General features: G+C 71.5%; 60 protein-coding genes and 1 tRNA gene (2 of these 61 running past the window's edge). 47 read left to right on the top strand and 14 right to left on the bottom strand.

The window, feature by feature from the left end; all coding sequences use genetic code 11:
* The 9 genes from OG598_RS10700 to OG598_RS10660 form a co-directional block, all read left to right on the top strand.
* On the top strand, positions 1–601 hold the 3' portion of the coding sequence (locus tag OG598_RS10700) for a hypothetical protein (RefSeq protein WP_328654268.1). It extends 227 nt beyond the left edge of the window; 601 of the gene's 828 nt are visible here — the last part of the coding sequence; its start codon lies beyond the left edge, outside the window; its stop codon occupies positions 599–601.
* A 159-nt stretch (positions 602–760) separates the two neighbouring features.
* Positions 761–1,996, top strand: coding sequence for an ergothioneine biosynthesis glutamate--cysteine ligase EgtA (gene egtA, locus OG598_RS10695; RefSeq protein ID WP_328654267.1), 1,236 nt, complete (start codon positions 761–763; stop codon positions 1,994–1,996).
* Positions 1,997–2,016: 20 nt separating this feature from the next.
* Complete coding sequence (gene egtB, locus OG598_RS10690; RefSeq protein ID WP_328655308.1) at positions 2,017–3,354, top strand: ergothioneine biosynthesis protein EgtB; 1,338 nt, start codon at positions 2,017–2,019, stop codon at positions 3,352–3,354.
* 43 nt (positions 3,355–3,397) lie between these two features.
* A complete protein-coding gene (gene egtC, locus OG598_RS10685; RefSeq protein WP_328654266.1) occupies positions 3,398–4,174 on the top strand; it encodes an ergothioneine biosynthesis protein EgtC in 777 nt (258 codons plus the stop codon).
* 21 nt (positions 4,175–4,195) lie between these two features.
* Entirely contained in the window at positions 4,196–5,161 is a 966-nt protein-coding gene (gene egtD / locus OG598_RS10680; protein ID WP_328654265.1) for an L-histidine N(alpha)-methyltransferase, read from the top strand.
* Between the two features lie 218 nt (positions 5,162–5,379).
* A complete protein-coding gene (locus OG598_RS10675) occupies positions 5,380–5,967 on the top strand; it encodes a TMEM165/GDT1 family protein (protein WP_328654264.1) in 588 nt (195 codons plus the stop codon).
* Positions 5,968–6,006: 39 nt separating this feature from the next.
* A complete protein-coding gene (locus OG598_RS10670) occupies positions 6,007–6,369 on the top strand; it encodes a DUF1622 domain-containing protein (RefSeq protein WP_328654263.1) in 363 nt (120 codons plus the stop codon).
* A complete protein-coding gene (locus tag OG598_RS10665; protein ID WP_328654262.1) occupies positions 6,366–6,689 on the top strand; it encodes a hypothetical protein in 324 nt (107 codons plus the stop codon). The genes OG598_RS10670 and OG598_RS10665 overlap by 4 nt, the downstream gene beginning before the upstream one ends.
* Before the next feature lie 4 nt (positions 6,690–6,693).
* Positions 6,694–6,891 (top strand): hypothetical protein, encoded by a 198-nt coding sequence (locus OG598_RS10660; protein WP_238672039.1) that lies wholly within the window; start codon positions 6,694–6,696, stop codon positions 6,889–6,891.
* Between the two features lie 102 nt (positions 6,892–6,993).
* Here OG598_RS10660 and nhaA read toward each other — a convergent pair whose 3' ends face one another.
* Complete coding sequence (gene nhaA, locus OG598_RS10655) at positions 6,994–8,352, bottom strand: Na+/H+ antiporter NhaA (RefSeq protein ID WP_442931499.1); 1,359 nt, start codon at positions 8,350–8,352, stop codon at positions 6,994–6,996.
* A 339-nt stretch (positions 8,353–8,691) separates the two neighbouring features.
* On the opposite strand from nhaA, the gene OG598_RS10650 reads away from it, so the two are divergent.
* Positions 8,692–10,155 carry a polysaccharide biosynthesis tyrosine autokinase gene (locus tag OG598_RS10650; protein ID WP_328654260.1) on the top strand — a complete coding sequence of 488 codons (1,464 nt, stop codon included), beginning with the start codon at positions 8,692–8,694 and terminating at the stop codon, positions 10,153–10,155.
* On the opposite strand, the gene OG598_RS10645 is transcribed toward OG598_RS10650, so the two are convergent.
* Positions 10,136–10,690 (bottom strand): arsenate reductase/protein-tyrosine-phosphatase family protein, encoded by a 555-nt coding sequence (locus tag OG598_RS10645; protein WP_328654259.1) that lies wholly within the window; start codon positions 10,688–10,690, stop codon positions 10,136–10,138. The genes OG598_RS10650 and OG598_RS10645 overlap by 20 nt on opposite strands.
* A gap of 168 nt (positions 10,691–10,858) precedes the next feature.
* Here OG598_RS10645 and OG598_RS10640 point away from each other — a divergent pair, with 168 nt between their 5' ends.
* The 4 genes from OG598_RS10640 (at position 10,859) to OG598_RS10625 (ending at position 16,178) form a co-directional block, all read left to right on the top strand.
* The gene (locus OG598_RS10640; protein ID WP_328654258.1) at positions 10,859–12,106 is read left to right on the top strand and encodes a glycosyltransferase family 4 protein; all 1,248 of its coding nucleotides are present in this window, start codon (positions 10,859–10,861) and stop codon (positions 12,104–12,106) included.
* Between the two features lie 103 nt (positions 12,107–12,209).
* Positions 12,210–13,988 (top strand): DUF4012 domain-containing protein, encoded by a 1,779-nt coding sequence (locus OG598_RS10635; RefSeq protein ID WP_328654257.1) that lies wholly within the window; start codon positions 12,210–12,212, stop codon positions 13,986–13,988.
* Between the two features lie 13 nt (positions 13,989–14,001).
* The gene (locus tag OG598_RS10630; protein WP_328654256.1) at positions 14,002–14,631 is read left to right on the top strand and encodes a hypothetical protein; all 630 of its coding nucleotides are present in this window, start codon (positions 14,002–14,004) and stop codon (positions 14,629–14,631) included.
* A gap of 986 nt (positions 14,632–15,617) precedes the next feature.
* The gene (locus OG598_RS10625; RefSeq protein WP_328654255.1) at positions 15,618–16,178 is read left to right on the top strand and encodes a hypothetical protein; all 561 of its coding nucleotides are present in this window, start codon (positions 15,618–15,620) and stop codon (positions 16,176–16,178) included.
* 248 nt (positions 16,179–16,426) lie between these two features.
* On the opposite strand, the gene OG598_RS10620 is transcribed toward OG598_RS10625, so the two are convergent.
* Both OG598_RS10620 and OG598_RS10615 read right to left on the bottom strand, forming a co-directional pair.
* Positions 16,427–17,866, bottom strand: a complete 1,440-nt coding sequence (locus tag OG598_RS10620) for an MFS transporter (RefSeq protein ID WP_328654254.1) — start codon at positions 17,864–17,866, stop codon at positions 16,427–16,429.
* A gap of 85 nt (positions 17,867–17,951) precedes the next feature.
* Positions 17,952–18,188 (bottom strand): hypothetical protein, encoded by a 237-nt coding sequence (locus OG598_RS10615; protein ID WP_196926723.1) that lies wholly within the window; start codon positions 18,186–18,188, stop codon positions 17,952–17,954.
* Positions 18,189–18,335: 147 nt separating this feature from the next.
* Here OG598_RS10615 and OG598_RS10610 point away from each other — a divergent pair, with 147 nt between their 5' ends.
* A complete protein-coding gene (locus OG598_RS10610) occupies positions 18,336–19,496 on the top strand; it encodes a geranylgeranyl reductase family protein (RefSeq protein WP_328654253.1) in 1,161 nt (386 codons plus the stop codon).
* 84 nt (positions 19,497–19,580) lie between these two features.
* Complete coding sequence (locus OG598_RS10605; RefSeq protein ID WP_238685690.1) at positions 19,581–19,754, top strand: hypothetical protein; 174 nt, start codon at positions 19,581–19,583, stop codon at positions 19,752–19,754.
* A 58-nt stretch (positions 19,755–19,812) separates the two neighbouring features.
* On the opposite strand, the gene OG598_RS10600 is transcribed toward OG598_RS10605, so the two are convergent.
* On the bottom strand, positions 19,813–21,603 hold the full coding sequence (locus tag OG598_RS10600) for a bifunctional metallophosphatase/5'-nucleotidase (protein WP_328654252.1): 1,791 nt from the start codon (positions 21,601–21,603) through the stop codon (positions 19,813–19,815).
* Between the two features lie 185 nt (positions 21,604–21,788).
* Here OG598_RS10600 and OG598_RS10595 point away from each other — a divergent pair, with 185 nt between their 5' ends.
* On the top strand, positions 21,789–22,691 hold the full coding sequence (locus tag OG598_RS10595) for an SDR family oxidoreductase (RefSeq protein WP_112673355.1): 903 nt from the start codon (positions 21,789–21,791) through the stop codon (positions 22,689–22,691).
* Between the two features lie 40 nt (positions 22,692–22,731).
* Here the strand turns inward: OG598_RS10595 and OG598_RS10590 are convergent, their stop codons facing one another.
* Positions 22,732–23,391, bottom strand: a complete 660-nt coding sequence (locus tag OG598_RS10590; RefSeq protein WP_328654251.1) for a nucleotidyl transferase AbiEii/AbiGii toxin family protein — start codon at positions 23,389–23,391, stop codon at positions 22,732–22,734.
* A complete protein-coding gene (locus OG598_RS10585) occupies positions 23,388–23,729 on the bottom strand; it encodes a hypothetical protein (protein ID WP_124770765.1) in 342 nt (113 codons plus the stop codon). Before OG598_RS10585 ends, OG598_RS10590 begins: the two co-directional genes overlap by 4 nt.
* Before the next feature lie 795 nt (positions 23,730–24,524).
* On the opposite strand from OG598_RS10585, the gene OG598_RS10580 reads away from it, so the two are divergent.
* The 7 genes from OG598_RS10580 to selB all read left to right on the top strand — a co-directional run bounded on the left by OG598_RS10580 (position 24,525) and on the right by selB (position 34,510).
* On the top strand, positions 24,525–25,085 hold the full coding sequence (locus tag OG598_RS10580) for a hypothetical protein (protein WP_328654250.1): 561 nt from the start codon (positions 24,525–24,527) through the stop codon (positions 25,083–25,085).
* A 714-nt stretch (positions 25,086–25,799) separates the two neighbouring features.
* Positions 25,800–29,072, top strand: a complete 3,273-nt coding sequence (gene fdh / locus OG598_RS10575; protein WP_328654249.1) for a formate dehydrogenase — start codon at positions 25,800–25,802, stop codon at positions 29,070–29,072.
* Complete coding sequence (locus tag OG598_RS10570; protein ID WP_328654248.1) at positions 29,062–30,030, top strand: 4Fe-4S dicluster domain-containing protein; 969 nt, start codon at positions 29,062–29,064, stop codon at positions 30,028–30,030. Before fdh ends, OG598_RS10570 begins: the two co-directional genes overlap by 11 nt.
* Positions 30,027–31,286, top strand: a complete 1,260-nt coding sequence (nrfD, locus tag OG598_RS10565; protein ID WP_328654247.1) for an NrfD/PsrC family molybdoenzyme membrane anchor subunit — start codon at positions 30,027–30,029, stop codon at positions 31,284–31,286. The genes OG598_RS10570 and nrfD overlap by 4 nt, the downstream gene beginning before the upstream one ends.
* A 13-nt stretch (positions 31,287–31,299) precedes the next feature.
* Positions 31,300–31,395 (top strand) — tRNA-Sec (locus OG598_RS10560).
* Positions 31,396–31,418: 23 nt separating this feature from the next.
* Complete coding sequence (gene selA / locus OG598_RS10555; protein WP_328654246.1) at positions 31,419–32,723, top strand: L-seryl-tRNA(Sec) selenium transferase; 1,305 nt, start codon at positions 31,419–31,421, stop codon at positions 32,721–32,723.
* Positions 32,724–32,725: 2 nt separating this feature from the next.
* Complete coding sequence (gene selB / locus OG598_RS10550; RefSeq protein WP_328654245.1) at positions 32,726–34,510, top strand: selenocysteine-specific translation elongation factor; 1,785 nt, start codon at positions 32,726–32,728, stop codon at positions 34,508–34,510.
* A gap of 29 nt (positions 34,511–34,539) precedes the next feature.
* Here selB and OG598_RS10545 read toward each other — a convergent pair whose 3' ends face one another.
* Positions 34,540–35,580, bottom strand: a complete 1,041-nt coding sequence (locus OG598_RS10545) for an NAD(P)-dependent alcohol dehydrogenase (protein ID WP_328654244.1) — start codon at positions 35,578–35,580, stop codon at positions 34,540–34,542.
* 95 nt (positions 35,581–35,675) lie between these two features.
* Here OG598_RS10545 and OG598_RS10540 point away from each other — a divergent pair, with 95 nt between their 5' ends.
* The 5 genes from OG598_RS10540 (at position 35,676) to OG598_RS10520 (ending at position 38,969) form a co-directional block, all read left to right on the top strand.
* Positions 35,676–36,284 (top strand): TetR family transcriptional regulator, encoded by a 609-nt coding sequence (locus OG598_RS10540; RefSeq protein WP_328654243.1) that lies wholly within the window; start codon positions 35,676–35,678, stop codon positions 36,282–36,284.
* A gap of 71 nt (positions 36,285–36,355) precedes the next feature.
* Complete coding sequence (locus OG598_RS10535; RefSeq protein WP_328654242.1) at positions 36,356–37,096, top strand: hypothetical protein; 741 nt, start codon at positions 36,356–36,358, stop codon at positions 37,094–37,096.
* 58 nt (positions 37,097–37,154) lie between these two features.
* On the top strand, positions 37,155–37,352 hold the full coding sequence (locus tag OG598_RS10530) for a hypothetical protein (RefSeq protein WP_030327722.1): 198 nt from the start codon (positions 37,155–37,157) through the stop codon (positions 37,350–37,352).
* 80 nt (positions 37,353–37,432) lie between these two features.
* Positions 37,433–38,710 carry a hemolysin family protein gene (locus OG598_RS10525; RefSeq protein ID WP_328654241.1) on the top strand — a complete coding sequence of 426 codons (1,278 nt, stop codon included), beginning with the start codon at positions 37,433–37,435 and terminating at the stop codon, positions 38,708–38,710.
* A gap of 73 nt (positions 38,711–38,783) precedes the next feature.
* A complete protein-coding gene (locus OG598_RS10520; protein WP_036410487.1) occupies positions 38,784–38,969 on the top strand; it encodes a hypothetical protein in 186 nt (61 codons plus the stop codon).
* Between the two features lie 5 nt (positions 38,970–38,974).
* Here the strand turns inward: OG598_RS10520 and OG598_RS10515 are convergent, their stop codons facing one another.
* The gene (locus OG598_RS10515) at positions 38,975–39,625 is read right to left on the bottom strand and encodes a hypothetical protein (RefSeq protein WP_328654240.1); all 651 of its coding nucleotides are present in this window, start codon (positions 39,623–39,625) and stop codon (positions 38,975–38,977) included.
* Between the two features lie 134 nt (positions 39,626–39,759).
* Between OG598_RS10515 and OG598_RS10510 the strand changes: the two genes are divergently transcribed.
* Positions 39,760–39,963, top strand: coding sequence for a hypothetical protein (locus OG598_RS10510; RefSeq protein WP_328654239.1), 204 nt, complete (start codon positions 39,760–39,762; stop codon positions 39,961–39,963).
* Between the two features lie 8 nt (positions 39,964–39,971).
* Here OG598_RS10510 and OG598_RS10505 read toward each other — a convergent pair whose 3' ends face one another.
* The 3 genes from OG598_RS10505 to OG598_RS10495 form a co-directional block, all read right to left on the bottom strand.
* On the bottom strand, positions 39,972–40,448 hold the full coding sequence (locus tag OG598_RS10505; RefSeq protein WP_328654238.1) for a hypothetical protein: 477 nt from the start codon (positions 40,446–40,448) through the stop codon (positions 39,972–39,974).
* The gene (locus OG598_RS10500) at positions 40,445–40,657 is read right to left on the bottom strand and encodes a phosphatidylethanolamine-binding protein (RefSeq protein ID WP_088948250.1); all 213 of its coding nucleotides are present in this window, start codon (positions 40,655–40,657) and stop codon (positions 40,445–40,447) included. The genes OG598_RS10505 and OG598_RS10500 overlap by 4 nt, the downstream gene beginning before the upstream one ends.
* Before the next feature lie 99 nt (positions 40,658–40,756).
* Positions 40,757–41,638: a universal stress protein gene (locus OG598_RS10495; RefSeq protein WP_328654237.1), complete on the bottom strand. Its 882-nt coding sequence runs from the start codon at positions 41,636–41,638 to the stop codon at positions 40,757–40,759.
* Positions 41,639–41,750: 112 nt separating this feature from the next.
* Between OG598_RS10495 and OG598_RS10490 the strand changes: the two genes are divergently transcribed.
* From OG598_RS10490 to OG598_RS10415, 16 genes are all read left to right on the top strand, one after another.
* Positions 41,751–42,497: an SAM-dependent methyltransferase gene (locus tag OG598_RS10490; RefSeq protein WP_328654236.1), complete on the top strand. Its 747-nt coding sequence runs from the start codon at positions 41,751–41,753 to the stop codon at positions 42,495–42,497.
* A gap of 71 nt (positions 42,498–42,568) precedes the next feature.
* Positions 42,569–43,741: a PP2C family protein-serine/threonine phosphatase gene (locus OG598_RS10485; RefSeq protein WP_328654235.1), complete on the top strand. Its 1,173-nt coding sequence runs from the start codon at positions 42,569–42,571 to the stop codon at positions 43,739–43,741.
* A 56-nt stretch (positions 43,742–43,797) separates the two neighbouring features.
* A complete protein-coding gene (locus tag OG598_RS10480) occupies positions 43,798–44,259 on the top strand; it encodes a MarR family winged helix-turn-helix transcriptional regulator (RefSeq protein ID WP_328655307.1) in 462 nt (153 codons plus the stop codon).
* A 293-nt stretch (positions 44,260–44,552) separates the two neighbouring features.
* Complete coding sequence (locus OG598_RS10475) at positions 44,553–45,185, top strand: CDP-alcohol phosphatidyltransferase family protein (RefSeq protein ID WP_328654234.1); 633 nt, start codon at positions 44,553–44,555, stop codon at positions 45,183–45,185.
* Complete coding sequence (locus tag OG598_RS10470) at positions 45,182–46,126, top strand: DUF881 domain-containing protein (RefSeq protein ID WP_328654233.1); 945 nt, start codon at positions 45,182–45,184, stop codon at positions 46,124–46,126. Before OG598_RS10475 ends, OG598_RS10470 begins: the two co-directional genes overlap by 4 nt.
* Complete coding sequence (locus tag OG598_RS10465; RefSeq protein WP_030327710.1) at positions 46,123–46,455, top strand: small basic family protein; 333 nt, start codon at positions 46,123–46,125, stop codon at positions 46,453–46,455. Before OG598_RS10470 ends, OG598_RS10465 begins: the two co-directional genes overlap by 4 nt.
* A gap of 11 nt (positions 46,456–46,466) precedes the next feature.
* Positions 46,467–47,486, top strand: coding sequence for a DUF881 domain-containing protein (locus OG598_RS10460; RefSeq protein WP_328654232.1), 1,020 nt, complete (start codon positions 46,467–46,469; stop codon positions 47,484–47,486).
* 60 nt (positions 47,487–47,546) lie between these two features.
* Positions 47,547–47,927 carry a glycine cleavage system protein GcvH gene (gene gcvH, locus OG598_RS10455; RefSeq protein ID WP_091397961.1) on the top strand — a complete coding sequence of 127 codons (381 nt, stop codon included), beginning with the start codon at positions 47,547–47,549 and terminating at the stop codon, positions 47,925–47,927.
* Between the two features lie 214 nt (positions 47,928–48,141).
* Positions 48,142–48,594, top strand: coding sequence for an oxoglutarate dehydrogenase inhibitor Odhl (gene odhI / locus OG598_RS10450; RefSeq protein WP_007071101.1), 453 nt, complete (start codon positions 48,142–48,144; stop codon positions 48,592–48,594).
* A 50-nt stretch (positions 48,595–48,644) separates the two neighbouring features.
* Complete coding sequence (gene ftsR / locus OG598_RS10445; RefSeq protein ID WP_181518541.1) at positions 48,645–49,346, top strand: transcriptional regulator FtsR; 702 nt, start codon at positions 48,645–48,647, stop codon at positions 49,344–49,346.
* A 185-nt stretch (positions 49,347–49,531) separates the two neighbouring features.
* Complete coding sequence (locus tag OG598_RS10440; protein ID WP_030327706.1) at positions 49,532–49,996, top strand: bifunctional nuclease family protein; 465 nt, start codon at positions 49,532–49,534, stop codon at positions 49,994–49,996.
* 159 nt (positions 49,997–50,155) lie between these two features.
* On the top strand, positions 50,156–50,752 hold the full coding sequence (locus OG598_RS10435) for a MerR family transcriptional regulator (RefSeq protein ID WP_210783830.1): 597 nt from the start codon (positions 50,156–50,158) through the stop codon (positions 50,750–50,752).
* A 258-nt stretch (positions 50,753–51,010) separates the two neighbouring features.
* Positions 51,011–51,409, top strand: coding sequence for a group I truncated hemoglobin (locus tag OG598_RS10430; RefSeq protein ID WP_328654231.1), 399 nt, complete (start codon positions 51,011–51,013; stop codon positions 51,407–51,409).
* Between the two features lie 2 nt (positions 51,410–51,411).
* A complete protein-coding gene (locus tag OG598_RS10425; RefSeq protein WP_328654230.1) occupies positions 51,412–52,593 on the top strand; it encodes a globin domain-containing protein in 1,182 nt (393 codons plus the stop codon).
* Between the two features lie 52 nt (positions 52,594–52,645).
* A complete protein-coding gene (locus tag OG598_RS10420) occupies positions 52,646–53,341 on the top strand; it encodes a DivIVA domain-containing protein (protein WP_328654229.1) in 696 nt (231 codons plus the stop codon).
* Positions 53,342–53,454: 113 nt separating this feature from the next.
* On the top strand, positions 53,455–54,405 hold the full coding sequence (locus tag OG598_RS10415; RefSeq protein ID WP_328654228.1) for an SAM-dependent methyltransferase: 951 nt from the start codon (positions 53,455–53,457) through the stop codon (positions 54,403–54,405).
* 25 nt (positions 54,406–54,430) lie between these two features.
* On the opposite strand, the gene OG598_RS10410 is transcribed toward OG598_RS10415, so the two are convergent.
* Positions 54,431–54,709 (bottom strand): DUF1905 domain-containing protein, encoded by a 279-nt coding sequence (locus OG598_RS10410; RefSeq protein ID WP_112587027.1) that lies wholly within the window; start codon positions 54,707–54,709, stop codon positions 54,431–54,433.
* 26 nt (positions 54,710–54,735) lie between these two features.
* Positions 54,736–55,392, bottom strand: a complete 657-nt coding sequence (locus OG598_RS10405; protein WP_328654227.1) for an NAD(P)-binding oxidoreductase — start codon at positions 55,390–55,392, stop codon at positions 54,736–54,738.
* A gap of 119 nt (positions 55,393–55,511) precedes the next feature.
* Here OG598_RS10405 and OG598_RS10400 point away from each other — a divergent pair, with 119 nt between their 5' ends.
* Positions 55,512–55,803, top strand: the beginning of a protein-coding gene (locus OG598_RS10400; RefSeq protein ID WP_328654226.1) for a MerR family transcriptional regulator. 776 nt of this gene lie beyond the right edge of the window; only the first 292 of its 1,068 coding nucleotides appear in the window; its start codon is at positions 55,512–55,514; the stop codon falls past the right edge of the window.

The following is a 55,803-nucleotide window of genomic DNA, read 5'->3' as shown; positions in this document are numbered from 1 at the left end:
GGAGGACGCCGCCGTGGCCGCGTTCCGGGCCGCCCGGGCCAACCCGGCGCCGGCAGTGCCGCAGCGGCCACGCCGTCGCCGGATGACCACCGGCGCGGTGGCCTGGATCGGCGCGGTGGCAGCTACCGCCACCGCTGGAGCCGCCTTCGCGGCAGTCACCCGGGACCGAGGGCCAGAACCTGTCGCACCGGCACCGTCGTCGCGCCCGTCACCCTCGACGCACCAGGGCGCATCCCGGTCGAGCGAGCCCGGTCGGTCGGTAGGCCCCGGCGCCCCGTCGCCGGGCGCGCCGCCGCCCGTCACCGCCACGCCGCCGGCCAGTCCCCCTACCGTCGGCCAGGTGCACGGACTGTGCCGCGCGTGGCGGGCGAAGAAGCCCGAGCAGCGGGAGAAGGCGCTGCGCACGCCGGCCTTCCAGAAGCTGGTGACCGCTGCCGGCGGCCCCGCCGAGGTCGAGGCGTACTGCCAGCGGCTGGTACCCGAGACGAAGCCGTCCGAGCCGGCGAAGGGCACGCCCTCCGAGTCGGCGAAGGGTAAACCGTCCCCATCGGGGAAGGCCCCGCCGTCACCGTCGCGACCGGGCCACCCCGCCGCCGGCTGACCGGTCGGCGGTGGGAGCGGTTTGGTTCCGCCCTGCTTCGGAAATTCGTCTGTTAGACAGAGATTGGTGGCACCGTGCACGCCCCCCGACGGTGTCGGTGGGTGGGTTTACGGTGGCACGGTGTGCCGGACCCGGCACACCGGAGAGGGGGCCCGACCCTTGGTGACGTCATCCGACCTGGACCGCAGCGCCATCCTGCGCGAGTCCGCAGCCGCAGTCCGACACCTCGCCCGGATCTGCTTCAAGACCGGCCCACCCACCCACACCGGCGTCGAACTGGAATGGACCGTGCACGACGCCGCCGATCCCGCCCGCCCCGTCGACGCGACGCGGCTGCGGGCGGCGCTGGGGCGGCACAGCCCCGCCACGCTGGATGCCACCAGCCCGGCCCAGCCGCTGCGACACGGCGGCATGGTCACCCTGGAGCCGGGTGGCCAGTTGGAGATCTCCACCCCGCCCCGCCCCTCGGTCGCCACGTTGATCCGCGCCACCGAGGCCGACATCGCCCAGGTCACCGACCTGCTGGCCGCCGCCGGGCTGATCCTCGGCAGCAGCGGCATCGACCCCCACCGACGGCCCCGCCCGGTGGTGGAAACTCCCCGTTACCGCGCGATGCGCGGCGCCTTCGACCGAAACGGCCCGGCCGGTCGCACCATGATGTACAGCACCGCCGGCCTGCAGATCTGCCTCGACGCCGGTGAGCCGGACCAGGTCGCTGACCGCTGGGCCGCGGCCCACGCGGTCGGGCCCCCACTGCTCGCGGCGTTCGCCTCCGCCGCTCGACACGCCGGGCGGCGCACCGGTTGGGCCTCCGCCCGGATGGCCGCCTGGCTGGCCATCGACCCGGCTCGGACCCGCCCGGTCTGGTCGCCCTCGCGGGCCGGGGACGATCCGACCGACGCCTGGATCAGCTACGTGCTCGCCGCGCCGCTGCTCTGTCTGCGCCGGCGCAGCGCCGACTGGGCCGCGCCACCCGGGGTGACCTTCGCCGACTGGCTCGACGGCGCGCTGCCACAACCGCCCACCACCGATGACCTCGACTACCACGTCAGCACCCTCTTTCCGCCGGTGCGGCCGCGCGGCTACCTGGAGCTGCGCTACCTGGACGCCCAACCCGGTCGCGGCTGGCGGCTGCCACTGGCGGTGCTGACCGCCCTGTTCGGCGACCCGGGCACCGTGCGCGAGGCGTACACGATCGCCACGCCGGTGGCGCACCGCTGGTCGGATGCCGCCCGGCACGGCCTGGCCGACCCGGCGCTGGGCGCCGCCGCGGCGGCCCTGCTCGACCTGGCCCTGGGCGCCATGCCCCGCTTGGAGCTGCCGGCCAGCGCCCACGACGAGATCCGGCGAGGGGTACGCCAGCGGCTGGCCGCCGCAGAGAGGAGAGACCAGTGAGCGCGAGGAGTGAGCCGGTTCTGCGAGCCGCGGAGGCGGGCCGGGTCGACGGCGAGCAGTTGCGCGACCACATCGCTGTGGAGTTGGCGCGGGCCCGCGCCCGCACCGCGTTGCTGACCGAGGTGGTCGACGACGCCGACCTGACGCGCCAGCATTCACCGCTGATGTCGCCGTTGGTCTGGGACCTTGCCCATGTCGGTAACCAGGAGGAGCTCTGGTTGGTCCGGGACGTCGGGGGCCGGGAACCGGTCCGGTGTGACATCGACGAGTTGTACGACGCGTTCAAGCAGCCTCGCCGGGACCGCCCGGCGCTGCCCCTGTTGCCGCCCGCGGAGGCGCGCGCCTACCTGGCCACCGTTCGGGACAAGGTGCACGACCTGCTCGACGCGGTGACCTTCACCGAACGGCCGCTGGTCGCCGACGGGTTCGCCTTCGGCATGATCGTGCAGCACGAGCAGCAACACGACGAGACCATGCTCGCCACCCACCAGCTGCGCTCCGGCCCGGCGGTGCTGCACGCCCCGGCGCCGCCCGAGCCGTCGGTCCGGGTCGGCGCGGAGGTGCTGGTGCCGGCCGGGGAGTTCACCATGGGCACCGACACCGATCCGTGGGCGTTGGACAACGAACGTCCGGCGCACCGGGTCGACCTCCCGGCGTACGTCATCGACGCCGCCCCGGTGACAAACGGCCAGTACGCGGCCTTCATCGCCGACGGCGGCTACGCCGAGCAGCGCTGGTGGAGCGTGGCCGGCTGGGAGCATCGGGTTCGGGAGCAGCTCAGTGCCCCGATGCACTGGCGTCCCGACGGCGACGACTGGTCGTATCGGCGCTTCGGTCAGTGGGCGCGGGTCCGGGCCGACGAGCCGGTGGTGCACGTCTGCTGGTACGAGGCGCAGGCGTACGCGGCGTGGGCGGGCAAGCGGCTGCCGACCGAGGCCGAGTGGGAGAAGGCGGCCCGGTGGGATCCGACGACCGGGCGGTCACGTCGTTACCCCTGGGGGGACGACGACCCGACCGAGGCGCACGCCAACCTCGACCAGCGCCATCTGCGGCCGGCGCCGGTGGGCGCGTATCCGGCCGGCGCCTCGTCGTTGGGTGTGCACCAGCTCATCGGCGACGTCTGGGAGTGGACCTCGACCGCGTTCGACGGGCATCCGGGGTTCGCCGCGTTTCCCTACCGCGAATACTCGGAGGTCTTTTTCGGCGGCGACTACCGGGTGCTGCGCGGTGGCTCGTTCGGCACCGACCGCTCCGCCTGCCGGGGCACCTTCCGCAACTGGGACTACCCGATTCGCCGGCAGATCTTCAGCGGTTTCCGCTGCGCCCGGGACGCGCGACCGGACGAGTCGTACCGGTGAGTCGCCGCACGACCGGCGGCCCGGCGGCGGGCCGGGGGCCCTGATGTGTCGCCACCTGGCCTACCTGGGGCCGCCGGTCACCCTGGCCGAGCTGTTGTTCGACCCTCCGCACTCGCTGGTGCGGCAGTCCTGGGCGCCCCGTGACATGCGCGGCGGCGGCACGATCAACGCCGACGGCTTCGGTGTCGGCTGGTACCCGGGTGAGGGTGAGCCGGTGCGGTACCGGCGGGCGCAGCCGATCTGGAGCGACCCGACCATCGCCCAACTGGCCGCGGTGACCCGCAGCGCCGCGGTGGTGGCGGCGGTGCGCTCGGCCACGGTTGGGATGGCGGTGCTCGACGGCGCGGCGGCGCCCTTCGCTGAGGGGCGATGGCTGTTCAGCCACAACGGTGTGGTCCGCGGCTGGCCGGACGCCGTGGTGCCGCTCGCCGCCGGTCTGCCGGTGCGTGACCTGCTCACCCTGGACGCCACCACCGACTCGGCGCTGCTCTGGGCGTTGGTGCGGCATCGGTTGCGCGCTGGTGCCGACCCGGTCGAGGCGGTCGGGCGGACGGTGAGCGATGTCGCCGCCGCCGCCCCCGGGTCGCGGCTCAACCTGCTGCTCACCGACGGGCACCGGGTGGTGGCGAGCGTGGCGGGGCACGCGTTGTCGGTCCGCGAGACGCCGGGTTCGGTGCTGCTCGCCTCCGAGCCACACGACGACGAACCCGGGTGGCGGTCGGTGCCGGAGGGGCACCTCGTCGTCGCCACCGCGGGTGAGGTGCTGGTACGTCCACTGCCGACCCCGGTGAGTCGCGCCGGGCAGGCACGCAACGGCTGATCGAACGAAAGGAGCGAGCCGATGACCGCGGAACCCCTGGAGATCTACCTCGAAGAGGGTGAGCTGGAGCGTGGTCTGCGCGACGACGTCCGGGCCGGGCTGAGCGCCGGGCGAAAGTGGCTGCCGCCGAAGTGGTTCTACGACGCCCGGGGCAGCGACCTCTTCGAGGAGATCACCCGGCTGCCCGAGTACTACCCGACCCGGGCCGAGCGGGCGGTGCTGGCCGCGCACGCTCCCGACATCGCGACGCTGACCGGGGCCAAGACGCTCATCGAGCTGGGCTCCGGCTCGTCGGAGAAGACCCGGCTGTTGCTGGACGCCTTCACCCGCCGCGGTGGGCTGGGCACGTTCGTCCCCCTCGACGTGTCGGTCAGTGCGCTGCGAGGGTCCACCGCCCAGATCGCTGCCGACTATCCCCGCCTGCGGGTGCGGGGCATCGTGGGGGACTTCACCCGGCAACTGGACCGGCTGCCCACCGGCGGTCGGCGGTTGGTGGTGTTCCTCGGCGGCACCATCGGCAACCTGTTGCCCGCCGAGCGGGCCGAGTTCCTGACGGCGATGCGCGCCGCGCTGGAGGTCGGCGACTGGTTGTTGCTCGGCACGGACCTGGTGAAGGACCCGTCGGTGATCGTTCCGGCCTACGACGACGCCGCCGGGGTCACCGCCGAGTTCAACCGCAACGTGCTGCACGTGATCAATCGGGAGTTGGGCGCCGATTTCGACCCGGCGGCGTTCGACCATGTCGCCGTGTGGGATCCGGACCACGAGTGGATCGAGATGCGGTTGCGGGCGACCCGGCCGATGAGCGTGCGGGTGCTGGGGCTGACAGTCGATTTCGCGGCGGGGGAGGAGCTGCGTACCGAGGTCTCGGCGAAGTTCCACCGGGAGGGAATCGCCGCGGAGTTGACCACGGCCGGCTTCGCCACGGCGGAGTTCTGGACCGACCCGGACGGGCTCTTCGGTGTCACGCTGGCGCGGGCGCGGTGAGCCTGTTCACCCGGCTCGGCCGAGCCCGGCGGTGATCCGATAGGCTGATCACGCGAAGGGGAGTAGCCCCCAATGTCGTGGTCGACATACTGGTGCGTTCCGCATCCGGCCACGCGGCCTCGGTGTTTCTCGGGGCGGGCGAGACCTTCGACTCAGGCTGTTGCAGCCGGGTCGAGGGCGCCCCTGTACCTCCTCCCGGCGTGAACGGGAAGGACGTCATGGAGGGATTTTTCGCCGCGCTGGTCGTCAGCTTCGGCGTCATCTTCGTCGCCGAGCTGGGGGACAAGTCCCAGCTGATGGCGCTGACCTTCGCCACGCGGTTCAAACCGATTCCGGTGCTGATCGGCATCACGGTCGCCACAGCGGTGGTGCACCTGGCGTCGGTCGCCATCGGCGTGGGTCTCGGGGCGGTGCTGCCGACCGAGTGGATCTCCCTGGTTGCCGGTGTGGCGTTCCTCGGCTTCGGTGCGTGGACGCTGCGCGGTGACAAGCTCACCGAGGAGGAGAAGCGCAAGGCGGAGAAGACGAGCAAGACCGCGATCGTGGCGGTGTCGGTGGCGTTCTTCCTCGCCGAGCTGGGCGACAAGACGATGCTCGCCACGATCACCCTCGCCACCAAGTACGGCTGGTTCGGCACCTGGCTCGGCTCCACCATCGGCATGGTGGCCGCGGACGCGCTGGCCATCCTGGTCGGCCGGATGCTCGGCCGGCGGCTGCCGGAGAAGACCATCAAGTACGGTGCCGCGATCCTCTTCGCCATCTCCGGTCTCTGGCTGATCCTGGAAGCGGTGAACGAGCTGACCTGAGCACCGACTAGCTGCCCGGAGGGCGGGTAACGGCCCGGGGTGGAGCCGGCCGAGTTGTTGCGCCAGGGCGACCAGGTGCTGGTTGCCGTGGTCGAGGTGGCCGGCGCGCTGGTGATCTTCGTGGGCGCGGTGTGGGCGGCGGTGCGGTTCGTTGTCGAAGGGCTGCGACATCGCAGCGCCGCCCGCTTCACGCCGATCCGGCTCTCGCTGGGCCGCTTTCTGACCCTCGGCCTGGAATTCCAGCTGGCGGCCGACGTGCTGCGCACGGCGGTGTCCCCGTCGTTCACGCAGATCGGCCAACTGGCCGCGATCGCGACGATCCGAACGGCGTTGAACTACTTCCTGGGCCGCGAGATCCGTCAGGAGCAGCGTCAGGTGGCCGAGGGGGAGCGTCGACAGTGACGGGCACCCTGGTCACGGTGGTAACCGCAATGGCGCTGGTCGCCGGGGTGCTCACCACGCTCACCACCGGGGCGCTGCGCAGCGGCGTCCGGGTACTGCTGGACCTGCTCACCGCGGCCGGCCTGCTCCGGCTCGCCGGCGAGCCGGGTTGGAACGGCCTGGCCGGCGCGGTGGCGATCATCGCCCTGCGTCAGCTGCTCGGGGCGGCGCTCAGCCGCCCACCCCCATGGTCCGGCCGACAATCCCCGGCGCGCTGCGCCGAGGACGATCACCACCTACCGTTGGCCTCGACAGGTGAAACGGGAAAAGCGGGAGGATGACCACATGAGCCGGCACGACGAACCGAACGAGTACGGCTACGCCGGCGGTGCCACCGCCCCGGAGCCGCCGCCCGGCGGGAAGCCCGACGAGCAGGATCGCGTCGAGGCGGTGGCGGTGCCGGGCGACGACCTCACCGGGCCGACGGCCGAGGCGCTGGTCGAGGAGACCGAGGACCTGCCGCCCGCCGACCGTCGCCGCTGAGGGCGAGCCCGCGCGGTTGGTGCGGCGGCGCGGCACGACGGCGAACCGCGCTCGCCGCGCCGCCCTTAGGCGTTTCGCGCTCGCCGCGCCGCGCCGGCGTGTTCAGCGGGCGTCGGGGTGCTGGTAGACGTCGGGTACGCCGTCCCCGTCGGCGTCCAGCCGCTCCTTCTCCGCCACCCCGCGGTACGCCGCGTTGCGGCGGCTGAGCACCGTGGCGGCCAGCCCGGCGGAGATCACCGAGCCGAGCAGCACGGCCGCCTTGACCCGGTCGTCGGCAGTGCTTCCCGGCCCGAACGCCAGGTCGCCGATGAGCAGCGAGACGGTGAAGCCGACGCCGGCCAGCAGGGCGATCCCGAGCAGGTCGGCCCAGGTGATGTCCTCGTCCAGTTCGGCGCGGGTGAACCGGGCCAGCAGGTACGTCGAGCCGAAGATGCCGATGCTCTTGCCGAACACCAGGGCGGCGACGATGGCGATCACGATCGGGTCGCTCAGCAGGGCGCCGAGGTCGGTGCCGCGCAGGGTGACCCCGGCCGCGAAGAGGGCGAAGATCGGCACCGCGAAGCCGGCCGACACCGGCCGCCAGCGGTGTTCCAGGCGGGCGGCGAGCCCACCCTCGCCCGCCTCCGCACTGGCGGTGGCCGTCTGGTCGCCGCCCGCCCGTCGACGGGCGAGCACCGGGACCGTGAAGCCGAGCAGGACACCGGCGACGGTGGCGTGCACGCCCGAGGCGTGCATCAGTGTCCAGGCGGCGATCGCGAGCGGTATGAGCGCCCACCACCAGGTGCGCCCCCGCTGCACCAGCACCGCGAAGAGCCCGATGGGCGCGAACGCGGCGAGCAGCGGTACGGGATGGAAGTCGGCGGTGTAGAAGATCGCGATGATGGTGATCGCGAACAGGTCGTCGACCACCGCGAGGGTGAGCAGGAATGCGCGTAGGCCCTGGGGCAGATGTGAGCTGACCACAGCGAGTACGGCCAGCGCGAATGCGATGTCGGTGGCGGTCGGAATGGCCCACCCGCGCAGGCCCTCCCCGCCCCCGCTCAGCACCACCGCCACGTAGATCAGCGCCGGCAGCACCATCCCGCCGAGCGCTGCCGCAATCGGCAGGGCGGCTCGGCGCGGGTCGCGGAGGTCACCGGCGACGAACTCCCGTTTGAGCTCCAGGCCCACCACGAAGAAGAAGATGGCCAGCAGGCCGTCAGCCGCCCAGGTGGCCAGATTCAGGTCGAGGTGCCAGGGCGCGCCGGGCCAGGGCACGACGTCGCCGAGCCTGGTGTACGAGTCGGACCACGGGGAGTTGGCCCAGATCAGCGCGATCAGAGCGCCTGACAGCAGCAGCGCGCCACCGACTGTCTCGGTACGCAGCACGCCGGCCAGGTGCCGGGCCTGCGGCCAGGACGATCGGGAGAACAGCCGGATCTTCGGCGGACGCGGGCCTGGTGGCGGGGTGGGGGAGGTCAACTTCGGGCTCACCTACAGGAGTCGGGACGGCAGGAATCCACTCGCCGACCAGACTTCCCGGCACACCGCTGTCGACCCTATCCGGCGGCGCGGTCGGCGGCGACCGCTGGGCCGATCGGACGCCCTCCGATCGGCCTTCGACTTTTTCCTCGGTTGTCGCCGCTGCCGAATGGACGTTTGTCGGGTTGGTCATGCGGGCGCACATCTCGCCGCCGGAATATAGGTAACTCCGGACATAAGCCGTATGAGCCGCTTTAATGGTTTCACGAGTTTAGAGACGACCTTGGGGGTTTTCGTGAAGTTCTTTGCCGTAACCGGACCGGCACGGGGGCGCTCCTGATGGACCTGCTCCGCCAATTGCGCCACGTGCGTCGGCACTGGTGGGTCGCGCTGGTCACGGTCATGGTGGCTCTCGGCGTCTCGGCGTTCCTGACCGTACGGGCCCAACCCCGGTACGTCGCCTCGGTGACCTTCTTCGTCACCACCCCCAGCACCGGCGTTACCGACGCCTACCAGGGCGGGCTCTTTCTCCAGCAGCGCGTCAAGTCGTACGCCGACCTGCTCAGCTCCGACCGGCTGGCGCAGAGCGTGGTGGCCGAAACTCCGGTCGGCCTCACCGCCGACGAGGTGCAGCGCCGGGTGAGCACCTCCACCGAGACCGGCACCGTTCTCCTGCGGGCGTCGGTGACCGACACCGACCAGACTCGCGCGTTGCGCGTGACGGAGAGTCTCGCCAACAAGTTCGTCGAGCTCGTCCAGAAGGTCGAGACGACCCCGGAGGGCAAGACGCCCATCAAGATCGAGGTGGTCAGTGGCCCGAGGGTCACCGCCAACCCCGTCTCGCCGCAGCCGGTCCGCAACCTCACCCTCGGCGGCCTGATCGGCCTGATCCTCGGCATCGGTCTGGCGATCCTGCGCGGCGTCGCCGACGTCCGACTGCGCGACGCCGCCGGCCTGCAACGCGCCACCGGCAGCCCGCTGCTCGGTGAGATTCCGTTCGAGGCCAACGCCCGCAGCGCTCCGCTCATCGTGGGCGACGCCGCGACCTCGGCACGCGCCGAGGCGGTCCGCAAGCTGCGGACCAACCTGCGCTTCGTGGACGTCCACGAGCCGGCCCGCGTCATTGCGGTGACCAGCGCCCTTCAGGGCGAGGGCAAGACCACCCTGTCCTGCAACCTGGCCATCGCGTTGGCCGAGGCGGGCTGGCGGGTGCTGCTTGTCGACGCCGATCTGCGCCGCCCGAAGGTCGACGACTACCTGGGCCTGGACGCCGGCGTCGGCCTGACCGACGTGCTGGTCGGCGACGTGAAGGTGGGCGACGTCGTGCAGCGCTGGGGCGACAAGTCGCTGCTGGTGCTGCCCAGTGGGTCGGCCCCGCCGAACCCGAGCGAGCTGCTCGGCTCCAAGGCCATGTCGGACCTGCTGCTGGCGTTGCGCGAGTCGGCGGACATCGTGATCATCGACACCGCGCCGCTGCTCGCGGTGACCGACGGCGTGGTGGTGGCCGTGCAGGCCGACGGCGCGCTGCTGGTGACCCAGCAGGGCCGTACCTCGCGGACCCAGGTCGCCGCGGCGGCCCGGTCACTGCACTCGGTCTCGGTCCGGCTGCTCGGCTGTGTGCTGAACATGGCCAAGGTGGCCAAGGCCGAGGCGTACCAGTACGAGGCCTACCGGGTGGTGGCCTCGACTACCGAGGCGTCGGTGCCGGCCGACCGGGCCGCGTCCGGCCGGCACAGCGCGACGGCCGACGGGGTCAACGGAGTCCCCGACCACACCCAGGAACTCACCCGGCTGCCCCGATGAGCGCGGCGAGGGGTCGCAGCGACCGTTCGATCTCCTCGGCGCAGCGTCTGAAGTCGGCCGCGGTACCGCCGATCGGGTCCCGAAGGTCGTCCTCGTTCGGGGCGGCGGGTTGCAGCCGTCCCCGGGCCTGGGCGGCGGCGGCGATCGCCGCCCGCAGCGGGTCGTCGGCCGAGTCGGTGGGCGGCTCGGCCGCCGCGGCCAGCCGGCCGAACTGGCGCAGCGTGAACGTCCGGTGCAGCGCCCCCGGCGCCAACGCGGTACAGACCGAGCGTTGGCGTCGGGTCGCGGTCAGCACTAGCGTCGCGTCGACCAGATACTCGGGGCGCAACCCCCGGGTCCGGAACGCCGTCGGGTCCGTGCCGCTCTCGGTCGCGACCTCCAGGGCGTACGGGTGCATGGTCAGCCCGTCGATCGCGTCGGTGCCGGCGCTGGCCACCTCGACGGGCCGGTCGGCCAGCAGCCGGCGGGCCAGGTACTCGGCCATCGGTGACCGGCACAGGTTGGCGTGGCAGACGAACAACACGCGATCAGCCATCGGTGCCCCTCTCATCGGTACGGACACCGAAGCGCGCACCGCGGGGGCGGTGCGTCGACGCCGGTGGCCGCGCGGGGAGGGGTTGTCGGCATCGTACGCGCGCCGCACGCCGGCCGGTCATGGTGCCGCGCCGGTCGCCGGCGATCCCTGTGGGACGGGGGCGCACCGGTGAAGATCGGCATCCTGTCGTACCACTTTCCGCCAGAGCCGGCGTTCATCCCGGGGAGCCTCGCCGAGGAGTTGGCCGCGCGTGGACACGAGGTACGGGTCCTCACCGGCTTTCCGGACTACCCCGGTGGCCACGTCTATCCCGGCTGGCGACAGCGGTGGCACCACGAGACACACAGCCAGCGGCTGAGTGTCCGACGGGTGCCCCGGTACCCCGGGGGTGCCGCGTCCGTCGGTGGCCGGATGGCCAGTTACCTCTCCTTCGCCGGTAGCGCGGGGCTGGTCGCACGCCGGTTCCTGGGTGACGTGGACGCGCTCTACGTCTTTCAACTGCCGGCGACGACGTTCGCCGCCGCCGGGGTGCTCCGGTTGCTCGGGCGGGTGCCGGCGGTGCTGCACGTGCAGGACGTCTGGACCAGCGACGGCGCGGACGAGGGGGGCGAGGGGCGCTGGGCGGCGCGGATGGGCAGCACGATGACCCGGATCTACCGGACCGCGGCGCGAATCGCTGTCGCGGCGCCGTCGATGCGGGACCTGGTGGTCGCCGCCGGCGCCGACCCGGCCCGGGTCCGGCTGGTGCTGAACTGGACCGACGAGCGGATCTTCTACCCGGCGACACCCGGCGCGGCGGCCCGCCAGCTGGTCCGTCGCGACGGTCGGTGCGTGGTGATGCACGCCGGGACCATCGGGGCGCGGCAGGGGCTGGAGACCGCGGTCCGTGCGGCCGCTGCACTGGACCGGACGATGGATCTGGTTCTGGTCGGTTCGGGGGCGGCGGAGCGGCGGGTGCGGGGGCTCGCCGCCGAGCTGGGCGCGGAGAACGTCCGTTTCCTGGAGCGGCGGTCGCCGGTCGACATGCCCGAGCTGTACGCCGCCGCCGACTACCAGCTGGTCATGGTGCGCGACCTTCCGGAGCTGCGCGGCACGGTGCCCGGCAAACTCCAGGCCGCGCTCTCGTGCGCCGCGCCGGTCATCGCCTCCGCCGGTGGGGACACGGCCGAGTTGGTCGAGCGGGTTCGGGCTGGGTTGTCCTGCCCACCCGAGGACTGGGCGGCATTGGCCGACAGGTTCTGGTTGGCAGCCACCATTCCGCCGCCGACCCGCACCGAGATGGGTCGCCGAGGGCGGGCCGCGTACCTGCGCGAGATGTCGTTGCCCGCCGGCGTGGACCAGATCGAACGGCTGTTGCACGAGGCGGCCGGACGGGTCGCAGAGCCCGCCACGGAGCCACGAAGAAAACTCGCTTAAAGGACGACAATTGCGATAACGGTACGAACTTCCCTCAGGCGTGCTAAGAACGTCAGGGAATCGACCTTCTGTCCGGTTCCGCGAATGGGAGTTAGGTGTGACGGTGAGCGAACGTCCGATCCGGCGGCGGAGCCGGTCCCGGCGTCGTCGGCGGGCCCGACTGCGACGGGCGCTGCTTGGCGCGCTGGTGGTCGGCTCGCTGCTACTGGCGACCGCCGGGTGGATCGGCTTCCGCGGCTGGCAGGCGCGCACTCACCTGCTCAACGCCGCTGGCCTGGCCCGAGAGTTGAGCGCCCAGATCGTCGGTGGGGACACCGATCGTGCCCTGCGGACGCTCGCCGCCCTTCAGGAGCAGGCCGGCGCGGCCCGGTCGGCAACGGCCGACCCGAGCTGGCAGCTCGGGCGGCGTACGCCGATCGCCGGCGACGATCTCGACGCCGTCGCGCAGATCGCCGTCGCCATCGACGAACTGGCCCGGAACGCGTTCCCGACCCTGCTCCGGACGGACCTGGCCAGCCTGGTGCCGACCGGCGGCGGGGTGGACCTCGCCCGGCTCGCCGCCGTCTCCACGGACCTGACCGGGGTGCACGAGTCGGTGCAACGTACCCGCCAGAACCTGGCGGCGGTGCCCGCCGACAGCCTGGTCAGCCAGATCCGGCAGGCGCTGAGCGACCTGCGCGACGAGATCGACCGGCTGGCCAGCCTCACCACGGCTGCCGACCAGGGCGCCCGCCTCCTCCCGCCGCTGCTCGGCGCGAACGGCCCACGCCGCTACCTGCTCGTCTCGCAGAACCTCGCCGAGTTGCGCGCCACCGGCGGCATGTTCGGCGCGTACGCGATGATCGAGGCGGAGAACGGCAAGGTCAAGATGGGCAAGCAGGGGAGCACCTCCTCGCTCGGTCAGTTCACCCCGGCGCTGAAGGTGCCCGCGGAGACCCGGGCCCTCTGGACGGATCTGCCCGGCATCTACCCCGCCGACGTCAACCTGTCCCCGCACTTCCCGACCGCCGCCACGCTCTACCGCGAGATGTTCCGGCGTAAGACCGGCACCACCGTCGACGGCGTGCTCGCCGTTGATCCGGTGGTGCTGTCCTACCTGCTCAAGGCGACTGGTCCGGTGCTGGTGCCCGGCGGTGTCCCGCTCGCCAGCGAGAAGGTGGTCCAGACCCTGCTCAACGACAGCTACCAGCGCCTCGGCGTCGAACAGCAGGACGAGTTCTTCGCGGCGTCGGCGTCGGCGGTGTTCGACGCCTTCTTCAAGAAGAATGTCAACCCGCGGGTGTTGTTGTCCGCATTTGACCGTGCTATCACTGAACGCCGGATATTGTTCTGGAGTGCCCGACCTGAGGAACAGCGGACATTCGGCGAGAGCCGGATGGCCGGGACGCTTCCGGAACAGGACACCGTGCCGACCGTCGGCGTGTTCCTCAACGACGGCAGCGGCGCGAAGCTCGGCTACTACCTGCGGCCGACGGCGAACCTGACGGTCGGCGAATGCCGGTCGGACGGTCGCCGCGAGCTCCGGCTACGGGTGACCCTGCGCTCAACGGCGCCGAAGTCCGGACTTAGCAAATCCGTGCTCGGCCTCGGCCTGGCCGGCGATCCGTACACCGCCCGCACGTTGGTGTCGATCTTCAGCCCGGCTGGCGGAGCGGTGCTGGAGGCCCGACTGGACGGGGCCGAGACGGCACTTGGCAGCGGCACCGAACGCCGCCGCCAGGTGGCGACGGCCAGCGTCGACGTCGGCCCCGGCGCCGAGAGGGCGCTGGAGGTCACCGTGCTGACGGCCAAGACCGCCGTCGGGCAGGCCGAGCTGTGGCTGACCCCCACCGCCAGCCCCTGGACCACCCAAGTTCATTCCGCACCAAGCTGTGATCAGTAGGAGGGAACCAATCATGCGGCTATCCCGCATCATCATGGCGCTCACGGTCGGCCTGGCCGTGGTGGCCGTGCCGACGGCAGCGGGGGCGGCACAGCCGCAGCCGACGCCCAGCGCCACCACCGACCCGCCGCAACCGCCGCCGTACCCGCCGACCGCCGCGTCGCTGACCGTCAACCGCCCGACGATCTATCTCGGCGAGACGGTGGTGCTGACCGGCACCAACTTCGGTCCGAACGAGACCGTCGACATCACCGTGACGGTCACTCCGCAGGCCGCTCCGGCCGGCGGCGCGGCTCCGGCTCGGCGCAGCGACGGCAGCACCGTGGCCATGGCTCCGGTGGCCTACCAGGCGAGCGCGCCCCTGCACTTCACGGCGTACACCGACGCTCAGGGCCGCTTCACCAAGACCTACAAGCCGTCGGTGACGGGTCTGCTGACCTTCACCGCCACGGGCCGGGAGTCCGGCCGTACCGCCAGCACCGAGCTGCGGGTGCTGCACAAGAAGCAGCCGCTGCCCGTCACGGGTGACAGCCTCGGCACGCCCATGAAGCTCGGTGGCGGCCTGGTCGGCGCCGGAGCGGTGATGCTGCTGCTGACCCTGGCCTGGCGCCGCCGCCAGCGCTTCGGTGGTGCGGCGCACTAATCCACACCACCGGGCAGCGCCCGGATAGCACTCAAGTTGGCGCCCGTCGGAACACTCCGACGGGCGCCAGCCTGTTCAGACGGCGACCCGCCAGCGCCGTGTTATCAGGCCGTCGTCGGTCCGGCCCTGCCCGCCGATGTCGACGTCGACATACCGCGGTACGGCCGATGTCCAGCGCCAACCCCCAGCCGTCGTCAGTCCGGGCCCTGCCCGCCGATGTCGACATACGGCGGCACGCTGACGTCCCGCGCCGCCGCGTCGAGCCTCGCCCGGCCCGTATCCGATTCCAAGGGGGCACTTTGTCCACCTTGCGGCCTTTGCGCGGTCCGCTCATTCGTGATCGACTCGGGTTTCATGAAGTCGGGGTGTCCGGGAGTCCGGGATAGCCCGACTTCCGTGAAGCCGAGTGGATCATTCGGTGACGGCCGGTCCGCCGCCGTGGCTCCGGCGGGCATGGGTGGTTTGTCCGTTGGTGGGTGTTGGTGGGTGGTGACCGGGCGCACCCGTGGGCCGGAATCATGGCCGGGCCGGGGTCGTTACATACCCTGACGATCGCAGTACCACCGACCCGCCGTCCGACCTCGGGGGCTGGTCACGCCGGTTGGAATGCCAGCCACCACCCGATCGTTGCAGTCCCCACGAACGACCGCAGGTGCCGCCACGATGCGGGTGCCGATGGATGGGCTGACCCCGGAATGACCTCGGCCCGCCGGTCGTTGCAGTCCCCACGAACGACCACCTGGTACCGCCACGATGAGGGTGCCGGCAGGTGGGCCACCCCGGAATGACCCCGGCCCGCCGGTCGTTACACAGGGTCCCGGCGCCACGAGCCCCCGCTCGGCAGGTCGCCGACCCCGACGCCCGATGGGCGTCACCCCCCCAAACTTTCCCCCTTTGTTAGTGCAGCGCCGGACGAGGTGCTCACACCCTGCCGCCGTCCCCCGATCGGCGTGTGCGGGTGTTCTACCCCCGAAGGAGCTACCCCCATGAACACGATCATGCGTAAGAGCGTTCTGTCTGTTGCTGGTCTCGCGTTCGCCGGTGGTGTCTTCGCCGGCCCGATCGCCGCCCACGCCAACCCGGTGGATGCCAAGCCGGTTGCGGTGGCCGTGCAGACCAACGCGCCGAAGCCGCAGGGCGACCAGTCCCGGATCAGCCTCAACGACGAGCAGACCGCGAACGTGAAGGCGATCATCGCCGCCACGAAGAAGGCCGGTCTGCCGGAGCGGGCCGCGGTCATCTCGATCGCGACGAGCCTGCAGGAGTCGAAGCTGGAGAACCTGGGTCACCTGGGTGACATGAACGACCACGACTCGCTGGGCCTGTTCCAGCAGCGCCCGAGCTCGGGTTGGGGTACGCCGGAGCAGATCACCGACCCCGCCTACTCCACGACCGCGTTCCTCAAGGGTCTGAAGCAGGTCGACGGGTGGCAGGACATGGCGCTGACCGACGCCGCGCAGACGGTGCAGGTCTCGGCCTACCCGGACGCCTACGCCCAGTGGGAGCAGCAGGCCACCGACCTCGTCGCCCAGCACTGGAACAGCTGACCCGCACCACAGCACCATCGCAAACAAGCACGCAGCACCACCGCACGGCAACACCACCGCACGACACCGACCGCTGGCCGGCACCCGCAACCCGGGGTGCCGGCCAGCGGCATCTCCGTGCCCGGCATCTCCGTGCCCGGCATCTCCGTGCCCGGCATCTCCGTGCCCTGACCCCGCACCAACCGCACCACCACAAAGACTTGCCGGCCGGCACCCACACCCGGGTGCCGGCCGCCGGCGTACCCCGGTCAGTTCTTGTGGTTGTGGGTGCGCCAGATATCGATCAGCGCGGCGACCAACGCGAGCGCGATGATGCCGGTGGCGAGCATGAGGGACTGTTCGAAGGCGTTGGTCCAGTCGCCGCGGCTGTCGGCCAGCGTGGAGAAGAACAGCGAGCCGACGGCGGCGATGCCGGCGGCGGCGCCGATCCGCTGGCCGGTCTGGAGCATGCCCGCGCCGCTGCCTGCCTGCTCGACCGGCACCTCGGAGAGGGTGATCGTCTGGTTGGGGGCGATCACCAGTCCGCTGCCGATGCCGGCGACGAGCAGTGGGCCGGCGGTGACCCAGGGCGCGGGGGCGTCCGGGAAGAGGTGCAGTGCGATCACCGTGGCGGCCAGTCCGATCACCACGGTGAGCAGTCCGATGGCGACCAGTGGTCGACCGAAGCGGTTGACGATGCGTCCACCGAGTACGGCGGCGGCGGCGGAGCCGAGGGCGAAGGGGGTGATGGCCAGGCCGGCGACGAGCGCGCTGTAGCCGAGGCCCATCTGGAGGAACAGGGTGAAGATGAAGAAGATCGCGGTGAAGCCACCGAAGTAGACGAGCGCCAGGATCGAGCCCAGCGTGTACGACTGAAAGCTGAACAGCCGCAGGTCGAACAGGGGTTGGTGGTGGCGTGCGTACCGTCGTTCCCAGAGCCCGAAGGCGACCAGCACGGCCAGGCCGGCCGGGATGAGCGCCCACTTCCACGGGGTCTTCCATTGCTGCTCCTGTACCAGTGGCAGCAGGACCAGGACGACACCGACGCCGAGCAGCAGGACGCCGACGGGGTCGAGTCGATGCCAGCCGCGTTGACCGGTGGGGCGGCCGGGCAGCAGCCGCCAACCGAGGATCACGGCGAGGACACCGACCGGCACGTTGACGAAGAAGACCCAACGCCAGCCGTGTTCGTCGCCGCCGATGGCGATGAGTAGTCCGCCGAGCAGCGGCCCGACGGCGGTGGAGATGCCGATGGTGGCGCCGAGCAGCCCGAACGGGCGGGCGCGTTCGGGCCCGCGGAACAGTTGCTGGATCAGCCCGATGACCTGGGGGTTGACGACGCCGGCGGCGGCGCCCTGCAGCAGTCGGGCGATGACCAGCCAGGTCGGGGAGGTGGCGAGCCCGGCGAGCGCGCTGGTGACGGTGAACAGCGCGATGCCGAAGACGAACGCGTTGCGCCGACCGCGGGCGTCGCCGAAGCGGCCGGCGGGCACCAGCGCCAGGCCGAAGGTGAGCGCGTACCCGGAGAGAATCCACTGCAGGTCGCTCGACGACGCGTGTAGCGCCCGGTCGATCGAGGGCACGGCCACGTTGACGATGCTCACGTCGAGCAGCGTCATGAAGGCGGCGACGAGTCCGACGCCGACCGCCTGCCAGCGTCGTCGGTTCTCGGCCGCCGTCACCGGCTGCGGCGTCTGCGCCGCGCTCATCGCGCCCCCCGTCGACCCTCGGTCATGCATGATTGACCGCTACCCGGGTCTTCGGGGGGCGAACCGTGCCGGCTGGTTCCGTCGGTCACGCCATCTGGCGGGCGCAGAACCGGGGACCGAAGTCGAGGCCGGCCATCGGTGAGTCCTCGCGGTGCAGCAGGCCCTTCTCGGTGAGCAGATGCAGGGGGCTGTTCACCTGCTCCGCGGTCAGCCCGGATTCCTCGGCGATCAGGTCCGGGTAGGGCACCTGCCCGCGTGCCTCAAGGGTGGTGACCGCCTGGTACACCCGTTGCTCGGCCTCCGACAGTTGCACCTGCTGCATGGTTCCTCCTCTGCTCGTCCGCCACTGTGGTGGCGGTTGCCGTGCGCCGGTTACCCCCTCGGTGCCCGAAGATGCACACCCGATCGGGCGGTCGCGCCGGCGGGCGGGTCCGGCGGGCGGGCGGGGGAGGTGCCCTAGGCTGCTTCCGTGATCGTTTGGGATCTCGTCGTTGTCGGCGCTGGCCCCGCGGGGCTGTCCGCGGCGCACGCCGCTGCCCGTGCGGGCGTGTCCACCCTTGTCGTCGAGCGGGCCGTTCACCCGCGGTACAAGACCTGCGGCGGTGGCCTGATCGGCACCTCGCTGGCGGCCGTTCAGGATCGGATCGAGGTGCCCGCGCACGACCGGGTGGACCGGGTGACGTTCACCCGCGACGGCCGTCGGGAGTTCACCCGCCGCCACGACAGTCCGGTGGTGACGATGGTGCGCCGCGAGGAGTTCGACGATCGGCTGCGCGCGGCGGCGGTCGCCGCCGGCGCGCAACTGCGGGAGCGGGTCGCGGTCCGCGCGATCGAGCAGGACCCCGAGGGGGTACGCCTGCGGCTGGCCGACGGTACGACGATCGCGGCTCGTGCCGTGATCGGGGCGGACGGCTCGTCGGGGGTGACCGGCCGGCACGTCGGGGTTCGCTACCGGCAGGTGGATCTGGGTCTGGAGTTGGAGATTCCGGTGCCGCCCGCCGAGCAGGAGCGGTGGCGGGGTCGGCTGCTGCTGGACTGGGGCGACATGCCGGGCTCGTACGCCTGGGTCTTTCCCAAGGGTGACCGGCTGACCGTCGGCGTGATCGCCGGTCGGGGCGCGGGGGAGGGGACCCGCGAGTACCTGCGGCGATTCGTCGACAGGTTGGGTCTGACCGGGTTGCCGGCGGAGCACGACTCCGGTCACCTGACCCGTTGCCGGGCGGAGGATTCACCGTTGCGCAACGGCCGGGTGCTGGTCGTGGGGGATGCGGCGGGGTTGCTGGAGCCGTGGAGCCGGGAGGGCATCAGCTTCGCGTTGCGCTCCGGCGAGCTGGCCGGAGCTGCGGTCGCGGGCGGTGACCTGGCCGGGTACGAGCGGGCGGTGGCCGAGCGTCTGCTGCCGGAGATGCGGGCCGGGTTCCGGCTGCTCGACGTGTTCACCCGTCGCCCGGACGTGTTCCACGCGCTGTTGGCGACCCCGCCGGGCTGGCGGATGTTCGTGCAGTTCTGCCAGGGGCGGGCGAGCTTCGACGAGATGCTGCGCCGCCGCCCGATCCGGGCCGCCCTCGCGGTGCTCGACCGGTTGTCCCATCCATCACGCCAGGCCACCACCGCTCACCCAGGATCCTAGGATGCTTTACAGGGTGTGCGCCCGGCTACTGGCGTCGACCGACGTGGCCGCCGGACAATCACAGCGGAGCAGGAGGAGGCGCTGATGACCGAGCAGCCGTTCACCGACGACGAGTACGAGTTTCTGCGTCACGCGCGGTTCGGGGAGCTGCCGCCCGCCGTCCGTCCCGACGAGCGGGTGGCCCTGACCGAAACCGATCCCGGGCGCGACCGGCCGGAGGAGTCCGAGGACCCGATCCGCTGGAACGTGCAGGGCTGAGAAACGCGGAACGGGCCGCGGGCGTCGCCACCCACGGCCCGTTCGTGATGCGCTGCGGTCAGAAGACCGGCACGCCCTCGCGTACCAGACGCCAGTTGGGCTGGAAGAAGTCGGCCGGGTCGATCGTCCCCTTGGCCTGCGCCCAGTCGATGAGCAGCTGACGGATCTCCTGCTGCGCGTTGTAGACCTGGGTCTTCACGATGCCCGGGAAGTTGCCACCGCCGCTGCGCCGGTAGTTGTTCACCGCCACCACGAACTGCGCGTTGTCCGCCACCGGAGTGTCGGTGCCGGACAGCACCAGGCGGGTGATCCGCTGCCCGACCGGCTTGGAGATGTCGATGTCGTAGTCCAGGCCGGAGAAGACGTCGTAGTTGTAGTCCGGCACCGCCGGGTCGCTGATCTGCTCCGGGTCGACCGGAGCGCCCGGCGCGAACGTACGGAAGTACTTCGCCGAGTACTCCAGGTAGGCGCGCACCTCGGCGCCACTGAGCACGACGGCCTCGAGGGTGTTGTCGTACACGTACAGGCCAGCCACGTCACGGATCTTCACGTCGCCGGCGGGGAAGACGGCGGTCCGGCTGAACGGCGCCGCGATCGACAGCACCGGCAGGTCCGCGTACGCCGTGCCGGCCAGCGCCGCGCCGACCACCTCGGTCTGCACGTGGTTGATGAAGTCCAGGATCGGCGTGTCCTTGTACCGCGACTCCGCCGCCGACAACTCCACAGTGGACGTGGCGACGACCTGGTTGACGTACGCCACGGTCTTCTGGTGCTGGGCCCGCACGGCGGCGAGCACCTTCGGGTCCTCGACCACAGTGTTGGTGTTCAGCATGGTGGCGGCCTTCTTGGTGATCGTCCACCGGCCACGCTCACGGGTGAGGGTGAAGTCCATCCGGGTGAGCCGCTGGCCCCACTTCGACGGCTCGGAGAGCAGCACCTGCGTGCCGGTGCGCTCGTTGATGACGAACCGTTCGACCACCTCGTTGTGCGCGTGACCGAAGAGGATCGCGTCGATCCCCGGCACCTGCTGGGCGATCAGCGCCACCGGGTTCTCGTTCGGCAGCTCGGGTCCGTAGCTGGAGGTGCCGTTGTCACCGCCGTGCGCCGAGATCAGCACGAGGTCCGCGCCGCGGGCCCGCATGATCGGCACCCACTTCGCGGCGGTCGCGATCATGTCGTCGAAGCGCAGCTTGCCCTCGACGTTGCCCTTGTCCCAGATGGCCACACCGGGGTTGGTCAACCCGAGGATGCCGACCCGCAGGGTCGGCGCGCCGAAACCGAGGGAGACCTTCTTGATGACGTACGGCAGGAAGGCCGGCTTGCCGGTCTTCGCGTTGACGGCGTTCGCGGCGAGCGCCGGGAAGCCGAGCTGACGGATCCACAAATCCAGCAACGGCAGGCCGTAGTTGAACTCGTGGTTGCCCAGGGTCACCGCGTCGTAGTCGATGACGTTCATGGCCCGTGCCATCGGGTGCTTCTCCCCGGTGGCGGTGATCGGCTCCTGCTTGGCGTAGTACGTGGCCAGCGGCGTGCCCTGGATCGTGTCGCCGGCGTCGAGCACCAGCGTCGCCTTGCCGCGCCGCTCCCGACGAATCTGGTTGATCAGGGTCGCCAGCTTCGCCACGCCGATGTCGTTCTGCTTGCTGTCGTCGTACTCGGCGTCTCGGTAGTAGTCCCAGTTGTAGACGTTGCCGTGCGTGTCCGACGTGCCCAGGAGGGTGAGGTCCCAGGTGCGCGGCCGGGGCGCGCCGGCCGCCTGCGCGGGCGCGGCGGCGATCAGCGGAGTGGTCGCCGCGGCCGCCGCGGCGACGAGCACCTGGCGGCGCGACGGGCCGGAGGGAGAGGTCATGACGTGCCTTTCCATGGGGGTGGACGCGCCTCGTGAGCGCCTTGCGCACCATAACCAGCACCCGGCGCTCCTGCCACGGCAGCCCCGATCGTTGCAGCGGTTTCCGCAGGCCGACGCAGGGTAGGGCGGTCAGGGACGGCATTCGCGGGAGAGCCCCGCTTCCCGCGCGCAGCGAGGAGATTTCAGTGAGCGAGGACCAGCACACCCAGCAGGACCCGACCAGCCAGTACGGCCAGCAGTCCGGTCAACCCGCACAGCAGCAGTCAGCGCCCGGCTCGACCGGGGAGATGACCCCGAAGCCGGACCACGGGGAGGAGTCGTACCGGGGCAGCGGCAAGCTCGACGGCAAGCGGGCGCTGATCACCGGCGGTGACTCGGGGATCGGCCGGGCGGTCGCTATCGCCTTCGCCCGGGAGGGCGCGGACGTGCTCATCTCCTACCTCGGCGAGGAGGAGGACGCCGACGCCCGGGAGACCATCCGGCTCGTCGAGGCCGCCGGCCGGCGGGGCGTCGCGGTACGCGGTGACATCACCGACGAGGCGCACTGCCAGGAACTCGTCGACCGGGCGGTACGCGACCTGGGCGGCCTCGACATCCTGGTGAACAACGCGGCGTACCAGATGTCGCAGGACAAGGGGATCCTCGGGATCAGCACCGAGCAGTTCGACCGGGTGTTCAAGACCAACCTGTACGCGATGTTCTGGCTCTGCAAAGCCGCCATTCCGCACCTGGCCGAGGGGTCGGCGATCATCAACACGTCGTCGATCCAGGCGTTCGACCCGTCGCCGCAGCTGCTGGACTACGCCACCACCAAGGCGGGGATCGCCAACTTCACCAAGGCCCTCGCCGCCGACCTGGCCGAGCAGGGCATCCGCGTCAACGCGGTCGCACCGGGGCCGGTGTGGACGCCGCTGATCCCGTCCACCATGCCGGAGGAGAAGGTGAAGCAGTTCGGCACCGACACCCCGGAGGGGCGTCCCGGGCAGCCGGCTGAGCTGGCGCCCGCGTACGTCTTCTTCGCCTCGCAGGAGTCCAGCTACGTGACGGGCGAGATCCTGGGGGTCACAGGCGGTCGACCGACCAAGTGACCCGCCGTCGGGTGGGCGTCCGCGCGGGACGCCCACCCGTTCAGCGTGGCCAGGCGGCGAAGCGTTGCCGGATCGCGGCGACGTCGGCGGCGCCCAGGCCGTACCGGCCGAAACGCTGGTCGGAGAGCCGATCCAGGTAGCGGCCGGCGGCGCGCACGTCGTCCGGCTCCAGCGCAGGGTCGACCTGCCGTGCCAGCAGCAACAGCTCGGTCACGTCGTAGTGGTCGAGGGCCGCGGCCACGTCGATGAAGTCGCGAACCTCCCGCCGGTTGACCAACGCCGCGATCTTGTTCGCCACCAGGTCACGAACGTCCATCACCGGGCCCAGGTCCATCACCACGGGGCTCTGCTGGCGGTCCAACCGGGCGAGGCTGAGGCGGATCTGCCGTCCGTCGCGGCTCACCACGAAGTCCTTCATGTCCTGCTCGTACCCGTCGAACAGCTCGGCCAGGTCACTGTCCGGGTCGGCATCACTGACGATGAACCCGGCCCGCTCCAGGGCCACCCGCACCCCGGCGGACGCCGCCGCTGCGGCACCCTCCACGTCCGCGAATAGGTCCACGTCCTCCGTCGGTCGGGCGACCAGCCCGTGCGCCGCCCACGCCACGCCACCACCCAGAACGAACCGGTACGGCCCGGCGGCGGCAAGCGCCACCCGGGCCACCTCCCGGTAGAACTCGTGCAGATGAGGTTCGCTCACGCCGCGCGCAGGCCGCGGTGCCGGCTCTCCCACGCCTGGCGTACGCCCCGAGGCAGGTTGAGCAGTCGCCACACCCGACGCAGCGTCCGCCCGTTGATCAGGGCGCGCAGATCTTCGGCCCGAGTGGTCTCGCGAAGCACGTTCTCGTACATCCAGAGCAGCTGGTCCGGGTCGCCGAGGTCAAAGGTGCGCTCGGCGTTCCACATCAGCCGTACCGGCAGCTCCACCACACCTCGGGTGGGGCCGGCAAGCTCGGCGAGCGTCCGCGCCACCACAGCGGGGCGACCCGGGCGGGCCAGAAAGGCCACGCCGGTCGCGGTGGGGGAGACGGCCTGCATGGTGTCAGGGTAACGCCCACCAGAGCGTGTGTCGCTCAGGTCGATCCCCGCACGCTGCACCCGGCGCGCCAGCATGCCCTGCTCGGATGCGAAGTCTGTCCGGTTTTGTGCGGCCTTCGCGCGTTCGCCCCGATCGTGATCGACTCGGGTTTCATGAAGTCGGGGTGTCCGGCCGTCCGGGATGCCCCGACTTCCGTGAACCCGAGTGGATCACCCGGGTGAGGGCCGGTTCGGCGCCGTGGGTCCGGCGGCCTTGGGTGGTTTGTCCGTCGGTGGGTGTTGGTGGGTGGTGGCCGGGTGCACTCGTGGGTCGGAATCATAGCGGGGTCGGGGTCGTTACATACCCTGACGATCGCAGTACCACCGACCCGCCGCCCGGACGCTTGAGGGCTGGTCGCGCAGGCTGGAATGCCAGCCACCACCCGGTCGTTGCAGTCCCCACGAACGACCACCTGGCACCGCCACGACAAGGGTGCCGACGGGTGGGCCACCCCGGAATGACCCCGGCCCCCCGATGGTTACAGTCCCCACGAACGACCGCAGGCACTGCCACGATGAGGGTGCCGGCAGATGGGCCGACCCCGGAATGACCCTGGCCCGCCGGTCGTTACACAGGGACCCGGCGCCACGAGCCCCCGCTCGGCAGGTCGCCGACCCCCGACGCCCCACCCGGGCGTCACCCCTCTCAGACTTTCCCCCCTTTGTTTGTGCAGCGCCGGACGAGGTGCTCACACCCATCACCGCCGTTCCCCGATCGGTGTGTGCGGGTGTCCTACCCCCGAAGGAGCTACCCCCATGAACACGATCTTCCGTAAGAGCGTTCTGTCTGTTGCTGGTGTCGCGTTCGCCGGTGGTGTCTTCGCCGGCCCGATCGCCGCCCACGCCAACCCGGTCGATGCCAAGCCGGTCGCGGTGGCCGTGCAGACCAACGCGCCGAAGCCGCAGGGCGACCAGTCCCACATCAGTCTCAACGACGAGCAGAGCGCCAACGTGAAGGCGATCATCGCCGCCACGAAGAAGGCGGGTCTGCCGGAGCGGGCCGCGGTCATCTCGATCGCGACGAGCCTGCAGGAGTCGAAGTTGGAGAACCTGGGTCACCTGGGTGACATGAACGACCACGACTCGCTGGGCCTGTTCCAGCAGCGCCCGTCCAGTGGTTGGGGTACGCCGGAGCAGATCACCGACCCCGCCTACTCCACCACCGCGTTCCTCAAGGGCCTCAAGCAGGTCGACGGGTGGCAGGACATGGCGCTGACCGACGCCGCGCAGACGGTGCAGGTCTCGGCCTACCCGGACGCCTACGCCCAGTGGGAGCAGCAGGCCACCGACCTCGTCGCCCAGCACTGGAACAGCTGACCCCGCACCACCAAGGAACACGCACGCCAGCACCACCGCACGGCAACACCACCGCATGACACCGACCGCTGGCCGGCACTCGCAAACCGGGGTGCCGGCCAGCGGCACTTCCGTTTCCGTGTCCGGCAGACGCACGGTCGCGGACCGTCGCGACGCCGGTGCCCGCCGGACGTGGATGCGGCGACGCCGGGTGCCCGCCGGACGCGGATGCGGCGACGCCGGGTGCCCGCCGGACGCGGATGCGGCGATGCCAGGTGCCCGCCGGAGGCGGATGACGCGGTCCGGTCGGTGGCTGTCAGCAGATCTTGGACAGTTTCCGTTACGCGCGAACGGAAACTGTCCAAGATCTCGTGGGTTGTGGCCGACGCGCGGCGCGATGGCGGCTGTCGTGGTCGTGCGGCGAGCGGCAGTGCAGCGATGGGACCCGGCGGCGGAACGGCCCGGCCGAGCCGGGGAACAACGGCGCAGGCGGGCTGGTTGTGGAGGGTGTCGGTGTGACTCAGTGTCCCCGGGCCTCACCTAATATCGCCCTCGCGGAATACCGTTCGGCTGGAGCCGCGTCGTGCCACTCGCCGAGAGGCGACCTGCACACCGACACCAGCGCCGCCCCCGGCCCACCAGCCGGGGGCGGCGCTGTCGTGCTTCCTCGGTTCGCGAACCTGTCTCAGTTGACCTATCTTCAGAGGGTCGCTCGCGTGGGAGGGGGTGTCGGGGTTGGGTCTACGGACCTTTATCGAGGGTTGGCCGGTCTATCGCCAGCTCACCGGCACGGACCCGCTGGGCCGGGGTGCCGCGGCGAAGTCCGACGGGTCCCGCGCACTCACCGCCCGCACCGAGGACGCCGACAGCGTTGCCCGTTCGGTTTGCCCGTACTGCGCTGTGGGGTGTGGTCAGCGGGTGTTCGTGAAGGACGGGCGGGTCAGTCAGATCGAGGGTGATCCAGACAGCCCGATCTCGCGGGGTCGGCTCTGTCCGAAGGGTTCGGCGAGCAAGAGCCTGGTCACCAGCCCGCGGCGGCAGACCACGGTCCGCTACCGCCGGCCGTACTCGACGCAGTGGGAGGATCTGGAGCTCGACACCGCGCTCGACATGATCGCCGACCGGATCCTCGCCGCCCGCGAGCAGACCTGGGAGGACGTCGACACGCAGGGCCGACCGCTCAACCGGACGCTGGGTATCTCCAGTCTCGGTGGGGCGACGCTGGACAACGAGGAGAACTACCTCATCAAGAAGTTGTTCACCGCGATGGGGGCGCTTCAGATCGAGAACCAGGCCCGTATTTGACACTCCGCCACCGTCCCCGGTCTGGGGGCCAGCTTCGGTCGTGGCGGTGCGACGGACTTCCAGCAGGACATCGCCAACGCTGACGTGATCGTCATCCAGGGTTCGAACATGGCTGAGGCGCACCCGGTGGGTTTCCAGTGGGTGATGGAGGCCAAGCGCAAGGGTGCGAAGGTCTTCCACGTCGATCCGCGGTTCACCCGGACGAGTGCTGTCGCGGATGAGTACCTGCCGATCCGGGCGGGCACGGACATCGCGCTGCTCGGTGGGGTGGTGCGCTACATCCTGGACAACGAGTTGGACTTCCGGGAGTACGTGCTGTCGTACACCAACGCGGCGACGATCGTCAGCGAAAAGTTCAGCGACACCGAGGACGGCGACGGCTTCTTCTCCGGCTTCGACCCGGAGACCGGCACTTACGTGCAGGACAGCTGGCAGTACGAGGGGCATGAGGGTTCGTCGGGCAGTGGGCACACCGCCCAGGAGCGGGACAGCGCCGCGGGGTTGACGCACGAGTCGCACGGCGCGCCGGTGGGAGGGCAGACCCGGCGCGATGAGACGTTGCAGCACCCGCGCTGCGTCTACCAGATCCTCAAGCGACACTTCGCCCGTTACACCCCGGAGATGGTGGAGCGGGTCTGCGGCATTTCGCAGGCGCAGTTCCTGGAGTTGGCGCGGGCGTGGACGGCGAACTCCGGCCGGGACCGCACCGGCATGCTGATCTACTCGGTCGGGTGGACGCAGCACAGTGTGGGTGTGCAGTACATCCGCACCGGCGCGATCATCCAGCTGCTGTTGGGCAACATGGGTCGCCCGGGTGGCGGGGTGATGGCGCTTCGTGGCCACGCCAGCATCCAGGGCTCGACCGACATCCCGACGTTGTTCAACCTGTTGCCCGGTTATCTGCCGATGCCGCACCACGCCGAGCACCCGAGCTTCGACGAGTGGGTGGACAGCATTCGTCACCCGGGGCAGAAGGGGTTCTGGGGTAACGCGCGGTCGTTCGCCGCCAGCCTGCTCAAGGCGTACTGGGGTGACGCGGCGACGCCGGAGAACGACTTCTGCTACGGCTATCTGCCCCGGCTGACCGGTGATCACGGCACGTACCAACAGGTGCTCAACATGATCGACGGGAAGATCAAGGGGTACTTCCTGCTCGGGCAGAACCCGGCGGTCGGCTCCGCGCACGGTCGCGCGCAGCGGCTCGGCATGGCCAACCTCGACTGGTTGGTGGTCCGGGACCTGTTCATGATCGAGAGCGCCACGTTCTGGCAGAACGGTCCCGAGGTCGCCACCGGGGAGATCGTGCCGGAGGAGTGCCGCACCGAGGTGTTCTTCCTGCCCGCCGCGTCGCACGTGGAGAAGGAGGGCACGTTCACCCAGACGCAGCGGTTGTTGCAGTGGCGGGAGAAGGCCGTCGAGCCGCCAGGTGACGCCCGCTCCGAGCTGTGGTTCTTCTATCACCTGGGCCGCAAACTGCGCGAGAAGCTGGCCGACTCGCCGCTGCCGCGCGACCGGGCGCTGCTCGACCTCACCTGGGACTACCCCACGCACGGTCCGCACGCGGAGCCGAGCGCCGAGGCGGTGCTGCGCGAGATCAACGGGTACGACGTGGCGACCGGCCGTCCGCTGTCCAGCTTCGCCGAGGCCCGCGCGGACGGCTCCACAGCCATCGGCTGCTGGATCTACACCGGGGTGTACGCCGACGGCGTGAACCAGGCGGCCCGGCGCAAGTCCCGACACGAGCAGGACTGGGTGGCCGCCGAGTGGGGTTGGGCGTGGCCGGCGAACCGGCGCATCCTCTACAACCGTGCCTCCGCCGACCCGGATGGCAACCCGTGGTCTGAGCGCAAGCGTTACGTGTGGTGGGACGCGGAGAAGTCCGAGTGGACCGGCTACGACGTGCCGGACTTCGAGAAGACCAAGCCTCCGTCGTACCGACCGCCGGCGGGCGCGTCGGGGCCGGAGGGCATCGCGGGCGACGACCCGTTCGTCATGCAGGGCGACGGCAAGGGCTGGCTGTACGCGCCCAGCGGTGTCCTGGACGGGCCGCTGCCGACGCACTACGAGCCGGTGGAGTCGCCGGTGCGTAACCCGCTCTACGGTCAGCAGGCCAACCCGACCCGCAAGATGTACGCGCACCCGGTGAACTCGGTGAACCCGAGCCCGCCGCAGGAGCACGCTCAGGTGTTTCCGTACGTGTTCACTGTCAGCCGGCTCACCGAGCACCACACGGCCGGCGCGATGAGCCGGACGGTGTCACCGCTCGCTGAGCTGCAACCGGAGATGTTCGTCGAGGTGTCCCCGGCCCTGGCCGGCGAGGTAGGGCTGACGCATCTCGGCTGGGCACATCTGGTCAGCGGCCGCGCGGTGATCGAGGCGAAGGTGCTGGTGACCGACCGGCTCACCCCGCTGCGGGTGGACGGTCGCATCATCCACCAGGTGTGGTTGCCGTACCACTTCGGTTTCGAGGGCCTGGTCACCGGCGACTCGGCCAACGACCTGTTCGGTATCAGCCTGGACCCGAACGTGCTGATCCAGGAGAGCAAGGTCGGCACCTGCGACGTGCGGCCGGGCCGTCGTCCCACCGGCCCGGCGTTGCTCGAGCTGGTGGCCGACTACCAGCGGCGCGCCGGGATCGTCCCGGGCCAGCACGCGCCGGCCGTGACCACCGACAACGAGGGGAAGGAGCACGGTGCTTCCTGACCCGAACAGCCTGTACGGTCCGCTGGACCCGGCACCCGACGCGGGCTATGAGAACGCGCCGCCGCGGATGGGGTTCTTCACCGACACCAGCGTCTGCATCGGTTGCAAGGCCTGCGAGGTCGCCTGCAAGGAGTGGAACGGCGTTCCGGAGAGTGGCCTGGATCTGCTCGGCATGTCGTACGACAACACTGGCGCGTTGACCGCGAACTCGTGGCGACACGTCGCGTTCATCGAGCAGCCCCGCCCGGCCGGGCACGGCGCGGCGACGGCGGACGTCCTCGGCGCGCCGGTCGACGCCGACCCGGCCCGGCTGGTCGACGGGGGGCCGCAGTTTCTGGGGATGCCGGGGGCCCAGCCGCCGGGCCGGGGCACGGGCGCCGAGGAGCGCACGGATTTCCGGTGGTTGATGATGTCGGACGTCTGTAAGCACTGCACGCATGCGGCGTGCCTGGACGTGTGTCCGACGGGTTCGTTGTTCCGCACCGAGTTCGGCACGGTGGTGGTGCAGGAGGACATCTGCAACGGGTGTGGGTACTGCATCTCGGCGTGTCCGTACGGGGTGATCGATCAGCGTAAGGACGACGGTCGGGCGTGGAAGTGCACGCTGTGCTACGACCGGTTGGGCGCGGGCATGACTCCGGCGTGTGCGCAGGCGTGCCCGACCGAGTCGATCCAGTACGGGCCCCTCGACGAGCTGCGTGAACGCGCCGCCGCCCGGGTGGAGACGCTGCACGAGCGGGGGGTCCCCGAGGCCCGCCTGTACGGGCACGACCCGAACGACGGCGTGGGTGGTGACGGGGCGTTCTTCCTGCTCCTGGACGAACCCGAGGTGTACGGGCTGCCGCCCGACCCGGTCGTGACCACTCGTGACCTGCCGAAGATGTGGAAGCGCGCCGGCCTCGCCGCTCTCGCCATGGCGGCGGCGACCGTCGCCGCGTTCGTCGGAGGTTCCTCATGACCCCACCGGGCCCCGTGGGCGACCGGTTCCGTCGCTTCCGGGAGCGCCTCGCCGCCGAGGGCGGCGATCGACAGTCGGTGAGCGGCGACGGCAGTACCGCGAGCGGTGCGGCGGCCACGAGTGGCGCGCAGGTCGCGAGGGGTGCAGCGGCCACGAGCGGTGGCGACCATCCGAACGACAGGGACACCGTCGCCAGCAGTCGCCGGGGCGACCTGACGGCGCGGCGGAGCACCGAGGCCGGGGGCCGGCGGGGCAGGCGGCGCGGCGGCGGTGAGGAACTGCGGGTGCCGGAGGCCGAGTTCACGTCCTATTACGGTCGGCCCGTTCTGAAGGGGCCGGTCTGGAAGTGGGACATCGCCGCGTACCTGTTCACCGGCGGGCTGGCCGCCGGCTCGTCGCTGCTGGCCGCGGGCGGGCAACTCACCGGGCGGCCCGCGTTGCGGCGCGCCGGTCGGGTGACCGCGTTGGCCGCCGTCAGCGCCAGCGCCGTCTTCCTGGTGAAGGACCTGGGCCGGCCGGCGCGGTTCCACCACATGCTGCGGGTGGCCAAGCTGACCTCGCCGATGTCGGTGGGTACCTGGATTCTGACCGCGTACGGGCCGGCGGCGGGTGTCGCCGCGATTGCCGAGGCGGCCGGTGTGCTGCCCCGGCACGGTCTGCTGGGGCTGGCCGGCCGGGCGTTGCCGCCGATCGGGCACGCCGCTGGGCTGCTCGCCGCCGGCACCGCGCCGGCGCTGGCCACGTACACCGGGGTGTTGCTGGCCGACACGGCGGTGCCGTCGTGGCATGAGGCGTACCCCGAGCTGCCGGTGATCTTCGCGGGCAGCGCGCTGGCCAGCGGCGCCGGTGTGGGTCTGCTCGCCGCGCCGCCGGCCCAGGCCGGGCCGGCCCGCCGGATGGCGGTGGCCGGCGCGGCGCTGGAGCTGTACGGCGCGCATCGGGTGGAGACCCGCCTCGGCCTGCTCAGCGAGCCCTACCGGTTGGGTCGGCCGGGTCGGTTGCTGCGCGCCAGTCGGTTGTTGACCGTCGGCGGGGTGGCGGGTGCTCTGCTGGGCCGGCGCAGCCGGATGGTCGGGGCGCTCTCGGGGACCGCTCTGCTGGCCGCGTCGGTGCTGACCCGGTTCGGCATCTTCTACGGCGGCGTCGCCTCGGCCCGCGACCCCCGGTACACGGTGGTGCCGCAGCGCGAACGGGTCGAGGCGCGGCGAACCGGCATGGATCTTCCATCTGAGCGGGCGGTCCCGCCCGCGGTGTGATCGAATGTCCGGTGGAGGCGTTCAGGCGGCTGGTGCCCCTCCCGGTCTTCAAAACCGGAGTGGTCCGGGACCCGGGCCAGGCGGGTTCGATTCCCGTCCGTCTCCGCCACACCGCTTGCAGGAGATGACGTGATGGGCGACGGCCCGGTGGACCCGCGACGTCGGGTGCCCCGTACGGACACGCTGCTCGCCGACCCGGTGCTGGCCGCCGCCACCGTGACCCTCGGCCGGGAGCAGGTCAAGGCCATCGTCTCCCACGCGCAGGGCCGCGCCCGCCGCGGTGAGCTCAACCCCGACGAGGTACGCGACGCGGCTGTCGCCGCGTTGCCCACGCCCGGCCCCCGGGTGGTGCTCAACGCCACCGGTGTCGTGCTGCACACCAACCTGGGTCGGGCGCCGTTGTCGTCCGCCGCGGTCGCCGCGGTGGTGGCCGCCGCCGGGCACACCGACGTCGAGTTGGACCTGGCCACCGGCCGGCGGGCCCGCCGCGGCAGGGGAGCGCTCGACGCGCTGGCCGCCGCGGTGCCCGACGCGGGCGCCGTGCACGTCGTGAACAACGGCGCCGCCGCGCTGGTGCTGGCCGCCACCGCGTTGGCAGCCGGCCGGGAGATCGTGGTCAGCCGGGGCGAACTGGTCGAGATCGGCGACGGCTTCCGCCTGCCCGACCTGCTGGAGAGCACCGGCGCGCGGCTGCGCGAGGTGGGCACCACCAACCGCACCACCCTCGCCGACTATGCCGCCGCGCTCGGCCCGCAGACCGGCTTCGTGCTCAAGGTGCACCCGTCGAACTTCCGGGTCACCGGCTTCACCTCCGCCGTCGGGGTACGGCAACTGGCCACGCTCGGGGTGCCGGTGGTCGCGGACATCGGCTCCGGGTTGCTCGGCGCGGACCCTCTGCTGCCCGACGAACCGGACGCGGCCAGCACCCTGCGCGCGGGCGCCGCGCTGGTCACCGCCAGCGGCGACAAGCTGCTCGGTGGGCCGCAGGCGGGCCTGCTGCTGGGCGACGTCGAGGTGATCGAGCGGTTGCGTCGCCACCCACTGGCGCGGGCGCTGCGGGTGGACAAGCTCACCCTGGCCGCGCTGGCCGCCACAGTGCACCAATCGGACACTCCGACGCGGGCGGCGCTGCACATCGACCCGGGCGCCCTGCGTGAACGGGTGGAGCGGCTGCGGGACCGGCTCGGCGCGGACGGCCGCAAGGCGGAGGTGGTGCCGGCCGTCGCGGTGGTCGGCGGGGGCGGCGCCCCCGGGGTGGAGTTGGACTCGTGGGCGTTGAGCCTGCCCGAGCGGTACGCGGTGCCGCTGCGCACCGGAGACCCGCCGGTCCTCGGTCGGGTGGTGCGCGGCCGGCTCCTGCTCGACCTGCGCTGTGTGCCCGCCGACGCCGACGAGGCCGTCCGCGAGGCCGTGCTGCGCGTACCCGGGGACGACTGAGCATGTTCGTCGTCGCGACCGCCGGGCACGTCGACCACGGCAAGTCGACACTGGTCCGGGCGTTGACCGGGATGGAACCCGACCGGTGGGCCGAGGAACGCCGCCGGGGGATGACCATCGACCTGGGTTTCGCCTGGACGACGTTGCCGTCCGGCGGCACCGTCGCCTTCGTCGACGTACCCGGGCACGAGCGGTTCGTGCCGAACATGCTCGCCGGGGTCGGCCCGGTCCCGGCGGCGCTGATCGTGGTGGCCGCCGACGAGGGCTGGATGCCGCAGTCCGCCGAGCACCTGGCCGCCCTCGACGCGCTCGGCGTCGCGTACGGCCTGCTGGCGGTGACCCGCGCGGACCTTGCCGATCCGGGGCCGGCGACGGCCCGCGCCCGCGCCGAGATCGCCGAGACCAGCCTCGGCGCGGTGCCGGCGGTGGCGGTCAGTGGCGTGACCGGCGCCGGCCTGCCGCAGCTGCGGGCGGCCCTGGACCGGCTCGCCGCCCAACTGCCCGCGCCGGTGGTGGACGACCCGGTCCGGCTGTGGGTGGACCGCAGCTTCACAGTGCGGGGCAGCGGCACCGTCGTCACCGGCACCCTCGGCGCCGGCCGGCTGCGGGTGGGCGACGAACTGGAGTTGGCCGGCGCCGACGAACCGGTCCGGGTCCGTGGCCTGCACTCTCTGGGCGAGGCCCGACCGGAGGCGGCGGCGGTCGCCCGGGTGGCGGTCAACCTGCGTGGTACGCCCCGCGACCGGCTCGGCCGGGGTGACGCGTTGCTCACCCCGGGCCGGTTTCACCACACCGACCTGGTCGACGTCCGGCTCGCCGGCGACCCGGCCGCCGACCTTCCGGCCACCCTCACCCTGCACGTCGGGTCGGCGGCGGTGCCGGTACGGGTGCGTCCGCTCGGCCCGGACACCGTCCGGCTGCGGTTGGCGCGCCCGCTGCCGTTGCTGGTGGGTGACCGGGCGCTGCTGCGGGACCCGGGCCGCCACCACGTCAGCGGCGGGGTGCGGGTGCTGGACGTGGCACCTCCACCGCTGGGCCGACGGGGTGCGGCCGCCGCCCGCGCCCAGGTCCTCGCCGAGCTGGACGGTCGACCCGACCTGGCGGGGGAGCTGCGCCGTCGCCGGCTGATCCGGGCCGCCGCGTTGCTCCGGATGGGTGTGCCGGTGCACGCCGGGCCGGTGCAGGACGGCCCGGCATACGCCGAGCCGGTGGCCGGTGACTGGCTGGCCGACCCCGCACACTGGCGGCGGCTCGGCGAGCAGTTGACCGAGGAGGTCGCCCGGCACGCGCGGGAACACCCGTTGGAGCCCGGGATGCCGGTGGACGCGCTGCGTCAGCGCCTCGCCCTGCCCGACCGGGTGCTGGTCGAGGCGCTGGTCCGGCCGCCGCTGCGGATCCACGCCGGTCGGGTCGGGGCGGCGAGCGCCAACGCGCTGCCCGAACCGGTGGCCCTGGCCGTGCAACGGGTCCGCGCCGAGTACGGCGACCGGCCGTTCCGCGCCCCCGAAGCCGACCGCCTCGTCGACCTCGGCCTGGGCCCCCGGGAGATCGGGGCCGCGGTGCGGGCCGGCGCCCTGCTGCGGCTGGCCGACAACGTGGTGCTGCTGCCCGACGCGCTCGACGACGCGGTCCGCGTGTTGGCCGGGTTGCCGCAGCCGTTCACCCTCTCCGCGGCCCGGCAGGCGTTGGACACCACCCGTCGGGTGGCGGTGCCCCTGCTGGAGCTGCTGGACCGGCGGGGCGCGACCCGCCGGCTGCCCGACGACGCCCGCATCGTCGTCACCTGAGCGCGTGGCGCGCGCCGGGTCAACCGCTGTCAGTCCAGGTCGGACATGTCGAGCACGAAGCGGTAGCGGACGTCGTTTCGCCGGAGGCGGTCGAGTGCCGTCTCCACCTGCGCCGACGGGAGCACCTCGACGTCGGCGGCGATGCCGTTGTCGGCGCAGAACTGGAGCATCTCGGCTGTCGAGCGGCGGCCTCCGCTGCCGGCGGAGCTGAGCTTCTTGCGCCCGACAAGCAGGTCCATCGCCTCGACGGTGACCGGGCCCAGGTATCCAAGCAGGCTGAGGGTGCCGTCCATCGCCACCACCTTCAGGTACGGGGCGAGGTCGTGCGAAGCGGAGATGGTGTCGATGACGACGTCGAAGGTGTCGCGTGTCGCTGCCATCTGGCGGGTGTCGGTGGAGTCCAGGAGATCGTGTGCGCCGAGCCGGAGGGCATCGTCGCGCTTCTCCTGGGTGCGGCTGATGACGGTCGTGGTGGCGCCGAGTGCCACGGCCAGCTTGACCGCGAGGTGACCCAGGCCGCCGAGCCCGGCCACGGCGACGTGACTGCCGGAGCCCACACCGAGGGAACGCAGCGCTTCCCAGACGGTGACGCCGGCGCACATCAGCGGGGCGGCTGCGGCCGGGTCGAGGCCGGAGGGAAGCGGGTAGGCGAAGCGGTCCCGCACGATGTATTCGCGGGAGAAGGCGCCCAAGGTGGTCGACCCGTCCCGCCGGTCGGTGCCGCCGTAGGTCAGAGTCGGGAAGGAGTGGCAGAAGTTCTCCTGTCCTACTCGACACATGGCACAGGTGCCGCAGGAGTCGACGATATTGCCCACTGCGACGCGATCGCCGACGGTGAAGGCGGTCACCTCGGGGCCCGTCTCGGTCACCACGCCGGTGAATTCGTGACCGGGCACCAGGGGCGCGTCCACGCGCTGATCGTGATCGTTGAGGGCGTGCAGGTCGCTGTGGCACACGCCGCAGTGCTCGATCCGCACCGCGAGGTCATCGGGGCGCAGGTCGCGCCGCTCCAACAACGTACGGCGCAGCGTCGCCGGGCCGGTCGCCTGCCATCCGGTGGTCGTCCGCATCGGTGAACTCCTTAAACAAACTGTTCGGTCTGTTTCACCGTAGACCCCATCGCGGCGTGCAGCAAACCAACCGTTCTGTTTGCTAGAGTGCGGGCATGCCGGAGCAGCCACCGACCTCGCGAGGCGCCGCGACCTACCAGCGGATCCTGGACGCCGCCACCGAGGAGTTCGCCCAGCACGGCATCGCCGGAGCGCGCATCGAACGCATCGTGACGGCGGCGCGCACCAACAAGGCGCAGCTCTACGGCTACTTCGGCGACAAGGAACGGCTCTTCGACGCGATCTTCCTCAGCTCACTGGAGCGCATCACGAACGTCGTGCCGATCGACGCTGACGATCTTGCCGACTGGGCCGTTCGCCTCTACGACGAATACCTGCGCCGCCCCGACCTCATCCGCCTCGCGACCTGGACACGACTGGAGCGCAGGCCCACCGGGCACCTCGTCGAGACCCACCAGCACTACGACGATCGCAAGCTCACGGCCATCGCCGAGGCGCAGGCCGCCGGGCGGGTACGTACAGGCGACCCGTTCGACCTCATGGCTCTGGTCATCGCCATGTCCATGGCCTGGTCGCCGGTCAGCAACGTCTACGCGGCCAGCAACCAGGAACCCGACGACGTTCATGATCAACGCCGCGCCCTGCTGCGCGACTGCGTCCGGCGAGCCACTGTGCCGTCGGACAAGGATCAACCGGACCGTTGACCGCCGCACGGCCGTCAGTCGCGGCCGATCCGGGGGCAGACAACAGTGCGCCGAGGTGCGACGGTGGGCTGATGGTCGAGGCGATCCCCACCCGGTCACGAGCCTCCCGCCGCCGGTGGCGTGAGGTCGTCCCGGTGGTGCTGCGCTGGGCGCTGCCGGTGCTGTGGGTGCTGTGGGCGTCCCTCGCGTGGTGGGTCGAGCCGCGCGAGTCCACCGAGGCGCAACTCGATCGGGATCTCGCGGCCGGCCGGGTGGTGACCTTCCAACGGGCGCAGGGCTGGGCGGACGACGGCGCGTACTGGGGCAGCCGACCGGACCTGCGGTACGCGACCGACGGCGGGATGCTCGCCTGGAGCGTGCCGAACGGCCAGATCCGGTACGCCTTCGTCGACCCGCCCGCCTCGGCTTCGTACCCGGGCGAGCCGGACCTGTCGACAAACGCCGGGCTGGACGCGCGGGTCGCTGCCGTAGCCGGTCCGTGGCATGTCGGCGGCGACCTCGCGCACCGGATCGCGGGCATCGGCGGTCTGCTCGCTGGTGTGCTGACCGTGCTCTGGCTGGGCCGGTTGATCGCTGGCGCGCCGCCGTTGGTCGGCACCCGGTGGTTCTGGTTCTGGGTCGGGCTCCTGCCGTTCGGGGTGGGTGTGCTGGCCTGGACCTACCGGGAGCTGTGGAGACCGCCGCCGGCGCCGGTGCCCGGCCGGGGCTCGGGGTGGCGTGGGCTCGGTTGGCTGATCCTCGCCGCAGTCGGCATCAGCCTCCTGGTGTCCGTTGCCCGCATCGTGTTCGGGACGATTGTGGTGCCGGGCTGAGCCGGCGGTGCCGGGCCAACCGGCCCCGAGGTCGGCGACGGTCACCTACGGTGACGCCATGGACCCTTCGGCGGTCTGGCGGGACCGGCAGCACCGGTGGCGGATCGAGGCGTACCGAGCGCCGGACCTGCGCTTCGCCATCTACGCCACCAACGGCCCCACCGAGTCGGTGCCGCTGTGGCTGTTCGGGATGTCGGCGCTGGCCCGGTGGCTGATGACCCACGCCATCTCGCTGGACGACCTGGAGGTCGACTGAGCGGGGGCGCGGTCGCAAACCGGGCCCGCGCCGCGCCCCGCTGCGGTTGAGTGACCTCAGGCGGCGGACGGGGGTACGCGATGGGCGGTCAGCTCGGGCAGTTGGCGTTGGTGGCCGTGCTGGTGCTGGTCAACGCCGCGCTCTCCGGCAGCGAGATGGCGTTGGTGACCCTGCGGGAGGGGCAGTTGCGGCGCCTGGGTCGGCGCAGCCGTGCCGGTGACCGGTTGGTGCAGTTGTCCCGCGACCCGAACCGCTATTTGGCCACGATCCAGCTCGGCATCACCCTGGCGGGGTTCCTGGCCTCGGCGGCGGCGGCGGTGTCGTTGGCCTCTCCGCTGGTCGGGCCGTTGGGTTTCCTCGGCGGGGCGGCGCGTCCCGCCGCGGTGCTGCTGGTGACGGTGCTGCTGACGTTCGTCACGCTGGTGCTCGGGGAGTTGGCCCCGAAGCGGCTGGCCATGCAGCGGGCCGAGCGTTGGGCGCTGCTGAGCGCCGGCCCGTTGGATCTGCTGGCTCGGGTGTCCCGGCCCGCGGTGTGGCTGCTGAGCCGGGCCACCGACGCGGTCGTGCGGCTCGCCGGTGGTGACCCGCGGGCCAACCGGGAGGAGATGACCGAGGAGGAGCTGCGGGAGATGCTGGCCAGCCAGCGCGGCCTGTCGGCCCAGCAGCGGGAGATCCTGACCGGCGCGTTCGACATCGCCGGCCGGACGCTGCGGGAGATCCTGGTGGCCCGGCGGGAGGTGACGACGCTGCCGGCCGGCCTGGCCGCCGACGAGGGGGTCCGGCGGCTCGCCGCCGCCGGGCGGTCCCGCGCTCCCGTCACCGGCCCCGGTGGCCTGGACGAGGTGCTCGGGGTGGTGCACATCCGCGACCTGGTGCGGGCCGGCACCGCCCCGGTGGGTGAGCGGGTCCGGGCGCCGCTGCTGCTGCCGGTGACCCTGCCGGTCGCCGACGCGATGCGTCAGCTGCGCCAGGAGCATCAGCAACTGGCCCTGGTGGTCGACGAGCATGGGGGCATCGACGGCATGGTCACCATGGAGGACCTGCTGGCCGAGGTGGTCGGCGAGTTGTACGACGAGACCGACCGCGATGTGCGCGGGGTCGTCCGGGAAGCGGACGGTTCGCTGCTGGTGCCCGGTGACTTCCCGCTGCACGACCTGCCCGACCTGGGGGTGCGACTGAGGTTCCCGTTGTCCCGGGACTACACGACGGTGGCTGGTCTGGTGCTGGCCCGACTGCGGCACCTGCCGGACTCCCCGGGTGAGACGGTGCGGCTGCCCGGGCTGACCCTGGAGGTGGTGGAGGTCGGCGACCGGGCGGTGCGCCGGGTGCGGCTCTGCGGGTTCGTCACCGAGCGCTGAGCAGTCACCCAGAAGGCTGACAAAAGGTTTAAATCGACAATGCGGGGGACGCGGTACGCCTACGGTGCCAGACGTGAAGGACCGAGGGTTGCGTACGTTCGTCACGGTGCTGGCCGGCCTCGCGGTGATCTACTTCGGCAGCGCCGGCCGCAGCCCCGAGGAGGGCCGTGGCATCTCCGGCGGGGTGGTGGTCCTGGCGTTGCTCGCCGCGTTGCTGGTGTGGCACCTGACCCGCCCGGGGGACAAGACGGTCAAGTGAGCGCCTCAGCGGGCGGCGACGCGGGTGACCTCACCGGCGGACTCCTCGCCCAGCGCCACCCGCACCAGCGCTGAGGCGAGCCGGCCGAAGTCCGGTTCGTCGACGAGACCGGCGAGACGGTCCGGGGACCCCGGCAGGCCCAGCCGCTTGGCCCCGGCCAGGGCCCGACGGTCGGCGTACGGGCGCACGTCCGACCAGACCGCCTGCGCCTCGCGCAGGTAGATGTCCGCGCCGGTGGGGCCGATGCCGGGGAACTCGGTGAGCCGCCGCCGCAGCCCGGCCGGGTCGCCCTGGGCCTCCCGGTGCAGACGTCGCAGGTCACCGTGCCAACGGTCCAGGCACAGCCGGGCGCCGGTGCCGAGCATCGTGGCCGTCCGCTCGTCGTAGCGGCGGTAGTGGCCCCGGCCCAGCGCGTCGACGCGCTCCTGCCAACTGGCCGCCTCCATGGCCTGGGGGGTGCGGTAGCCGGCGGCGAACAGCTCCCGCGCCGCGTCCACCGCCACGCACGCGCGGATCCTGGTGCTCAGCAGCGTGGTCAGCACCAGCAGCTGGTACAGCGGCCCCGGCCGGTCGGAGAGCCGGATGCCGGCCTCCTGCGCGTACGTGCGGCCACGCCGGTCGAGCAGCACCCGCACCACACTTCGATCATTGCCCACCCCGTCGGGTTACCCACTTGAGGACCCGCTAGCCGTCGCACCGCTGACCGTGGCCGGAATGCCACCGGGGCGGGCGGGTATGCCGAGGCGTGGAGGCGGTCGATGCCGCCCCCGTACCCGGAAGGGAGACACCCGTGGTCAATCCGCAGCAGGAAGAGTTCCGTCGCAACGCCAAGGGCGCCACCAGCCAGGACAGCAAGGGGCCCAAGCCGACCGGGCACCCGCTCAACAGTGGGTCCTCGCGCGGGGACGCCGGTCGACCGGTGCCCAAGGGGCAGGTGTCGCCGTACGGCCCGGCCGGTGAGCCGGTGGCCGAGGACGACAGCGACACCCGCTGACCGATGGGCTAGCGACCGCGGGCTGGCGGCCGCCGCAACCTGTTCCAGGTGGCGGCGGCCGCCAGCCCGTACGCGAGGTGCGGGATGACGTCGGAGATCCAGTCGGAGCGCCGCCACGTACGCGGGTCGCTGATCCCGAGCACGGTGATCGACCCGTCCGTCATGGTCATCACGCCCGCGCCGAGCAGACCGGTGGCCACCGGCAACGGTTGACGTCGACCACCGGCGTAGAGCGCGAACCCGACGCCTGCGGCGATGCCCAGCCCGTAACCGATCAGGGGTCCGAGGCCCGAGCGGCGGTTGGCCGCCCGGCCGTCGGACCCCAGGCTGACGTGCGCGATCCCGGCCAGCCGGTCGACGGTCTCCTGGGGGACGTCGCTCTCCGGCCGTCCCCGTAGCGCCATGTCGAGGAAGCTGACCACGTTCAGGGCGGTGCTGCCGACGGCGCCAGCGATCGCGCCGTCGGCAACGTCGACAGTCCTCACTTCGGGTCGCCCGGTTCGCGCTCGCTCTTCGGGCCGTACGTCCGCTCACCGCGCACCACGCCCCGTTGACCGCGATCCTCCTGGAGGATCCGGTTCGCGACCTGGTTGGCCTTGCCGTCGGGTACTCGGCGCCCGGAGTCGTCGATCGCGTTGCGCAACCGCGCGCGCTGCTTGTCGTACGCGTTACTGCCCGGCCGTGGTCCTGGCATCTGTGCCTCCTTCGTCGGTCTGGGCACCTGGTGCTGCCCACCGTCCGCTGGGCGTACCGGGGCCGCCTACCCGTCTGGTGGCGGACCAACCCCGGCGCGCTACCGGGGCGCGCGGACCACGACCACCGGGCACTGGGCGTGGTGCAGCATCGACTGGCTCACCGACCCCAGCAGCAACCCGGTCACCTCGCCGCGCCCGCGCCCGCCGACGACCGCCAGTTGGGCGGACCGGGACGCCTCGGCGAGGACAGTGCCGGGTCGGCCGTGCACCACCTGGCAGGTCAACCGCAGACCCCGATGGTCCTCGGTGAGCCCGGTCAGCCACCCGGCGAGCATCCGTTCCTGCTCGCCGTGCAGCTTCGCCTCGTCGTACACCAGGGGTTGCATGTCGCCGGGGCCGCTGCTGCCGGGGTGTCGGTAGGCGTGCACCGCCACCAGCGGCACGCCGAGCGACACGGCGGTCTCGGCGGCGACGTCCGCCGCCCGCCGGGAGGCGTCCGAGCCGTCCACCGCGACCAGGACCGGCTCGTCGGGTCGTTGCGTGCCGCGCGCGACCAGCACCGGGCAGTCGGCGTACGCGGCGACCTGCACCGCGACCGAGCCGACCAGCAGCGCGGAGAACCCACCCAGCCCGCGGTCGCCGAGCACGATGAGCGCGGCGGTGGGGGATTCGCCCACCAGCACCCCGGCGGCCTCACCGTCGATGATCTCGCCGGAGATCGACAATCCGGGCACTGTCGCCTCGGCCTCGCGCACCGCGGCCTCGACGAGTTCCTCGGCCCGGTGGCGCAGCCCACCGCCGGGCGGCGCGTCCGGGGCGGGGGAGACCGGTACGTGCAGCAGCGGCCAGATGAAGCCGTGCACGACCCGCAGGGGCCGGTGCCGGCGCGCCGCCTCGGTGGCGGCGAGGCGCACGGCGCGCATTGCCGACGCCGAGCCGTCGACGCCGACCACCACCGCCGCGTTGTTCGCCGAGTTCACCGCCCACCTCCGCTCGCGGCCAGTATCGCGGGCCCGGGCGCCCTCGCGCCGCGATACCGCTGAGCGCGTCGGTGTCGGTACGCTGGCGACGACCGGGGAGGGAGCGCCGCCGATGGGTGAACCAGACCAGCCGAGCACCGCTCGCATGATCGACTTCTGGCTCGGCGGGCAGCATCACTTCCCCGTGGACGTGGCCGCCGCGAGCGCGTTCGAGCAGGCGTACGGGCCGTGCGCGCCGGTGTTCCGCGAGCTGCGGGCGTTCCTGGGCCGGGCGGTGCGGGCCATGGTCGAGCAGGGCGTGGACGGGTTCCTGGTGTTCGGCGCCGGGGTGCCGACGATGGGCAACGTGCACGAGGTCGCCACCGACGCGACAGTGCTCTACACCGACGTCGACCCGGTCACCATCCGACTGGGACAGAGCATCCTCGCCGGCAGCGACCGGGCCGGCTACGGCTTCGGCGACGCGACCGACATCGGCACCGTCGACCCGGCGCAGCTGCACCGTTTCGTGCCGGGCTGGGGTCGGCGGCCGGTCGGGGTGGTCTTCCTCGGCCTGGCCGCGTTCCTCGACGACGCCACGCTGACCCACACCCTCGACGAGTTGTACGCCGCCGCGGCGCCGGGCAGCCTGCTCGCTGTGGACTTCGACACCGAGGAGCTGGCCGGCCACCCGCAGGCGTTGGCCATGATGGGGCCGCAGTTCCGGATGCGTCCACCGGCGGCGTTCGCGCCCCTGCTGGGTCGATGGGCGCCGACGGCGGACGGGATCGTCCCGGTGGCCGAGTGGCGGCCGGACGGCCCGCCGGCACTGGTGCCCGACGCGTTCCACGGTGTGCTCGCGACCCGCGCGGCGGACTGACCGCGCCGATCATCCGTCCGGGGGCGTCCGTATGATGCTTGCCCTATAGCAAGCTTCTGGGGAGGGCGACGATGGTAGACGCGCCGGACGTGGTGTCGCGCGCGTTGCGCGAGGCTCCGCCCGACCAGTTGGCGGAAGCGGCGGACCGGGCGATCCGGTCCTCGATGGGCGCGCTGCGCACCGACGTCTTCGTCGCCGACTACCGGATCAGCGGCCTCTGGCCGGTGCTGGACCCGGACCTGCCGGCGGGCGGCTTCCTGTCCTGCCACACGATGGCGCAGCGCTGCTTCAGCAGCCAGCAACCGGTACGCGACGGTGAAGGCCCCTGCCGGCTCTACCTGCCCTTGACGGTGTGGGGGGAGCGGCTTGGTGTGCTGCTGATCGAACTTGCGACCGTACCGAACGCGACGGTCACCGGTCGGGCGACGGACATCGCCGGCGCCCTGGCCGTGGCGATGCGCGCGGCGGACCGGGAGACCGACCGTTACCGGCGGGCCCGCCGTCGGGAGCGACTGACGATGGCCGCCGAGATGCAGTGGGACCTGTTGCCCGGTCGTGGTGTGTCCCACCACGCGTTCGATCTGGCCGGCCAGCTCGAACCGGCGTACACCGTCGGCGGCGACCACTTCGACTGGTCGTTGGACGGCGACCGTCTCACCGTGACGGTCCTCAACGGCGAGGGCAGTGGGCTGGCGGCGTCCCTGTTGACCGCCGTCACCGTCAATGCGATGCGCAACGCGCGGCGCTCCGGTGGCGGCCTGGTGGAACAGGCCGAGCTGGCCTCGGACACGGTCTTCTACCAACACCGGGGCGCCCGGTACGTGGCCACCCTGCTGTTGGAGGTGGACACTCGCCTCGGCCGGGTGCGGGCGGTCGACGCGGGCTCCCCCCATCTGTTGCGGATGCGCGGGTCGACTGTCGAGCCGATGAAGCTGGATCAGCAGCTCCCGCTGGGCATGTTCGCCGAGACCCGCTACGAGCTTCAGGAGGTGCAACTCGCCCCGGGTGACCGGCTCTTCGTGGTCAGCGACGGGGTGTGGGCCGCCGAGCCGCCGGGTCAGGAGCCGTACGGGCAGCGGGTGATGGCTCGTTCCCTGCGCGCCACGCGGTTGCAGCCGCCGGCCGAGGCGGTTGGTACGGTGATGCGCGAACTGCACGCCTATCACGCGGATTCCGATCTGCGCGACGACGCCGTCGTGGTCTGTCTGGACTGGCACGGTCCGCGCGAACGGGGCACGGGGTGAGATTCGCCGCCGCGTTGCCGGGCGGGCACCAGCGCGACGACGGCAGGGGACATCAGGTGGAGCGACCTGCGGATCTCGCCGCGGCGATCGACGCGGCCGCCGGGACGCTGATCGCCGTGCTGGAGTCGGCCGCGTCGCGGCATCAGGTGCCGCCCACCCAGTTGAGGGTGCTCACGCTGATCAGCGGTCGTCCGGAGACCAACGTCAACGGGTTGGCGGAGTTGCTGGACGTGGTGCCCTCGTCGGCGAGCCGCCTGTGCGACCGGTTGGAGGCGACCGGGCTGTTGCGTCGGGTGGCCGATCCGCGGGACCGGCGTGAGGTGCGGTTGGTGCCGACCCCTGCGGCGCTGACCCTGTTGGGGGAGTTGGCCGAGCGGCGGCAGCGCGCGGTGCAGGCGGTGTTGGACCGGATGCCGGCGCGGATGCAGCACGAGTTGTTGCTGGCGCTGGCCGGGTTCGCTCGGGCGGCGACCTCGGTGCCCGAGCAGCAGACCGATCCCGCTGTCCAGACGGCCTGAGCACCGTCCCCCTCTTCCACTAGTATCCTAGGACGCTTTAGGCGTGGTGATCCACGCCACAGTGCGGCACAGCCGCACCGACAGCCCGCGGCGGCGCCCGGCCAGCGAGAGGAAGCCCGATATAGTGGCAGCGCACCTACCCGGCCCGCGATCATCGAGATCGCGGGCCGCATCAGGGGAAGGGCCCCGCCCGGGGCCGCAGGGGAGAGCCGGCGCTGGTCGGCCCGACAGCGCGTACGACCCTCAGCCGCGCCCGGCGCCGGCGGGGGCCCGCGTGCCGTGGAGGAGGATCGGTGTCGCGTCGGCCGGCTCGGGCAGAGCAACCGCGGGACACCGGTGACGAGACTCCCGGCAACCAGGTGCTCACCCTGCCCAACCTGATCAGCTTCGGGCGGCTGCTGGGCGTGCCGCTCTTCCTCTACCTGTTCCTGGTGGCGCGGGCCGACGTGGCGGCGGTCGTGGTGCTGGCCATCGGCGGCACCACCGACTGGGTCGACGGCTGGATCGCCCGCCGCCTGCACCAGGTCAGCCGCCTGGGCGAGCTGCTCGACCCGCTCGCCGACCGGCTCTACATCCTCGCCACCCTGATCGCCTTCACCGCGCGGGAGGTGGTGCCGTGGCAGTTCACCGCGGCGCTGCTGGCCCGCGAGGCGCTCCTGCTGGCCTCGCTGGCGGTGCTGCGTCGCTACGGGTACGGGCCGCCGCCGGTGCACTACGTGGGTAAGACCGCCACGTTCCTGCTGCTCGCGGCGTTCCCGGTGCTGCTGTTGGCCAGCGCGGCGAGCGACGTGGCGACGGCGGCGAGCGCCATCGGTTGGGCGTTGGCCTGGTGGGGACTGGTGCTGTACTGGGTGGCCGGCGGGATGTACGTCGTGCAGGCGGCCCGGCTGGTGCGCGCGGCGCGGGGTCCGGGAGCGGCGGCGTGAGCGCGCCTCGGCTGGGAAAGCCCGGCCAGGACCGGGTGTACGCGCCGGATTTCCTCACCGAGCTGTTCCGCAACCCGCTGGATCCGGGGTACGCGGACGCGGCTGCCGCCCGTCGGCGCTCGGCGGGGTCCGCTCCGGCGCGCGGGTGGCGGACCTTGCCGGCGCGGTCGGTGAGCCTGGTCGTGGTGGTGATGCTCGGCTTCCTGTTCGCTGTCGCGTACCGGCAGACGATGGCGGACGAGCCGGGGCGCAGCCAGGCCCGTTCGGGGCTGGTGGCGCAGATCAAGGACCGGGAGAGCCAGACCGATCGGTTGTCCACGCGGGCGGACCAGCTGCGCGAGGAGGTCAGTCGGCAGCGGGACGCGGCGTTGAGCGGGTCGGCCGCCGCCCGGTTGCGCAACCTGGAGGCGAGCACCGGGCTGGGTCGGGTTCGCGGTGATGGTGTGGTGGTGCGGTTGGCGGACGCGCCGGACAAGGCGGACGCGGTCACCGGTGCCGGCGCTGGGCCGCCGCGGGTGCTCTACAGCGACCTTCAGGGTGTGGCGAACGCGTTGTGGAGTGCTGGCGCGGAGGCGATCGCCATCAACGGGCAGCGGTTGACGTCGACGTCGACGATCAGGTCGGCGGGTGAGGCGATGCTAGTGGATTTCCGGCCGGTGACCGGGCCGTACGAGGTGTCGGCGATCGGGCCGGGTTCGATGCGGCGCAAGTTCGAGGACAGCCGCAACGCGGCGCTGATGCGGAAGGTCGCGCAGGGGACGGGGTTGTCGTTCGGTGTGCGGGAGGCGGATGACCTCACCCTGCCGGCGGCGCCGGAGCCGCAGCTACGCTACGCCAAGCCGTCGGTCAGTCCGAGCCCTTCCGCGTCGGGTGTCCGTTCCGGCAGTCCCGGGTCGTCCGGTCCGGGGACGACTGTTAGCCCCTCCGGAGGTGGCCGATGATCGCGGTGCTGGCGTTGCTCGCCGGTGTGGTGCTGGGCGTGTGGCTTGATCCCACGGTGCCGGCGGCGTTGCAGCCGTACCTGCCGATCGCGGTGGTGGCCGCGTTGGACGCGGTGTTCGGTGGGGTACGGGCCCGGTTGGACCGCATCTTCGACGACAAGCAGTTCGTGGTGTCGTTCATTTCGAACGTGCTGGTAGCTGGTCTGATCGTGTATCTGGGTGACCAGTTGGGGGTGGGTGGGCAGTTGTCCACCGGTGTGGTCGTTGTGTTGGGTGTGCGTATCTTCGGCAACGTGGCGGCGATCCGTCGGCACCTGTTCCGGGCGTAGGTTGGGTTGCGATGAGTGACGAGCAGACCGACACGGGGACCGGGTGGCCGCAGCCGGCGGGTCCGGTGCGGCCCGGTGGGCCGGCGGGTGAGCCGGATCCGCGGCCGGATGCGCCGGATCCGGATGAGTTGAGTCCGTTGGCGCCGCAGGGGCCGGCGCAGCCGTCGGATGACGAGCCTGCGGCCGATCCTGCGGTGGAGCCGGGTGTGGAACCGGTCGACGATGGCGCGACGGTGGACCTGAGCGCGGTGTCGCGGTCGGGGGAGCAGCCGGTTGCGGGTTCCGACGGGTTGGCGGAGCCGGCGGGGGAGTCCGCGGCGCCGGTGGTGGCTGGTCGGTCCCGGTTGAGTACGGCCGGGGTGATGATCGCCGCGTTGTTGGCGTTGCTGGGGTTCACGTTGGTCGTGCAGTTGAAGACGACGTCGACGGATCCGACGCTGGGTGCCACCCGGCAGGAGGACCTGGTGCGGATCCTGTCGGATCTGGATGCGCGGGAGAATCGCCTGCAGCAGGACATCCGGGCTCTGGAGGACAGTCAGCGGCAGTTGCGCTCGGGTGAGCAGGGTCGTCAGGCGGCGTTGGATGAGGCGACGCGGCGGGCGGACGAGTTGGGCATCCTGGCGGGGACGTTGCCGGCGGTGGGTCCGGGGTTGACTGTGCAGTTCGACGCCGGGGTGAGGCCGATTTCGGCGAACCGGGTGTTGGACGCGGTGCAGGAGCTGCGCGGTGCGGGTGCCGAGGCGATGCAGATTTCCGGCGGGGATCGGGCGACGGTGCGGATCATCGCATCGACGTACTTCCTCGATGACAACGGGTCGTTGATGGTGGAGGGGCGTCGGTTGTCGGGGCCGTACACGATCACGGTGATCGGTGATCCGGCGACGATGCGTACGGCGTTGAACATTCCTGGTGGGGTGGTGGCGTCGGTCCGGGGTGACGGCGGTAACGTGACGTTTGGGGAGCGTGAGGTTGCCGAGGTTTCGGCGCTGCACGTGCCGATCAAGTTGGAACACGCCCGTCCGGTCTCCTGACCGGCGCGGCCGCGCCGGACCCGGGTGGTCCGGGGCACCGATGGATGAAGGACGCGTCTGGTGATTCCCGAGGATCTGCGATACACCGCCGAGCATGAGTGGGTGGCGGGTGACGGCACGGCTTCGGTCCGGGTCGGCATCACCCACTTCGCGCAGGACGCGCTCGGCGACATCGTGTACGTGCAGTTGCCCGAGGCGGGTGCGGTGGTCGCGGCCGGTGACTCGTTGGGCGAGATCGAGTCGACGAAGAGTGTGTCGGAGATCTACGCGCCGGTGGCCGGTACGGTGGCGGCGCGCAACGACGCGTTGGCTGACACGCCTGAGCTGATCAACACTGATCCGTACGGTGAGGGTTGGTTGGTGGAGATCACGCCGAATGATCCGACTGCGACTGATGGGTTGCTGACGGCGGCCGCGTATCAGAAGATCACCGAAGGCTGAGTGTGCTTGATCCGGTGCGTGGGATGTCTGCGCGCGTCCGGTTGCCCTGCATTTCGGCGCTGGCTAGGCTCGCCCAGTCGACCGAGAACCCAATAGTTGAGCGTTGCGGAATTGCCTTCCCGGGCACGGGGAGCCAGCCGCCGGGTGTTCAAGTGCCCGGCGGCCAGACCCGCCATTACCCGACGCCGACCGAACAGATCCGTGAGGTGGTCCCATGACGCGGCCAGACGACGAGTTCCCCCCACTCGACGTCACTTCGACGCTCAATCTCGGTTCGCTCGACGAAGTGCTGGAGGGGCCGGATACCGATGTGGTGCCGAGCCGGATGTCCGGTTCGTTGCCGCCGGGTATGGCGCTGCTGGTGGTTCGTCGAGGCCCGAATGCGGGTGCCCGGTTCTTGTTGGACCACGATGTGACGACCAGTGGCCGACACCCGGACAGTGACATCTTCCTGGATGACGTGACGGTGTCGCGTCGGCACGCGGAGTTCCACCGTGATGGTGGGACGTTCACGGTGCGGGACGTGGGCAGCCTGAATGGCACGTACGTCAATCGTGAGCGGGTTGAGGCGGCCACGTTGAGCAACGGTGACGAGGTCCAGATCGGTAAGTTCCGGGTGGTGTTCATCGCCGGTCCGCGCCCGGAGGAGGAGGCCGGCCGGGGGTGAACGAGCCTGCGGCCTCCATGTCACCCGGGGCGGCTCGGTCTGAGCCGCTGATGAGCATCGGTGAGGTGCTTGGGCAGTTGCGGGTGGATTTTCCGGATACCACGATTTCGAAGCTGCGGTTTCTTGAGGCCGAGGGTTTGGTCGAGCCGCAGCGGACGGCGGCGGGTTACCGGAAGTACAGCTGGGACGATGTGGCGCGGTTGCGGTTCGTGTTGACCGCGCAGCGGGACAAGTACCTGCCGTTGCGGGTGATCCGGGAGCAGTTGGCCCAGTGGGATTCGTCCGGTGAGCAGCCGGGGCGGTCGCGGCCGGCGTTGGTGGCGGTTGGTCCCGATGGTGCGGTGCCGGGTCGTGAGTTGGCGGAGCCGGCCGAGTCGTCGCAGGTGCGGCTCGGCCGGGCGGATCTGGTGGCGCGTAGTGGGATCGACGAGTCGACGTTGGTGGAGTTGGAGCGGCTCGGTGTGCTGGTGTCGGATCCGCCGGGGTGGTATGACGCGGATGCTCTGATCATCGCGTCGGCGGTGGCGGGGTTGGCGGCGTACGGGTTGGAGCCGCGGCACCTGCGGGGTTATCGGACGGCGGCGGACCGGGAGGTCGGTTTGTTCGCGCAGTTGGTGGCGCCGTTGGCGCGGCAGAGTGATCCGGCGGCGCGGGCGCGGGCTGCGGAGACGGCGCGGGAGTTGGTGGCGTTGTCGGAGCAGTTGCATGCCGCGTTGGTGCGGGTGGGGCTGCGGTCGACGTTGGGTCGGTGAGGGTGGCCGGTGGGTGGCGGCTGAGCGGAAAGATCTCTTCCGGGAAGCGTGCCGTAGGCTTGCCGGGGTAACCCCTTTTCGGCGCGGGCGTGGTGCTGTAGCGCATGGGACGGCCGTGTTGCGGTCCGTGTACCGTGCAGGGAAAGGCGCGGTGCGGCGTAGGTGACAACGACACGGAGGCGGCGGTGCGCGAGCTGAGCGTGGTCGGAGTTCGGGTGGAGCTGCCCAGCAACCAGCCGATCGTCCTGCTCAGGGAGGTCGAGGGGGACCGCTATCTGCCGATCTGGATCGGCGCGGTCGAGGCGACGGCTATCGCTTATGAGCAGCAGGGGGTCAAGCCGGCCCGGCCGTTGACGCATGACCTTCTGCGGGATGTGTTGGCGGCGTTGAAGGCGCCCTTGCAGGCGGTGGAGATCACCGAGCTGAAGGAGAACGTCTTCTACGCGGATCTGTTGATCGGCGATGGGGTGCGGGTGTCGGCGCGGCCGAGCGATTCGATCGCGTTGGCGTTGCGGGTTGGTGCGCCGATTCGTTGTGCGGAGCAGGTCCTCAGCGAGGCGGGGATCGTTATCCCTGATGAGCAGGAGGACGAGGTGGAGAAGTTCCGCGAGTTCCTGGAGCAGGTGCGTCCGGAGGATTTCGCGGGCTGAGGTGTGCCTGGGCTCGGTTGGTGATCTTTCTCGGTGGCTGCGCGGCGTGTCGCGTCGGTTCCTCCGTGGTAACCCCTGACGGTGGCGATAGGGTTTCCATGTCGAGGGGTGCGCGTCCCGGAAACGATGCGTCGCCACACTGACGGGGAGGTTGTCCGGATGCACGAGCCGCGGGATTCCGATCCGGGTGCAGGGTTCGACGAGTCGGGTGCCTCGTCGCCAGGTGTGGCGGCTGAGGGTGACGGTTCGGTTGGCTACCGGGGTGTGACGGCCTGCCACGCGGTGGGCATCAGTTACCGGCAGTTGGATTACTGGGCGCGGACGACGCTGGTGGTGCCGAGCGTTCGTGACGCCTCGGGTTCGGGGACGCAGCGGTTGTATTCGTTCCGGGACCTGGTGGTGTTGAAGGTCGTGAAGCGGTTGTTGGATGCGGGGGTGTCCCTGCAGAACATCCGTAAGGCGATCGAGGCGTTGCGGTCGCGTGGTGTGGAGGATCTGGCGGGGATCACGCTGATCTCTGATGGGACGACGGTGTACGAGTGCCGGTCTCCGGAGGAGGTGGTCGACCTGTTGCAGGGTGGCCAGGGGGTCTTCGGCATCGCGATCGGTGGGGCTTTCAAGGAGATCCAGGGGTCGTTGTCGCATCTGCCGGCGGAGCCGGCGACGAGCGGCCCGGTGGAGCCGGCGGTGGCGTCGGGCCCGGATCCGGTGGGTGACGAGCTGGCGGCGCGTCGGGCGCGGCGGCGCGCCGGCTGACCGTTCGACTTTCGGTTTTTTTCCGGTTGTTTTCTCGCGACCGTCGGTGACGGTTGCAGGGGTCCGTTTGGCCGTGTCGATCCACTGTGGATACCGTGGGTGTCGTGTCGGTGGCCCATTGTGGATATACCCGCCGGTAGTGGTGACGGACCGTGGCGGCGTGTTGTCGGGAATCCGATAAGGGGGCGCTGACCGGGGGCGGTTGACACGCTATGGTCCCTCACGGTTCTGGACCCTTCACCCCCGGAAGGAACGACCGTGACGGTTACGGAAGAGACTGCTCCCGCCTCGCACTACGACCGCATTGGCGGTGCCAGTTCGGTCAAGGCGGCGGTTGAGCTGTTCTACGACAAGGTGCTCGCGGACCCGGAGTTGGCGGGTTACTTCGCTGGTGTGGACATGGCGGGTCAGCGGCGGCATCTGGCGTTGATGTTGACCGTGGTGCTGGGTGGCCCGAACGAGTACACGGGTCGCGGGTTGGCCGAGGCGCACCAGCCGTTGAACATCACTGTGGGGCACTACGCGAAGGTGGGCGAGCACCTGACGGTGACGCTGACCGAGCTGGGGGTGCCGGCGGACATCATCGCCGACGTGCAGACAGTGCTGGGGCAGGTGCAGGGCCAGGTGGTGGCTGCCGGGAACAGGTCGGGCGTCTGAGCGTGGACGCGGCTCGCCTCAAGCAGAGCTGGTCGGTGGTCGCCGGTCACGGCGACCAGGTGCCGCTCTACTTCTACTCGACGTTGTTCCTCGCCCATCCCGAGACGCGGCAGATGTTCCCCACGAACATGGCTGGTCAGCGGGACCGCCTCGTGACCGCGTTGGGTCACATCGTGTCCAACGTGGACCAGGTGGATCGGCTGGTGGGTTTCCTGCAGGATCTCGGCGCGGATCACCGCAAGTTCGCGGTCCGCGCGGAGCACTATCCGGCGGTCGGTGAGGCGCTGGTGGCGACGTTGCAGCATTTCCTCGCCGAGCAGTGGACCGACGAGTTGGCTGCGGACTGGACGGCCGCGTACGGGTTGGTCGCCCAGGTGATGATGGAGGCCGCGCAGGCCGCCGAGGCGGTCAATCCGCCGTGGTGGGTGGCGGAGATCGTGGCGCATGAGCGGCGGGCGTTCGACGTGGCGGTGTTGACGGTGCGTCCGCAGTATCTGTTGCCGTTCACGCCGGGTCAGTCGATCGGGGTGTCGCACCCGTCGGTGCGGTCGTGGCGGTACTACTCGCCGGCGAACGCGCCGCGGGCGGACGGCACGTTGGAGTTGCATGTGCGGGCCGCGCCGGGTGGCGCGGTGTCGTCGCGGCTGGTGTACGGGTCGGCGGTGGGGGATCGGATCCACCTGGCGGCGCCGGTGGGGGACCGGCTGGGGTTGTGGTCGGCGGGCTCCAGTGACCTGTTGTTGTTGGTTTCGGGTACCGGCTGGGCGCCGGTGAAGGCGTTGGTGGAGCAGGTGGCCGCGGAGGGTTCCCGTCGGCGGGTGGACCTGTATGTGGGGGCCCGGTCCCGTAGCGAGTTCTACGACAGCGACGCGATGGACAAGTTGGCGTCGTCGTGTCCGTGGTTGACGGTGACGTACGTGGTCGGTGCCGACGTGCACCGGCCGGGGGAGTTCGTGCAGGCGGTGGACCGGGCGTTGGCCGACGGTGACTGGCGGTCCCGGCACGTGTTCGTGTGTGGGTCGGACGAGATGGTGTCGCACGCGGTGCGGACGTTGACGCAGGCGGGTTACCACGAGGGTCAGGTGCACCACGAGGGCCTGGGCGCGCAGTGGTACGGCCCGGCGTGGCGGACGGCGGTGCAGCAGTCGGCTGCGGGTGACACTTCGGGAGGTGGGCACAGGTGAGCGCGAGGAGTGAACTTGCGAGCCCGGCGGTCGCGAACGGAGGTCTGCACAGGTGAGTGCGACGCCGATCAGTCGGTATGACGGGGTGCAGGTTTCCGGCGGTGTGCAGGTGCGGATCACCGCCGATCGGGTTCGGCGGTGGGAGTTCGGTGCGGCGTCGTTCGCTCGGCGTGGTTACGACAACGCTGACGTGGACCGGTTCCGGGTGCAGGTCGCTGACGAGTTGGATCTGTTGGCGACGCAGATCGCGACGTTGCGGGCGGAGAACGAGCGGCTGACCGACCGGGTGGAGTTGCACCGGCACGGGGTGATTCCGAGTACGGGGGCGGCGGCGAAGGCCCCGGCCGCGCGGGAGGTGAATCTGCTGTCGGCGGCGCAGCGCGAGGCCGAGCAGATCATCGCGCAGGCGCATGACTACGCGCGTCGGGTCGCCGAGTACGCCCGGGTGCAGTACGAGAGTTACCTGCACGCGGCGGAGGCGGAGGCGAAGCAGGAGGCCGAGCGGGCGGTGGCGGAGTACCGCAGCGCGGCGGGGTCGAGCTTCGACGACACGGTGGCGACCCGGGAGGCGTTGCGGATCTTCGGGGAGATGATGGTGTCGCACATGCAGGCGGCGGCGCGGCATCTCGACGACGGCAGTGAGCAGTTGGCGCGCACGATGGATCGGATCGCGGCGGAGACGCCGGGGGCGCCGTTCGTGGGTGGCGTGGTGGGCCAGTCGGCGTTGCCGCGACACCAGCAGCGCTGAGTCGTCGGGTGGGGTGCCCTGACGTGGACCCCACCCGGCGCGCTGTCGGCGGTGGCATAGTCGGAGGGGCCAGGCGGGGCTGACCGTGGCCCGCCGCTGGGAGAGGCGATGTCGTGTCGGTATCACCGTCCCCATCAGCGGATCCGCTGGCCGCGTTGGAGGCGTCGGCGTGGGCGCTGGCGGCCGCGGTCGGCACCATGAGTGACGCCCTGTCGGCCCCGCTCGCCGAGGTCCTCGCGGCGTCGCCGCACCGCAGCGCGGTGTTGGAGGCCGCCGGTCTGCTGTCCTGGGACGGCGCGACGCCGGTCGCGCACCCGTCGCTGGTGCCGGCCGACGGGCCGACCGGGCGTAGCACGGTGCAGGCGCGGTTGAGTTCGCTGCGGCAGGCGGTCGCCGCGGCGGCGCAGGAGCCTTCCGGCGGGGGTGGGGTCGGCTGGGCGCAGGTGGACGACGAGGTGTTGCTGCATCAGGGCCGGGCGTCGGCGGCGACCGGTCGGGCGTTGGCGACCCGGGTGGTGCCCGAGTTGCCGGGGCTGGCGCAGCGCTTGGACTCGGCGGACGCCCGGGTGTTGGACGTGGGCACGGGTGTGGCGGCGTTGGCTGTCGCCCTGGCCCGCGCGTTGCCGCGGGTGTCGGTGGTGGGTATCGACGTGCTGCAACGGGCGTTGGACCTCGCGATCGGGGAGTTGGCCGAGGCCCGCGATGTCGCGGATCGGATCACGCTGCGCCTTCAGGACGTCGCGGAGGTGGCCGAGCCGGGCGGGTACGACCTGGTCTGGGTGCCGGCGCCGTTTCTTCCCCAGCAGACGTTGGCGCTCGCGCTGCCCCGGCTGGTGCAGGCGCTGCGACCCGGTGGTTGGCTGGTGGCCGGCACCAATCCGCCGGCCGGGGACCCGTTGCGGGCGGCCGTCGACCGGTGGAACGCCGTGCGCAACGGCGGCAACGCCTTCGACGCCGACCGGATGGCGGAGGTGCTGGCGGGGGCCGGGTTGGGTGACGTGCGGCGTTTCCCGACAGTCCCCGGCGGGCCGGTGTTGGTCGCCGCGCACCGCCCGGGCGGCTGAGGGCGACAGTCGGTGCGGCGGGTGGTCAGCTGAGCCGTTGTTCGAGGTGGAAGGTGACCTCGGTGCCGGCGGCGCTCTTACCGATGGTCTTGCACAGGGCGGCGCGGATGGGCAGCCAGTGGGGGCCGGCGCCGGAGGGCATGAGGGTGGCGTTGAACGGGTGCCCGTCGATGGTGCCGGTGACCTTGACGGCGCGTCGGGTGCCGAGCAGGTCCGCGGAGTCGGGCACCGTCACGTACGTGGCGAACGCGCCGTCTTTCTCGATGGGCGCGGTGAAGCGGTAGTCGAGTGGCTGCGGGTCCATGGGTTCTCCTCGGCGCGACGGGTCGGTCAGCTGGCGGCGGCGCGGACGGCCTCGGCGATCGGGGTGGGCCCGTCGACGAGTTCCAGTGTCGCGCCGGTGGTGCGCGGTTCGTCGAGTAGGGCGGCGAGGACGTGGGCGACGTCGGTGCGGCTGATCGCGCCACGGCCGGCGTGTGGGGTGAGGGTGACCCGCCCGGTGGGTGGGTCGTCGGTGAGCCGGCCGGGTCGCAGCACCGTCCAGGCCAGGTCGCGGCCGCGCAGGTCGTCCTCGGCGGCGCGTTTGGCGCGCAGGTACGCCGCCCACACGTCGTCGGTGCCGGGGGCGGGTGGTGTGTCCACCCCCATGGAGGAGACGAGCAGGTAGCGGTGGACGCCGGCGCGGGTGGCGGCGTCGGCGAGTAGCGCGGCGGCGGCCCGGTCGACGGTGTCCTTGCGGGCGGCGCCGCTGCCGGGGCCGGCGCCCGCGGCGAAGACCACCGCGTCGGCGCCGTGCAGGTGCTCGGCCACCTGTGCGAGCGGGGTGTGTTCCAGGTCGCAGACGACGGGGGTGGCGCCGGCGGCGCGTAGCGTCGCGGTCTGCTCGGGGTTGCGGATGAGGCCGACGGCGGTGTCGCCGCGCCCGACGAGGTGGCGTTGCAACAGTAGGGCGATCTTGCCGTGGCCTCCGGCGATGACGACGCGCATGCGCCCAACCTACCGGCGCCGCGGGTGCGGGCGGCGTCACCGGCTTGACCTTGACCTTCGGGTAACCCTGAGCCTGGTGGGTGCCGGTCGCCGTGGCCGGCTGCGAGGAGGATGTCGACGTGGGGCTGATGACCATCGGGGCGTTCGCCCGGGCGGCGAGGCTGACACCGAAGGCGTTGCGCCTGTACGACCAGGTGGGGTTGCTGGTGCCGGCCGCCGTCGATCCGGAGTCCGGTTACCGGCTCTACGACCCGGCTCAGCTGCCGGTGGCCCGGCTGGTCGCCCAGTTGCGTCGCCTCGGTATGCCGCTGGCGACGATCCGGGTCGTGTGCGGCCTGGAGCCCGCGGCGGCGGCTGAGGCGGTCACCGCGTACTGGCGGCAGGTCAGCGCCGACACCGCGGCCCGCGCCC

The sequence above is a fragment of the Micromonospora sp. NBC_00330 genome (assembly GCF_036136635.1).
Lineage (GTDB): Bacteria > Actinomycetota > Actinomycetes > Mycobacteriales > Micromonosporaceae > Micromonospora > Micromonospora salmantinae.
Note: the sequence above shows the minus strand (reverse complement) of the source record. Positions and strands in the feature narration are given on the sequence as shown.

Excerpts from the sequence above, each read along its gene's own strand:
- OG598_RS10645 (WP_328654259.1), bottom strand. The coding sequence starts at position 10,690 with ATGGCTGATCGCGTGTTGTTCGTCTGCCACGCCAACCTGTGCCGGTCA.
- OG598_RS10530 (WP_030327722.1), top strand. The coding sequence starts at position 37,155 with ATGGACCCTTCGGCGGTCTGGCGGGACCGGCAGCACCGGTGGCGGATC.
- egtD (WP_328654265.1), top strand. The coding sequence starts at position 4,196 with ATGACCGCGGAACCCCTGGAGATCTACCTCGAAGAGGGTGAGCTGGAG.
- OG598_RS10465 (WP_030327710.1), top strand. The coding sequence starts at position 46,123 with ATGATCGCGGTGCTGGCGTTGCTCGCCGGTGTGGTGCTGGGCGTGTGG.
- OG598_RS10615 (WP_196926723.1), bottom strand. The coding sequence starts at position 18,188 with ATGCAGCAGGTGCAACTGTCGGAGGCCGAGCAACGGGTGTACCAGGCG.
- OG598_RS10625 (WP_328654255.1), top strand. The coding sequence starts at position 15,618 with ATGAACACGATCATGCGTAAGAGCGTTCTGTCTGTTGCTGGTCTCGCG.
- OG598_RS10490 (WP_328654236.1), top strand. The coding sequence starts at position 41,751 with ATGGGTGAACCAGACCAGCCGAGCACCGCTCGCATGATCGACTTCTGG.
- OG598_RS10620 (WP_328654254.1), bottom strand. The coding sequence starts at position 17,866 with ATGAGCGCGGCGCAGACGCCGCAGCCGGTGACGGCGGCCGAGAACCGA.
- OG598_RS10660 (WP_238672039.1), top strand. The coding sequence starts at position 6,694 with ATGAGCCGGCACGACGAACCGAACGAGTACGGCTACGCCGGCGGTGCC.
- OG598_RS10540 (WP_328654243.1), top strand. The coding sequence starts at position 35,676 with ATGCCGGAGCAGCCACCGACCTCGCGAGGCGCCGCGACCTACCAGCGG.
- odhI (WP_007071101.1), top strand. The coding sequence starts at position 48,142 with ATGACGCGGCCAGACGACGAGTTCCCCCCACTCGACGTCACTTCGACG.
- ftsR (WP_181518541.1), top strand. The coding sequence starts at position 48,645 with ATGAGCATCGGTGAGGTGCTTGGGCAGTTGCGGGTGGATTTTCCGGAT.
- OG598_RS10460 (WP_328654232.1), top strand. The coding sequence starts at position 46,467 with ATGAGTGACGAGCAGACCGACACGGGGACCGGGTGGCCGCAGCCGGCG.
- OG598_RS10605 (WP_238685690.1), top strand. The coding sequence starts at position 19,581 with ATGACCGAGCAGCCGTTCACCGACGACGAGTACGAGTTTCTGCGTCAC.
- OG598_RS10525 (WP_328654241.1), top strand. The coding sequence starts at position 37,433 with ATGGGCGGTCAGCTCGGGCAGTTGGCGTTGGTGGCCGTGCTGGTGCTG.
- OG598_RS10410 (WP_112587027.1), bottom strand. The coding sequence starts at position 54,709 with ATGGACCCGCAGCCACTCGACTACCGCTTCACCGCGCCCATCGAGAAA.
- OG598_RS10545 (WP_328654244.1), bottom strand. The coding sequence starts at position 35,580 with ATGCGGACGACCACCGGATGGCAGGCGACCGGCCCGGCGACGCTGCGC.
- OG598_RS10585 (WP_124770765.1), bottom strand. The coding sequence starts at position 23,729 with ATGCAGGCCGTCTCCCCCACCGCGACCGGCGTGGCCTTTCTGGCCCGC.
- OG598_RS10435 (WP_210783830.1), top strand. The coding sequence starts at position 50,156 with ATGCACGAGCCGCGGGATTCCGATCCGGGTGCAGGGTTCGACGAGTCG.
- OG598_RS10405 (WP_328654227.1), bottom strand. The coding sequence starts at position 55,392 with ATGCGCGTCGTCATCGCCGGAGGCCACGGCAAGATCGCCCTACTGTTG.
- OG598_RS10630 (WP_328654256.1), top strand. The coding sequence starts at position 14,002 with ATGCGGCTATCCCGCATCATCATGGCGCTCACGGTCGGCCTGGCCGTG.
- selB (WP_328654245.1), top strand. The coding sequence starts at position 32,726 with ATGTTCGTCGTCGCGACCGCCGGGCACGTCGACCACGGCAAGTCGACA.
- egtC (WP_328654266.1), top strand. The coding sequence starts at position 3,398 with ATGTGTCGCCACCTGGCCTACCTGGGGCCGCCGGTCACCCTGGCCGAG.
- OG598_RS10600 (WP_328654252.1), bottom strand. The coding sequence starts at position 21,603 with ATGACCTCTCCCTCCGGCCCGTCGCGCCGCCAGGTGCTCGTCGCCGCG.
- OG598_RS10675 (WP_328654264.1), top strand. The coding sequence starts at position 5,380 with ATGGAGGGATTTTTCGCCGCGCTGGTCGTCAGCTTCGGCGTCATCTTC.
- OG598_RS10650 (WP_328654260.1), top strand. The coding sequence starts at position 8,692 with ATGGACCTGCTCCGCCAATTGCGCCACGTGCGTCGGCACTGGTGGGTC.
- nrfD (WP_328654247.1), top strand. The coding sequence starts at position 30,027 with ATGACCCCACCGGGCCCCGTGGGCGACCGGTTCCGTCGCTTCCGGGAG.
- OG598_RS10485 (WP_328654235.1), top strand. The coding sequence starts at position 42,569 with ATGGTAGACGCGCCGGACGTGGTGTCGCGCGCGTTGCGCGAGGCTCCG.
- OG598_RS10535 (WP_328654242.1), top strand. The coding sequence starts at position 36,356 with ATGGTCGAGGCGATCCCCACCCGGTCACGAGCCTCCCGCCGCCGGTGG.
- OG598_RS10500 (WP_088948250.1), bottom strand. The coding sequence starts at position 40,657 with ATGCCAGGACCACGGCCGGGCAGTAACGCGTACGACAAGCAGCGCGCG.
- OG598_RS10580 (WP_328654250.1), top strand. The coding sequence starts at position 24,525 with ATGAACACGATCTTCCGTAAGAGCGTTCTGTCTGTTGCTGGTGTCGCG.
- selA (WP_328654246.1), top strand. The coding sequence starts at position 31,419 with ATGGGCGACGGCCCGGTGGACCCGCGACGTCGGGTGCCCCGTACGGAC.